This is a genomic window from Turicibacter sanguinis (assembly GCF_013046825.1).
In the GTDB taxonomy this organism is placed as follows: Bacteria; Bacillota_I; Bacilli_A; order MOL361; family Turicibacteraceae; genus Turicibacter; species Turicibacter sanguinis.
On sequence record NZ_CP053187.1, the window covers coordinates 1088186 to 1145856 of the forward strand.

A 57671-nucleotide genomic window follows, 5' to 3' on the forward strand; every position below is an offset into this window, starting at 1 on the left:
AGATATGCCTTTATATTTACGTATTGCAACTGAGTTACACTTAAAACGTTTATTAGTTGGTGGACTTGAAAAAGTTTATGAAATCGGACGTATCTTCCGTAATGAAGGAATCTCTGTTCGCCATAACCCAGAGTTTACATCAATTGAGTTATATGAAGCTTATGGTGATATGGAAACAATGATGGACTTAACTGAGAACATGATTGCCTCTATTGCACAAGAAGTTTTAGGAACAACTACTGTACCTTACGGTGGACATGAAATTAACTTAGCAGTTGGATGGAAACGTTGGCACATGGTTGATGCGATTAAAGAGATTACAGGTGTTGATTTCTTTAAAGAAATGACATTTGAAGAAGCAAAAGCTATCGCAAAAGAACACAATGTTGAAGTACCTACTCACTTTACAGGTGTTGGACATATCATCAATGCATTCTTCGAAGAATTCGTTGAAGATAAAATTGTTCAACCAACGTTTATTTATGGACATCCGGTGGAAGTTTCTCCACTTGCTAAGAAAAATGCAAAAGATCCACGTTTCACTGATCGTTTTGAATTCTTTATTGATGGACGTGAATATGGAAATGCCTTCACTGAGTTAAATGATCCAATTGATCAAAAAGAACGTTTTGAAGCGCAATTAGCTGAAAAAGAATTAGGAAATGATGAAGCATCTGAAATGGATGTTGACTACATCGAAGCATTAGAATATGGTATGCCACCTGCAGGAGGACTTGGAATTGGTATCGATCGCTTAGTTATGTTATTAACTAACTCTCCATCAATCCGTGACGTATTATTATTCCCAACAATGCGTAAAAAATAATAGATTATATAAGACTGCATCGAAATCGATGCAGTCTTTTTTTATTTAATGTAAAACTATGTCTAAAAATAGGATTAAATTAATTGAATTAAAAGTGCTGAGAATCTAAAAGCTCTACTCTTAATAAGAGGCTATAGATTTATATTGAGGTCAAATGTTACTGTGACATAACCACAGGTACTATTTTCTTTATCGACGTGACTAATTGAATCAGATAATCATATGATAAAGAAGATATAAAATAAATACTCTTTATTAAGAGGGGGACATAAAATGATATTAATTGGTTTTTTACACCAGTGTAGAAATCCTAGACATGTTGTAAAGGCATATGCCTTTGCAAGTGTGGCAAAAGCAGAAGGAGTAGAGTTACTATATTTTTCTCCTAAACAAGTCAATTTTAAAAAACATACGATATCTGGATATATGTATGAAAATGGTGATTGGCACAAAGTTGAAAGTAGATTTCCAGATGTAATTTATAATACGGGAAGTCCAGAAAAGCTTGCTAATTATAAAGAAATCATTGAACAATTACAATCTGAAATTCCATTTACGACTTATTCAATTGGAAATAAAATGAGCGTTTATAAACGTTTAAAAGAAGCAGGGGAATTTACTAATCATTTGATTCCATCTGAAATTATTAGTAATACAAATGAGTTTTTTGATTTTTTGAATATGTACTCAAAGGTTGTCTTTAAACCTCAAGATGGTCATAAAGGGGAAGGTATTATCTATATTGAAAAAATGGGAAATTTATATAAAGTTAATCGCGATAAAAGAAACAAAATTGCTAACTACTATGAACTTGAAAATTATATTTCCACCTGTCTAAAAGAATAATCTTATCTAGCACAACCTTATATTAACTCAAAAACTAAAAATGGAATTAATTTTGATTTAAGATTACATGTTCAAAAAAATGGAAGCGGGGAATGGGTGGTTACTACTATTTATCCACGCTTTTCGTTAACTGATAGTATTGTAACAAATATCAACAGTGGTGGTGCAACTAATTATTTGATTCCTTTTTTAAAACAAGAAGATCCAGAGTGCACTTATGATATGGAACGATATCTTGAAGTCTTTGCCTTGCAACTGGCTAGACACCTAGATCAACTCCAAATGGAAAAATATAATGAAACTCTTGATGAAATTGGAATTGATATTGGACTAGATGATATGAAAAAAATATGGATTTATGAAGTGAATTGGCGTCCTGGGTGTCCACCTGCATTCTATTTAGAGCTGGATGTAGTAAAAAATACGATTCATTATGCTATATTTCTAGCAAATAAAAACAAATTAAATTCTACGAGTGATTAGTAGAGGGCAACACAATTATCGCTATAATGGAGATTGATGTTAAAACGTTAATTACTGTAATTATTAGATATGGAAAATAAAATTAAATCAAGAGAAGTTTTAGCAAGGACTTCTTATGTTCCACAATTTATTGAAATAGACAGTAGTAGTACTATAGATGATGAAACCATTACATCTTATTTACCAGCCGTTGTTAAATGTCCAACCTCAACCGGATCTAAAGATGTATTGAAAATTAGCAATCTAGATGATTACAAACAAAAAAGTGAAATGTTATTTTCTAAATATCCAAATGATCCTATTATTTTAGAAGAGTTTCTCGAGGGGCCTCAATACTTAGTCGAATGTTTTGTAAAGGATTCTAGTGTTCATATTGTCGCAATTTTTGAACAAATAGTGACTGATACTCAACGTTTTATAATAACAGCGTATAACTTAATCTTAACGGATGATACTGCTTTTGAAGAAAAATTAAAAAAAGCTGTTGTGGAAATCATTCAAATACATGGTATGACAAATGGAACTTGCCATCTTGAGATGAGACTAGTTAAGGATAACTGGAAGTTGATTGAGATAAATCCTCGTATTTCAGGTGGCGGTATGAATAATATGATAAAAGCAGGATTTGGAATTAACTATGTTGAAGAAACATTAAAATTTGCTCTAGGTTTTCAGCCTAACTTGCATCCAAAATATAGAAAACATGTCTATTGCCAACATATTATCATAAATGAAGAAGGTGTTTTAGTAAAAGTAACTGGGAAAAAAAGAGCACTTAATTCACCACACGTTGAATATGTTTATGTAAAACCTAAAAAAAGTGCTTATCTAATACCACCGCAATCTATGGGGGATCGGTATGCGTATGTTATTGCAACTGGACGAACGGAAATCGAAGCCAAAAAGAATGCTTTACAAGCAGCTTCAGAAATAAAATTTATTATATCAAATTCATCAGATGATGAAAGCAATAATTGATTTAGGGGGAAAAAATTGAAAGCTCATACACTTGGAAAAATATTAACAGTCATTAAAGGAACAATTATTCAAGGAAATTCTGATATCTTAATCAAAGATGTGGCTAGATATTATGAACACATCGAACAGCCCAATACATTATTATTCTTAGTTCAGCATCGAAATATTGATTTTAAACGTATAGCTCAATATTGCCCATGTGCGGTAGTGGTTGACCGTGAAGTCAAAGAATTAAAAAAAATTTCTGGTTGTATAGTCATTAGAGTTTCGGATATTGATGATGCATATGATGCATTCATCCATTTTTATCGCCAATTATTTGATATTCCTGTTGTTGCGGTAACAGGAACTTCAGGTAAAACGACCACTAAAGATATGATCAAACATATCTTAAGTACTTGGTATAAGGTTGAAGGAACAGTTCGCTCCGCAAATGGAAATCCTAGAAACTTAATTTATCTTTTACGAATTGATGATTCTATTCAGGCAGCTGTTTATGAGTCAGCTGTGGGAGCACCAGGAGATATTACATATACTTGTAGTCATTTTTTGCCTAATATCGGGATTATCACGAATATTGGAATTGACCATTTAGAGAGATGTAAAACTTTACAAGGTTATATTAATGCAAAAGCTGAAATGGTTTCTGTTATTCCTGAAGGTGGAACGCTAATATTAAATGCGGATGATGAAAAAATAAAAACAATAGATACATCAAAATGTAAAGGAAATATCATCTATTTTGGGATTGATACTCCGTGTTTATTCCAAGCGTCTAATATTACTTATGGAAATAATGGAATGAACTTTACTTTAACTTTAAATAAAATGAAGTATCAAATTTTTGTTCCTGGTTATGGAAAGCATCAAGTTTATAATGCTTTAGCAGATTTAGCTGCAACACACGAAATGGGAATTGGAATTACTCAGGCTGCTCAAGCATTGTCTAGTTTTAAATTACTTATGAATCATTGTGAAATCAAAAAAGGATTAAATCAAGCTACAATAATTGATGATACTTGGAATATAAATACAGCTTCTTTGAAGGCAGCAATGAATACTTTATGCGAATTAAATCAACAACATAAAAAAGTTGCATTAATTGGCCATATTAAACAGTTAGGAGAGCACTCAGCGGACTATCATAAAGAAGTTGGAAAAATGATAGCTAAATTTAACATTGATTATCTAATTACAATTGGAGATCTTGCTAATAATATAGCTACTGAATGTTCATTGAATGGATTCCATGGTAAGGTCTTTCAGTTTGAACAAACAGAAGGTGTCTATGAATTATTATCTGATATCCTTAATGAAGAAACAACTTTGCTCATTAAATGTTCTATGTTTGACTACGATATCAAGGAATTAACAGAACAAATTATTAAGTGTTAGTTTTTGTCATCTTTGTTATCCACAGTTTTTAAAAAAAACAAACTATGGATAACTTATATAACCGGTTACCTAGAAAATGTTAGCCCTTCTATTTAATCTGTCGATATGTTATGATTAGACTATATTCAGTATTGTATGGGTTGAGAGAGGATGACATAAGAACATGATTTTTGCATTAGTCGTTTTTCCAATTGTCTTTTTTATTATAGGATTTGTGTTTAAATTATTTAAACCCCATTATCGACCAATTGAGTTTGTTTTAGTGAATACTGTATTATCCGTGTTAGCTTTGATGCTTTCGTTTGGAAGTTCGTTGTTTTACACGATTCCGTATTTCATTAAAATGTCTTTAATTCATATTGCAATTAATTTTGTGTTTGCGTTTATGGGAGTTTTAACATATAAGCTTTATGAGATATTTAAAGAGAAATTCCCAATGCTAGGTGGATTTACTCAAATTATTACAATGCTTGCTTTAATTTCGATTATGGTGACATTTAGTTTTACAATTCAATTTGTTATTACATTAATGTATTAAAAAAATCAGGTTTAGCCTGATTTTTTTTTATGCTATCTATTGCTTTATCCACAGATTTATATAAAGAGTTCTCTTTGTATTAAGTCGAATTTTTTCCGTTAGTTTCATTATTATTGCATGAAAAAGAGTTGTATAACGTAACCCATTACAAGGTGAAAGTTTAGTTCCTTTCGACAGGCTTTTTACTAGTGGCAGTGTATATTAAGGGTGATTAACATTATTTATTTTAGGGGGAATGAGGCATGGCAATAGATACACCGAAATCATTACGACAAATGGTTATTTATCAAGTGTATAATCGAAATCACAATGCAAGTGGAACGTTCAATGAATTAATTGAAGATTTAGATCGCATTAAAAATTTAGGAGTCGATATTTTATATTTATTGCCGATTCATCCGATTGGTCAAAAAGATAAAAAAGGTGAGCTCGGATGTCCTTATTCAATTCAAAATTATCGTGAAGTAAATCCTGAGTATGGAACGTTAGATGATTTTAAACGTCTAATTGAAGCGACTCATGAACATGGAATGAAGTTGATGATTGATGTTGTGTTTAATCATACGTCACGCGATTCCCATTTACTTAACACACATCCAGAGTGGTTTTATAAAAATGAAGATGGGAACTTCGCAAATCGTGTCGGAGATTGGTCCGATATTACAGATTTAGATTATTCAAAAGGTGAAGAGTTATGGGCAGAACTTTTAGATACTCTTGAATACTGGGCTAGTCTTGGTGTAGATGGGTATCGATGTGATGTAGCATCGCTCGTTCCTATTGAATTTTGGGTACGCGCTAGAAAAGAGATTGCAAAGATTAATCCAAACTTTATCTGGCTTGCAGAAAGTGTACATATTGGATTTGTGAACTATATCCGTTCACTTGGATATGAAGCGGCAAGTGATAGCGAGGTTTATCAAGCATTTGATATCTGCTATGACTATGATGTTTTTGAGGAGTATCAAGGTTATTTACGTGGCAAAAATTCATTGAATGCATACATTGATCGTGTTGCGATGCAAGAAGGTATTTATCCGGATAATTATGTGAAGCTTCGTTGTTTAGAAAATCATGATCAAGACCGCGCAGCTACACTGATTCCCAATATCGATCAACTCTTTACTTGGACAGCTTTCACGTATCTTCAAAAAGGAACAACGATGATTTATGCGGGGCAAGAGGCTCTTGATACGAATCGACCAAGTTTATTTGATATCGATAAAGTGAATTGGAGTCGTTACAATGAACACGGCCTTGCTGATTATATGAAGCAGTTAAGTGAGTTAAAGCATGACGCTATTATGGCAGAGGGATTTTATCGAATTCAAACAGGCGATGTAGCTGATACTGTTATCTTATCTTATGAAACAAGTTATAAGACACGTGTTGCAATCTTTAATTTTGCTAGTAAATCAGGTGTCGTATCAATTGAGATTGCAGATGGCATCTATAAAGATTGCTTAACTAATAAAGAGGTTGTTGTGCAAGATGGAAAAGTTCAATTAGATGTACGTGCGATTGTGTTTGATATAGCTAAATAAGTTATGGAATAAAATGTAATTTGATTCTTTCTTATTATGATGAATCCTGTTATAATGCTTTTAATATCTATGAAGGGGATGAAACATAATGATAAGACAATTAACTGAGGGAGATAGAATAAAGACACTTGCTTTTTTAAGTAAAAATCCAGGATTAAATTTATTTCAAATTGGGGATATTGAAAATTTTGGATTTGATTCTGATATTCAAACGGTGTGGGGAAGCTTTAATGAAAATGATGAGTTAAATGGTGTTTTACTTCGTTATCGTGAGAACTTTATTCCATATTTTGAGGATTTAGATTTTAATGTAGAGGGATTTAAGTCGATTATTAAAACTAATGACTGCGCAAAAATTATTTCAGGTGAAAAAGTTATTGCTGATCAATTTACTGATTGTTTTGAACAGGCAGAAGTGCGAGAAATGTATTTTTGTGAGTTAATAGATGATTCGTTTTTAGAAGAGGTTTTAGTTGAGATTAAAGAAGCAAGTTGTGAGGATGCTAGACGTATTTTAGATTTGTTAGTGACGATTGAAGAGTTTTCTGGAACGTTTAGGTCAACAGATGAGATCTGTCGTAAAATCGAAAGTCGTTCAGGACGTGTTTATTTTATTGAAAATGAAGCAAAAGATGTGGTTTGTAATGTGCAAACAGCAGCTGAGAATTCGAAGTCGGCTATGGTTGTAGCCGTTGCTACACACAAAGATTATCGAAAACGTGGATTTATGGCGCAATGTTTATCAAAATTATGCCGTGATTTATTAAATGAGAATAAGACACTTTGTTTATTTTATGATAATCCTGAGGCTGGATCAGTTTATCATAAATTAGGGTTTAAGACGATTGGAAAATGGAAGATGATTGTTTGTAAATAAATATTGGAAAAGGAACCGTTACTTAAAATTTCAGGTTCCTTTTTCGCTATTTTTTGAAATATTTCTACACGATTTGGTATATCCTATTAGAAAAGAACAATATTAGGTGACGATATGAAGAGATTATTTATAGGTGTAAAGTTTTCAGATGATGTGAATGATTATTTTCAGACGTCTCAGTTGATGGTTGAGAAATATTGTGAACGAGCAAATTATACGAGATATGATAATTTTCATTTAACATTAAGATTTCTAGGGATGATAGAGGAGTCTAAAGTTCCAGAGATTGTTCAGATTATCAAAGATTTAGAGGTTCAACGTATGAAGCTATTTTTCGATCACATTGGTTTTTTTAATAAAAAGGGACGGTATGTGATTTATATGGGATGTCAGCCGGCTGTTGAATTGACGGATTATGTCATGAAATTAAATGATAAATTAGTAAAACATTTGTTGATTGAGAAAGATGAGCACATTTATACACCACATATTACATTGTGTCGTCATTCTAAACTTTTAGTGCCACTGGTTGATATTTCACGTGGGATAACGATTGAACGACAGGCTGAGATTTTGAATGTGACATTATTTGAAAGTATAAATGTTGATGGGACTTTAATGTATCGTCCACTTTTTACACGGGAGTTGGTTTAAGTATGGCACAACAAGCTGGTTATCTAGAGTTTATTGAATCTTTCAATCATATCCATAAGTATTTGAAGAAATATACGAATTCAGATGATAATGTTTCGTTTAGTGATTTACTTTATAAGGCGAAAAGTCATCCGATGATTGAGCGTTATATGGATGAGTTACATTTATTTAGAAAACTTCGAAATATTATTGTTCATCAAACGGATGATTTTGAGTCGGTCATCGCAACGCCATCTGATGAGACAGTCGAAAGAATGAAGTTCATTGAACAACAGTTGGTGGATCCGGCCGATTTAACTGTATTTAAAAGTGAGGTTGTAAAGTTTTTGATGACGGATACACTGCATACGGTTTTAAAGGCATCGGCTGAAAAAGAATTTTCAAAATTTCCAATTTATGAAGGAAATGAATTTATGGGATTGGTAACTTCTCGGGCAGTGACGAAATGGTTACAAAAGCATATTGAGAATAATAATATTGAATTGGATGGCACAATGAAAGATATTTTAGATTATGAGAAAAAGTCTCAGTATGAGTTTGTAAAGGAAAGTATGACAGTTTATGATGCGTGGCAGTTATTTCAAAAGTCACCCAAAAAATTAGATGCTTTATTATTAACGTCAACAGGAGATAAAAGTGGTGAGATTGAAGCAGTTATTACATATGATGATTTGTTGAAATATATTTATACGAATGATCAATATGTATTTAATTAATAAAATAACTGGCCTCAGAAAAATTAAAAGTAATAAAAGTTAATGTTTTGATAATAAAATCTCAGCGTGCATAACCTATCTTCATTGATAAATAATAAATATAAGTTGATTGGAGGTGATATGATGAGTCCAAAAGAACTTTTATATATTCAAGATGCACTGGGGCATGCTCAACATATGGAGAAAAAATGTCGTGAATGTGCATCACAACTTTCAAATGAAGATTTGAAACAATTAGTTGAAAAAATAGCCAATAAACAAAAAATGATTTTTGATCAATTTTATCAATTATTAAATCAATAAGGAGGGTATAGTATGAGCGAAAGAGATCTTATGGAAGATGTTCTTTTAGTGTTAAAAGGTGCGGCAGATTTATACTTACATGGAACAATTGAGTCATCAACATTAAATGTACATACTACTTTTGAGAAGGTTTTAAATGATACACTTTGTATGCAAAATGAAGTTTATGCTGCAATGGCACAAAAAGGCTGGTATCCATCACAGGCAGCTGACCAACAGCAAATTGAACAAGTTAAACAAAAATTTGCTCCAAATGCACAGTAACTTTAAAAAAGTCATGAAGTAAAAAATTTTTCTGATTAGAAGTAATGCGAAGAATTTAAGAAAGTATTAATCCTTCTCATTAGGTTTCAGTTAACTGAAATTTTATTGGGAGAAATTGATTTAAAATATAGTATAGATTAAATTAAGACACTTTTACGGTGTCTTTTTTTATGTGAATCGAATTTTTTATAAAGTATTGATTCAATTAGAAAAGATATGGATTTGTAATGATAATAATTAACATGACTTTTTGCTCTTGCCAAAAATACGTTTTGTGGGTATGTTAAAGGTGTAAAGGTAAACAGGAGGAATTTTATATGAATGAGTTTGTAAATGAAGTGATGATAAAGCGAGTAGAACGGACAATGAAGGCTTTAGAGGCTCATTGTATGAATCCGATGTTTGTTAAGACACGTGAGGAAGCACTAACGTTGGTCAAATCGATGCTAAGTGAAGGTGACAAAATCGGAGTAGGTGGGGCAGTAACGTTGAATGAAGTGGGAATTATGCAAGAACTTCAAAGCGGTAAATATGATTTTATTGCAACTCAAGAAGCTAATTTGACAAATGAAGAGCGTCATTCACGTTATCGTGAATGTTTTATGGCGGATGTTTATTTGAGTAGTGCGAATGCGATTACAGAGGATGGTTTTTTATATAATGTGGATGGACGTAGTAATCGTGTAGCAGCACTACTTTATGGTCCGAATAAGGTGATTATTGTAGCGGGTGTGAATAAGATTGTCCGTGATTTAGACGCGGCGATTAAAAGAAATCGTGAGGTGGCAGCTCCAGCGAATGCCCTTCGTTTAAATAAGAAAACACCGTGTGCTAAAACGTTAAGATGTAGTGATTGTAAAAGTTTAGAACGAATTTGTCGAAATTACGTACTGATGGGACCGCAAGGATTTAAGGATCGTGTTCATGTTATTTTAGTCAATGAGCATTTAGGATTTTAAGGATAGAATATTCGCCGTTATCTCTCAAATTCTCCTATGTATTTGTTTGCGAGAGGTTAGTATAATAATAGCTATGTGGTACGTTGTTGGTGAACAGGAGAGAGTTTAATATGGGGGCTTCAATATCTAGAAAGCAATTGTTAAGTTTTTTTATACAGGCAAGTTATTTATTAGATAAATTTTATTCTATAAAAGAGAGTTTTAATTTTGACTCTATATCGGAAGATTCATTAGAAAAGATAATTGAAGTGGAACGAAGTCATCAAAATTTTGATTACTTGGTTTCTCTTTTAATTTTAAGTGAGCAATACTTTGTTGAACAAAAAGAGTATCATACAGCAATAGTTTATTTAATTGAGTGTCTAAGTCTTTTAGAGGAATTAGATTTTAATAATATTTTGAAGGTATATATTTATCTAGAATTAGGATATATTTTTGAGTCAAATCAATTTTATAAAGAGGCAGAAAATTATTATAAAAGAGCGTTAGAAGTAAGTGTTGAGAAAAAGAATCCCCTTTTAGTGACTTATTCATTTGAAAAACTCTCTCAAATTATTCTCAAATCATGTAATCGAAAAGGTATTATTCGATTTAATTCGTTGGTTCAATTGTATGGAGAAAATTTTGTTCCAGCTTCTATTGTGTTTGTATTTGATTTGTTAAATCTATATGTAAATCAAGACTACGATAAAATTTTAGAAGTTTTATCTTACCATCAAGATTATCAGGATTTAGGTGTGAATCGAGAATTTTTGATGATTATTTATGTGATTCAGACACAATCTTTTTATAAATTGAATAAATTTGAGGAAATTAAGTGGCTAGATTTTAGTCACGATTCTTCTATTTCAAAGCATAATCCGTATTTGATGCTGTATGATTTAACCTATCAGTTGATTTATAAGAAAGATGAAATTGGTCAGTATATAGCGGATGTTACCCAAAAATTGAGTGAAAATCATCAGTATTATTTGTTAAGAGTTTTTTATTATTACTTGCTAGGTGAAGAAAGTATTGTGAAGGATAAAGAGTGTTATTTGAAAATTTATGAGTTACTAGGTCAAAATCGTCAGATTTTATTTTATGAGGAGGGTATTTTGAAAACTAAAATTCAAAATGTTTATCAAACGTATAAACAGTATTATAACCAATTAGATTCTGTTAAGTTTGATGATAAATATCGGATTGTTTCGTGGCAACAGATGGGAGCCCACTACCAACGTGAGTATAATTCACAAACAGTGGTTGGTTTTTTAATGGTTGATGATTGTTTTTGCAGTGAATTTTCACAGGAATTAAAGGAAAGTTTAATTAATAATTTGAATGCAATTATTCAAGGTGAGTTAACGTTTTGTTTCCATGATCATGGATTATGGTTTTATTTTAAGGCGTGTACTGGAGAAGTGAAATTAAAACAAAAATTAAATAGTTTATTAAAGCCCCTATATGATAATTTACAACGAAAATATACGGTAGCATTTTGTTTACCACGCTTTACATCTTCTGATTTTTCTAAAACAATGCGTATTGTGTATACTTCTTTTTATGGGATGGTTGTCCATACTGAACTTGAACAGAATTATAGTGTAAGTTTTTGTCAAGAATCATCGTCGTATTTGGCTCTTTCAGAGGACATTCATAATCTTTTATTAAAAGCATATAAAGAGAAGAATTTTATTATTGATAAAAAGCATTTTTATAATGAAGGTGGCCAACAGTTATTCGGAATTGAGTTTAAAGGGATATTAAGTGATTTAAATTTAGTAATTGATAATCTGGATGGAGATAAAGAAGTTATTAGAGAAAGTTTATTAATGGAAGTTGAAATGGCAACTCTTGAAATTGGCTGTCAATTAATTAAAGAAGCGTATCAGACCATTCATTCAAATCCGTATCTATTTATTAAATTATCACGAGAAACATTAATGAATAAGTTAATTGTAGGACGTATCTTAAATTGTTTAAAACGATATAATTTGAATTATAATCAAATCATTATTAGTATCAATGAAGATGTTTTATTTGAACAAAATGAATTTTTGAAAAAGTTGATTAATCGTTTGCATGAGTTAGGAGTTGGGGTAGCTCTCGATGATTATGGAACGGGTTCCCTAACAGGATCAATTCGAAATTTAAATATTAATTATTTAAAATTAAGTCCTAGTTTAATTCAATATCTAAGTTCAACGTATCATTACTCAGGAATGATGAAATCTTTAATATCGGTTTGCTCTAATTACAATGTGAAGATTTGTTGTTCGGATATTGACAATAAATCTTCTCATGATTTAATTTCGAATTTTGGAATTGATGTTGTGAGTGGAAGCTATTATCAGAGAAAATTGGTTGTTTAATTTTATAAAATAAGTCATAATAAAATGTATGAGTAGAATTAATGTTGTAGTTTCAAGAGGTGAATGAGATGAAACAAGATATCAATATGGATTTAGGACTTGAAGCATTTTTAGAACCAGACTCTGATTTTATCGAAGATTTATGTCAACACTTAGAAGAAGAAGGAATTCATTTAACGAATGAATTACTTGTTCAAATTCTTTCTGTTTATGAAGAAAGAAAATATGGATTCTTTAAAGAGTTAATTGAAAATCTAGTAGGTGGAGAGAATAGTCCACTTTCAGCAGATGGAGGACCAGCTGTTATCCAAGTTGTAATGGATGGTAAAGGTGAATTAAAGAAAAAAGAATCAAAATCAAAGGAATTAAATGATTTAGATTCAAAATTATTATCATAAAAATTAAGAGCTAAATTTATGTGAATGATTAGCATAGTTTAGCTCTTTTTTCGTCTGATTGTAAGAGAATGATGGAAATGAAAGAATTTGATTTTTTTTTGACGGAAATTAGTTATAATTTATTAAGATAGATGGGAACCAATTTAAGAGTTCATACGTCTAATAAGTGAAAGAGGTGGAAATAAGTGAAAAAAGACACCTATCAATCAGCCCAAATGGTCGTTGAACGATTGATTGAGGATTATGGACAAGATGTCTTAAAAATTGCATATTTATATGTTAAAGATCAGCAATTAGCCGAAGATATTTTTCAAGAGGTCTTTTATAAGGTCATGAAGAATTATCATAAATTTGAGCATTTAAGTAGTGAAAAGACATGGTTAATCCGAATCACGATTAATACGTGTAAAGACCTTTTACGAACGAGCTGGTTGCGACGTGTTACTACCTTTGGAACTTTAGAAGAGCAAAATCAGACACAATATGAACAACCATTTGATATGACACAGTCAGAATCAAATAATGAATTATATGAAATGATTATGAAGCTTCCACAAAGATATAAAGAAGTAATCTTACTATTTTATTATGAAGACTTTAGTTATGATGAAATGGCAAAGATTTTAAATATACCAAAGGGAACCGTACAAAGTCGTTTGGCTCGTGGGCGAGAAAAATTGAAAAAAATGATGGAAGAAAGAGGTGAGATTAGTGGAAGATAAAGAAATACGAGAAGCCATTCATAAACAACTAGAAACAATCCAAATCAATCCTCATTTAAAAGCAAGAACACTTGATTATGTGACGAAAAAATCAAGAACTTCAGGGATTAGATATCGTAAAGTTAAAGGTCTGTCTTTAACAGCTATGACTTTTGCAACAATGATGTTAGTTGTATTAGTTCAAAGTAAAGAAGAGGTCTCACAACCACAGTACTTAAATGAAGCAACGCCAATGGCAATTTCGAGTGAAGAGCAAGATGGTGTGATGAGAAATTTGATACCTGAAACAATGTTCTCGCAATTTAAAACACAGTTAACACAAGCTTCGATTGAATTTACAGATGATACTTCATTTGTAACTGATGGAATTACTATTCATTCCTTCATCGTTTATAATCAGCCAAGTTACTTTTTAGAGTTATCCACAGATGTGGATAATGAATCTGTTAGCACTAATTTAGAAGCTATTTTATCAGAAATGAATCAATCGCTAAGCTCATATCAATTGTTTAAGTTGGATGATTTAAATTATTTCTTGTATGGTGGTCAAGATTCTGTCGTACGAGATTTGTTGCATTTAGATAAAGTTGATGCTATTCAATAACATAATAAAAACAACTCACTAAATTAGTGAGTTGTTTTTATTATGTATTCAGATAATCTCTGTGCGTCATGCGCTGAACATTCTACTGTAATTAACGTTCCGTTTTCTTGGTATTCCGTTGAAAATACAGTGGCTACTTCATTTAAATAAGAAACAAGATTTCCACGATCATATGGAATCAAGAAGGTAGCCTTTACGTAGTTTTGGAAAATGTGGTGCTTAATCATATTAATTAATTCATCAATATTTTCTAAGTTTTTAGCAGAAATACGAACAGAATCTTGATCTGTTGGAGGTGCAATTTCATCCGGTGCTAAATCTGATTTATTATAAACATAAACCATTGGTGTTTCTGAAACGCCTAATTCTGCTAATACTTTGTTTGTGATTTCAATTTGTGTTTCAAATTCAGGATGAGATAAATCTACAACATGAAGTAAAAGATCGGCTTCAGTTACTTCCTCAAGTGTTGAACGGAATGCTTTTACTAATTGGTGAGGAAGTTTGCTGACAAATCCTACAGTATCAGTTAATAAAAATTGCTTATTATCTGGTAGTTGAATTTGACGAGTTGATGTTTCAAGTGTTGCAAACAACATATTTTTTTCAAAAACAACTTTATCAAGTTGTGAGTTTGAGATTTTTAATAAAGCATTCATCGTGGTTGATTTACCTGCATTCGTATATCCAACAAGAGCAACAACTGGAGTCGCATTACGTTTACGCAATTTTCGTTGATTTTGGCGTGCAAGTACTAAAGAATCGAGTTCTTTATTTAAACGATGCACTTGCTCTTCAATACGACGACGGTCAAGTTCAAGCTTTTTCTCTCCAGGTCCTTTTGAACCAATTCCACCGGCTTGACGAGATAATGAAGCATTTAATCCAATTAAACGAGGCATCATATAACGAAGTTGTGCAACCTCTACTTGAAGTTGTGCTTCGCGAGTTTTTGCCCGACGAGCAAAGATATCTAGAATTAAAATAGTACGATCAATTACTTTACATTGTAATCCTGCTTCTAGGTTACGAATTTGAGAAGGAGACAGTTCATCATTAAAGATAACTAAGTTAGCATCGTTTTGAGCGACTAATAAAGCGACTTCTTCTACCTTTCCTGTTCCAATATAGCAAGCAGAGTTTACGCGCTCAAGTTTTTGAGTTAATAAACCAACGACTTCAACATTACAAGCTTCTGCTAAGTTTCTTAATTCTTCGACACTGTATTCAAAATTTTTATCACTATTTAAATCAACACCAACTAATATGGCGCGTTGCATGATTTCTTCCATTTGATCACCTCTGTTTAATTGTTGAAAAACTACTATAAGTTTACTATATAAGAAGCAGTAGTTTTTGTCTATTTAAAAAATTTTTACAACTTGTTACGTTAAATCTGTTATAAGTAAAGATAAAAAATATTAAAGAGCTATTTTCTAATTTTAAAAAAGGTAAAATAGAAATATAATCGTATATATAATTGTAGAGTTTGTGTTGTTACCTTTTACTATATAGAAACAGAAATGTATTTCACTATTATAAATTTGTCTCAGTACTGAAGCCCTTTTGGTACAGAGGTATAACTATAGGGGGTTCCTGTGCTAAGTAGTGAGACATCAGTCGAAATCTTAGCTATCCTCTGCTGGGAGGTAATGAGTCACCTAGCGGTGGGCAAAGCGAACCATCCTCAATTGATAGGGTAATAAGTTAAAAGTTTTCCAAGTATGAAAAACTTATCTCGACTTATATATAGTTTATGCGTTTGATTCAAAAAGATTTATACACGGCTAGGATATCTTGCACAGATATGTGATAATGAGATTAGAAGACTATACAATTTATGAGGAGGCACCAGATGGCAAGAGCTAAAACAAAAACATCATTTTTCTGTCAACAATGTGGAATGGAAAGTTTAAAATGGGTTGGACGTTGTACAGGTTGTGGTGAATGGAATTCAATGGTTGAGGAATTAAAGCCAACAAAGGCTGAGGCTCGTCGTGGCTTTGTAGCAAGTGAATCAATGACGAAACCTCAAAAATTACATGAAATTGAAACGAGTGAAGAAGCTCGTATTCACACATCGATGAGTGAATTAAATCGTGTACTTGGTGGTGGAATTGTACGAGGATCGTTAGTTCTTTGTGGGGGAGAACCTGGAATTGGAAAATCGACGTTACTGCTTCAAACTGCACAAGATTTAGCAGCTAAAAACGTTCGAGTTTTATATGTATCAGGTGAGGAATCGGCTCGCCAAATTAAGCTTCGTGCGGAACGTTTAGGTGTTGTAAGTGATAATCTATATATTTATGCTGAAACAGATTTAACGTTGATTGACCGACAAATTCAACAGTTAAAACCTGAATTTGTTATTATTGACTCGATTCAAACGATTCATATGCCTGAGGTTACATCAGCACCAGGTAGTGTGTCACAGGTTCGTGAATGTACGGCACAATTAATGAAGATTGCAAAAATCGGAGGAATTTCTGTCTTTATTGTCGGACACGTGACGAAGGACGGAAATATAGCGGGACCTCGCTTACTTGAACATATGGTCGATACCGTTCTTTATTTTGAGGGAGACCGTCATCATACATATCGTATTTTACGAGCAGTTAAAAACCGTTTTGGTTCAACGAATGAAATCGGAATTTTTGATATGAAGGAAGAAGGGTTAGATGAGGTAACCAATGCATCTGAGGTCTTTTTAGAGGATCGTACGAAAGGGTTACCGGGAACGGCTATTATGGCTTCTATTGAGGGAACGAGACCAATTCTTGTAGAAATTCAATCGCTTTTAACACCAACTTCATTTGGTAATCCGAAGCGTATGGCTTCTGGAGTTGATCATAATCGTGTGTCATTGATTTTAGCAGTCTTAGAAAAACGCATGGGATTCTTTTTACAAAATCAAGATACCTACGTCAAAGTAACAGGTGGTGTTAAACTTGATGAGCCGGCTGTTGACCTAGCAATTGTTGCAAGTATTGTTTCAAGTTATAAAGATAAGATGACACCAAGTGGTGATGTTTATATGGGAGAAGTCGGTTTAACAGGTGAGATTAGACGTGTTTCACGTATTGAAGAACGCATTAAAGAAGCTAAAAAGCTTGGATTTACACGTGCTGTTATACCAAAGAAAAATCTTGGTGGATGGACACCACCCCAAGGCATTGAAGTGATAGGTGTCGATACGATTTCTGATGCATTAAAAGTAATGTTTAAAGAAGATTTAAAATTTTAATTCAAACAAACCGAAGATGAGGGGGAATCTTAGTGGATGTTTGGACAGCTATAAAAAAAGGGATGATTTTTATCATCCTTTCTATTTTTATTTTAATGTTAGTTAGCTTAATTCCTACTCAATTATTAACTAGGACTGAAGAGGTTTCGACTCAAAATCCTAGCACTCTCTTACAGACTGATGCGACAGAACAGTATAAGACTTATCAAAATGTAGAGGTAAATGTTTCGGTTGTAGACCTAGATGAGAGTCTTACACTTTTACAAACTTTGATAGATGAGGCATCGGTCAACTTAGTGTCGTCCTTTATTTGTTCTACTGATACACCATCAAGTAATCCTGTTGCTAGATTCACGATAGCGGTTTCTCATGCGTCGATGACTGACTTTTTAGGTAAGGTTTCGTCAAGTTTGCAAGTTAGTGAAATCAAGACATATACTGATACTGAAATGCTACTAGTAGAGGGGATTGATAGTTGGATTAAGAATTTATCAATTCAAGAAAAACGGTATCAAGAATTGTTGTCAGAGGCTTACGAATTAGAGGAAATTTTGGCAATTGAAACGGAGTTATCTCGTGTTCGAACAGAACTTGATGAATGGCAGTCACTTAAAGAAAAACGAGATATGGTGAAGGTAACGATTTCTTTTTATTTAGTTAAAAATCCGGCAACGTCTTGGCAAGAAGCGATTAGTGAGGAACTAGTCATGCAACTCGGTCAAATGGCATCTTATTCTAAGATTTTAGTGATTAAGCTGATTGGGTGTTTACCGTATTTTGTGGTAGTTCTTTTTGTTGTTATTTTGGCAAGACTGATTTTTAAGCGAAGTAAAAGACGACGCTGATTGGGGGATGACGTTGAACGTGAAGAAGTGGATTTTGAGTGGAATTATTTTAGTTTTTATCTTAATCGGTTGTTCGCAATTATTTAAATTTGAGGAGACGCCCAACTTTGTGGTCGAAGGTGTTGTGTTATCGGTTAGTGATGATACAGCGTTGATGTCTTTGCGACTTGATTTAACAGAACAGGATTTAAATAAAAGTTATGAAGAGTGGATGAATGGTTCATACGATTTGATGGAAGTTAGTTATTTGCAAGATGTTAAGGTAGGGATGAAGTTAAAGGTTGCTTTAAATGGTGAGATTTTAGAAAGTTATCCAAGTCGAGCCAGTGCTAAAAGTTATGAGGTTATTGGAGAAGTGGAAGCAAGTGAAGATGAAGCGGGAAATGAGCTAGTGATGGAATCAGTGGAACCCTATCATGCTCAACTGTTAAGTATTTTTCCAAAAACAATCGGCTTAATTCAATCCTATAATGGCTATGCTGAATACGGTCATTCTCAAAAATTGATTAAAGCAGAAGAAAAGGGGAATATTTTTGAATTAAGTTTTGAAGGACAAATGATGGATGGAATCGGAGAATTTGAAAATCGTACGTTCACACTCACATACGAAATTGATAACCAATCTGTGATTGAACATATTAATAATCAAGATCAGTATAATCAACTAAAAAATGAAATGTTGTTAAATTCTATTATCCCGAATAAAGTGATTTTAAAAGCTCCGCTTGAAGTTGGGACAAGTTGGTTTGAAAATTTTGTGTATGAAGGGCAAGATTGTACTGCTCAAACGGTTATCACACGTGTGGAATTGACACAAGAAGGGAAAATGCAGTATGAAACCTTAACGACAGTTGAAGGTATTGAAGGTTATTATATGGATACTTATAAGGAAACCAGAGTTTTCACCGAAGGAAGTGGGATGACTTGTTTTAGTAATTTATTCTCGTTAGAATCCGTTGGCGTTGATTATGAAGAATTAGAACAATCAGAGGATTTATATATTTTTGGATTTAATCTTTCCTATGAAAAATTGAACAAATAAAAAGACCACGAAATTTCGTGGTCTTTTTATTATGCAACAGTTTGTTCTAATGCAACTTGAGAATTTTCTATTGCAGCTTTATTTGAAAATACTAATTTTAATAGAATTGGTGTAATAATAGTCGTAGTGACAACCATGATAACGATTGGACCAAAGAACACCGATCCCATTAATCCAAAGGCAGATCCTTTACTTGCTACGATTAATGCGACTTCTCCCCTTGAAACCATTCCGGTTCCGATTTGAAGAGCTTCAGCATTTGTATATCGGCAAAGTTTTGCTCCAAGCCCACATCCAAGAATTTTCGTTAAAATCGCAACGACGATTAAGATTCCTGAGAAAGTGATTAAAGACGCTGACATTTCTGGAATCACAACTTTAATTCCGATACTTGCGAAGAAAATTGGTGATAATAGCATGTACGCTGTTGTATCAAAACGCGCCATTAAATAATGTTTACGTGGTGCGTTAGATAAAACTAAACCTGCCATAAAGGCACCGGTAATATCAGCAACACCGAAGAAGTGTTCAGCAGTAAATGATAATAATAAACAGAAAACGAATGATAAGATGACGAAACGTCTTAAATCCATATTATGAAGACGCATGCTCTTATTCATGAATTTAGAGAAAATATAGCCACCTATTCCTCCAAGAATGAAGAATAGAACGATTTTGATTAAAACTAATCCGATGCTAACATCGGTGTTTGTCGCACTCGTTACAACTGTTAAAGCAATAACTCCTAAAATATCATCAATAATTGCGGCTCCTAAAATAGCATTTCCAGCACGGGTACTTAGCTTTCCAAGTTCTTTTAATGTTTCAACCGTAATGCTTACTGAAGTAGCAGTTAGGATAATTCCGATGAAGATATTTTGAAGAACAATTGGTGCATTGGCATCTGAAATTCCATTTTTATTAAATACGGATGCGATAATAAATCCTCCGATAAGTGGAACAATCATTCCAAGTAAAGCAATAATAATAGATGCTTTTCCGGTTTTCTTTAATTCTTTCATATCTGTTTCAAGTCCAGCTGTAAACATTAAAACGATAACACCTAGTTCAGATAACTGAAGGATAAAATCTGTTTCATGTAAAACATTTAGACATGCTGGGCCTAAAATTAATCCAGCTAGTAATGCTCCAACAACTTGTGGTAATTGAATTTTTTTTGTTAATAATCCCAAAAGCTTAGTGCTCATTAAGATTAAAGCAATATCAAATAGAAATTCGTAAGACAACATAGTATTTACTCCCCTCTAATTTTCACTTGACAAATTATACATCCAAGTAAAGCATTTTACAACCTAATTTTAGGCAAAAAACGTTTTTATTGGAATGACTTTTTTACCACATTCAATATAATATTTAGACAAATTCAATATAATAAAAAAGTACATTTAAAAAGTAGTATTATGGAATTTCGAGGATTTTATACGATGAAAAGTTTATTCTCTAAACTTCATTGACAAAAATGGATATTTTTGTTATATTGCTCGACACTATTTATTTTATTGAGGTGAGAAGAATGAAAAAACAAATCATATCTAATGCATTTTTATTTCTGTCCATTATGGTTTATGTTGTTTTGTTTAAGACCATTTTTGGCCAATCTAACTTAATGGTTGGAGTTACGGTTTTAATTATTGGATTAGTTACATCTGAAAAGGATATGACTCAAAATTTAAAACTGTTATTTATTAAATTATTATTAATCTTGTTGTATATGGGATTAGCGAGTTATTTAATAACGGTTAGTGCATTTTTAACAATGTTAATTAGTATTCCATTTATTTTCTTTATGACGTATTGGACAACTATAAATGGTAAGAAAACATATCATTTCCCATATTTACTTGGATATTTATTTCTATTATTATCAGCACCAGTTTCAGATATTAAAATGCTTCCAGGACGTTTAATTTCGTTAGCGATAGGAGCATTATTAATCGTTTTATTACAATATGTAATGAACAAAGATACTTATAAGAAGATTTTAAAAAATGAAAATGAAACAGCATTAGAGCTTGTTGAAAAAAGAATCGATCGAATTTTATCTCAAGATTACAGTATTCATCCTGAAGAAATCGATGTTCTTAAACTGGGAATGAAACGTTTTATGAAAGTAACATTTGAACGTCGCAATTTAAGAACGACTTTAACAACGGATAGTATGTATCGTGTGAGTGAAATTATCTCACTTCATAAAATTTATTACTTATTAACAGATGTCTCAAATTACTACGAAGCGGGTGAAACATCAGAAGAATTATTACTAGATCTGAAATTATTAGTTCAAGGATTAAAAAATGAGGACTACGCTATTGCGGCTAAAATATTTGATAAATGGGATGAAAAAGTTTTACCTGACTTCATGCAAAAAATTAAACAGGCTTTAAAGATATTGAAATTATCTGAACAAGATGTTTATCCTGAATATAAAGAAAACATCTTGCATCAAATATTCCAAATTGATACAAAGTCACTGTCTTTTAAATTTGCTATGCGTGTGACGATTTTATTAAGTGCTGCCTTGTTCTACACCACATTCTTTAACTTAGAATATGGTCGTTGGCTATGTTTTACACTGTTAGCACTTGTTCAACCAAGTTATGAGGAAAGTAATAAGAAAACATGGATGCGATTTACAGGGACATTATTCGGTGTTATTTTATTTTTAATTTTATTTACAATCTTTAAATCTTCAACTTCACGAACGTTGATTGTGATGATTACATCGTATGTAAATATGTTCTTTAATCGATACGATTATAAAATGATTGCAACAACTATCCAATCGCTTGGAGCAGCTGTTATTGGAACAACAGGATTAATTGTTGCCCAGAATCGTGTGGGATTTGTTTTGTTAGGGGGAATAGTTGCCTTTTTAGGAAATCGATATTTATTTACAATTCGTGAAAAAGAAGCTCATACTTATTTAATGGATCTTTATGAAAAGTATAAACATTATCTTTTAGGTAATGAAAAGTATCCTCATACAGTTATTGTAGAAGCTTATCATGCCCTCGAAATGGCAGGGGACGATAACAAATATCGTGAATGGTTAAATGTTAGCTTTGATGCTTTAACTAATCCAATTCAATAACATCTAAAAACACTTTTTATCTATATGGTGAAAAGTGTTTTTTTTGATAAGGTTAAATTGAAAGAAATTATTTTTGTGAAAGTTGTTCCAAAAAAACGACAAAATTCCAACCGAGAACTTGATTTTTTGATATAATAAAATTGGAATTTTAAATCATTTATAGGAGGTTTCAACATGAGACGTGAATTAGCAATTGAGTTTTCTCGTGCCACAGAGGCAGCAGCATTAGCAGGTTACAAGTGGTTAGGACGTGGGGATAAAAACGCGGCAGATGGTGCGGCTGTTTTAGCGATGCGTCACGTATTAAATGAAATTAATATTCGCGGAGAGATTGTGATTGGTGAAGGTGAAATCGATGAGGCGCCAATGTTATACATCGGAGAACGTGTTGGAACTGGATTTGGAGACGATGTAGATATCGCGGTAGATCCAATTGAAGGAACTCGTATGACAGCAATGGGACAGGCTAATGCTATGACAACCCTTGCCGTTGGTGAAAAAGGATCTTTCTTAAAAGCACCAGATATGTACATGGAAAAACTAATCGTTGGGCCAAAAGCGAAAGGTGTTATTGATTTAAACTTATCTTTAGAAGAAAATATTCGTCGTGTTGCCAAAGCAGTTAATAAGCCATTATCTGCTGTAACAGTGATGACACTTGCTAAACCACGTCATGATGAGCAAATTAAACAAATGCAGGCTTTAGGAGTGCGTGTATTTGCGATTCCAGATGGAGATGTTGCAGCTTCAATTTTAACATGTATGCCATTTAGTGAAGTTGATATGGTTTATGGAATTGGTGGAGCACCAGAAGGTGTTGTTTCTGCTGCTGTAATCCGTGCACTTGATGGAGATATGCAAGGACGTTTAGTTTTACGTAAAGATGTTAAAGGTGAGACAGAAGAAAATATTAAAATGAGTGAGGATGAAGCTCGTCGTTGTGAAGAAATGGGAGTTAAACCAAACGAAATTTTAAAACTTGAGGATATGGCGAAAAGTGATAATGTTATCTTCTCAGCAACAGGAATCACTAAAGGTGATTTATTAGATGGAATCACATGTGAAGATGGAATTGCCACAACTGAAACATTAGTTATTCGCGGAAAATCAAGAACTGTTCGTCGTATTCAATCAATTCATTATCTAGATCGTAAAGACGACCAAATTAAAGAAATCATTTTATAATTTTTTAAACTAGCCTCCTATCAATAGGAGGCAACTTTTACATATGAGGTGAAAGACATGTACGCTGCAATTATTTTATCAGCCGGAATTGGAAGTCGAATGGGATTGGGTTACAATAAAATGTTATATGAAATTAACAACCAACCTGTTGTGGTTCATACCTTGAAAAAATTCTTAAAAAATGCAAACTGTGGACAACTTATATTAGTTGTTAATCCAACTGAAATAGATACGATGCAAAATATCTTAGAAGGTGCTAATATAATGGATTCGCGTATTCGAATTGTTCGAGGTGGAAGCGAACGACAATATAGTGTCTACAATGGGCTTCAGATGGTTACTGAGGATGTTGTTTTAGTTCATGATGGAGCGCGACCTTTTGTGACGCAACGTATGATTGATGAATGTTATCAGCAAGCTCTAAGTCATCATCCGTCTATTGTAGCAGTGCCTGTAAAGGATACGATTAAACGTGTAGTTGACGGTGTCGTAGTTGAAACTCCTGATCGCTCGCAAATATATGCTGTTCAGACACCGCAAGCAGCCCCAACTTCTTTATTAAAGCAAGCACATGAACGTGCAAAAAAAGCAGAATTTTTAGGGACTGATGAGGCAAGCTTAATAGAGAAGTTTACAAAATCAACTGTTAATGTGGTACGAGGAGACTATACTAATATTAAACTAACAACTCCAGAAGATTTAGTAATGGCAAAGCAATTAATGAAGGGAACCCTATAGATATTTAATAGCTAAAATGAATTGAAATAAGTGAATCATATTTTATGTCGTTAAACAAGAAATTCAAATTACGATAAAAAAATAGCCAACGAAAAAAATTTCGTTGGCTATTTTTATACAAGCTACTAGACAATGTATAGTAGTGTTTGTTATACTACTAGTGTGTAATACACAGTAGGGGATGAATAACTAAAATTTATCACGATGTTATACATTAAAATTTAATTTTTTTATAAAAATAAAAATAATAATTAAGATATAAGGAGTAGATTTTTATGAAAAAGACACTATTATATTCAATGTTAGTAACAGGGGCATTTTTATTCGGATGTTCTTCTGCTCCTCAAACGACTAATCCATCAACTACTCAAACAGAAACTCCGATAACTTCCCAGAATCCTAATTCAACAAATATTAGCGGTGCGCAAGTGACAATTACTGAAGAGCAAGCAAAAGAGATTGCTTTGAAAGAAGTCGGATCAGGAAATGTTATTGAATTCTCATACGATATGGATGATATTATTCCAAATTATGATATTACGATTGTGAATGGTACGACTGAATATGAATTTGAAATCAGTGCTGTTGATGGAAGTATTTTAAAACGTAGTAGTGAACAAAATCCACTAATCACTAATGAAGTAAAGATTGATGAGGCAAAAGTAAAAGAAATTATAAATAATCAAGTCAATGGAACAATTGTTGGAATTAAATTGGACCGCGATGACTACCTTCCGGTTTATGATGTTACAGTAGTAGATGGAACATATAAATATGAATTTGAAGTCAGTGCGATGGATGGAAGTATTTTGAGTAAAGACCAAGAATTAATTAACCAAGCATCTAATATAAATACTAATCAAGGATTAAATATTGATCAAACTAAAGCGAAGGAGATTGCATTAGGCCAAGTAAATAGTGGCGTAATTGGCGAATTTTCATTAGATTATGAACGAGGAATTCCTGTATATGAGATTACTGTTTATGAGGGAAGAACTGAATACGAATTCGAAATTAGTGGGATTGATGGAAGTATTATTTCTCGCAGTGTGGATACAAATTTAGATTAATATAGCCGAATAAAAGGTTAGAAAATATTTTAAATTTGAAAGACTTGTGGTATTATATCACAAGTCTTTTTGATGGATTTCTTGCTAAAAGACTATCTGTAAGGGAGGTTTAGGGTAACAATTTGTTGTTATTAATAATGAGATTATGAATGCACAATATAAAAAGGGTGTTTTAGAATTATGTGTTTTAAAATTAATTGAAAAAACGGATTTGTACGGTTACGAAATGGTTCAAAAACTTTCATATTATATAGAGGTGACTGAGAGTACAATTTATCCATTATTAAGAAGATTAACGAAAGAAGGCTATTTAGAAACTTATAATAAAGAGTCAACTGAAGGTCCGACGAGAAAATATTATTCAATAACAGATAAAGGTGAAGAATATTTAGCAAAACTTTTAAAAGAATGGAATCAAATGGTTGAATCCGTTCATCGTTTATTCGAAGGAGTGTGATTAGTCAGTGGATATGATTAACCAATGGCTAGAAGAGTTAGAGCGAGAATTACAAGATATTTTAGAAGAGGACCGATTAGAAATCTTATCTTCTTATAAAGAACAAGTTAATGAAATGAAAGAGTTAGATATAGATGAAGAGGAGATATTATCTAGATTAGGATGGCCTAAAAAGGTAGCACAAGAAGTTAAGCAATCATTAGATTATACTGAATCTCGTTTCCCCGCTGATAAAGATGATTCAAAGGTAGAAAAGCCAAAATCTAATGAAAAAGGTTTTAAAAAAGGTATCTCTATCTGTGCTATCATAGCATCTTTATGTGTCTCGATTTTATTTTTTATGACGAGTTTTCGTTTTATAATTGGAAGTATTTTTTTAATGTCTTTTTCAATCGGACTTGCGATTGCAGTATTAGGAGTGACACTAATTTTATTTAATATTGGGGTTGCGTCACTTTATACAGGTTATTTGATCTATAAACGACTTAATTAAGAATCAATTGAGGAATGTAGGTGAATTCAATGAGAAAGAAAGGTTTAGAGCTTTATTTAATTATTTCGAGTCTAGTTGCCGTTATTATTGTGATAGTGTGTTCTGTAGTTACGGTATCATCTAATATCGTGATAAAACAAAGCTTACATCAAGGAGTCCTTTTTGATTTAATCGAGTTAAAATCACAGGGGATGATTGAACTAGATGACTTATTTGATGATATTTTTGATTAGAAAGGAAGATTTTGATGATTCGAATTGGCCATTCAACTGATATCCATCAGTTAGTAGAGGGACGCAAATTAATTTTAGGTGGAGTTGAGATTGAGCATACAAAAGGATTACTTGGACATAGTGATGCTGATGTATTATGCCACGCAATAACAGAAGCAATTATTGGTGCTTTAGCAAAAGGTGATATCGGAACTCATTTTCCAGATACTGATCCAACTTACAAAGGAGTCGATTCACGTGTTCTATTGCGCGGAGCCTTTAAAATGATGGATGAAGCGGGATATTGCTTAGGAAATTTAGATGCGACAATTTATGCTGAAAGACCTAAAATGCGACCACATATCGACTCGATGCGTCAAAATATTGCGAGTGATTTAAATGCTTCAATGGATCAAGTTAATGTAAAAGCTACTCGTGGTGAAAAGTTAGGGTTTGTGGGGCGAGAAGAAGGAATAGCTTCAGAGTGTGTTGTTTTATTATTCAAAAAGACTAATTAACACAATATTAACGCGATGTTAACCGTTTATTAATCTCTGAGATATTGATACAAGGTATAATCAATTATGATATGCCCCCTATATTTTAATAAAGCTAAAGAATTACTTCTTTGGCTTTATTTATTTATAAAGCAAAAAGCACCTCGCTAATGAGGTGCTTTTTAGTTATCCACAGTTTTAATTTTAAAACGGAATCACTTCAGATCTCATATAATTCCTCTTTTCATTGTAGATATTGTTTTCATAGGTAACATTCCCTTCTCCTTTCACCTAATTAGATAAAATAATATTAAATGTTGTAATACATTTACCAAAAAGTGAATCTTTTTTTAGATTCATCGTTTTCGTAAAGATTTAATAACAAGCCAAACGATTGCAATTAGAACAATAGTCGATAGTATTTGTAACGTTAAATTAATCCAATCTGGCATTACATATATTTGCATCTCATCCCCTCCGGTAGATTCATCATATCATAAATCTATTCTTTAATGACTTAGAATCATGGTAAAATCAGTGTCTTGGGCGCAATTTTTTTTAATAATCTTTAATATTTTGTTTCAATCGTATATAATATGAAAAGAATAACAATAGTACAGTTATTATGTTTAAATAGGAGGCAATATTTATGACAGTTCGTGTTCGTTATGCACCAAGTCCAACAGGATTTTTACATATCGGAAATGCTCGTTCAGCATTATACAATTATTTATTTGCGAAACATTACGGTGGAGATTTTATTTTACGTATTGAAGATACTGACTTAGAGCGCAACGTTGAAGGTGGAGAAGAGTCTCAAATGAACTTTTTACGTTGGTTAGGAATTGAATGGGATGAGTCTGTTGATTGTGGTGGAGAATATGGCCCATACCGTCAATTAGAACGTTTAGATATTTATCGTCAATATGTAGAAGAATTAATCGAAAAAGGATTAGCTTATAAATGCTATTGTACAAGTGAAGAACTTGAGGCAGAACGCGAAGCTTTATCTACTCATGGTCATGATAATATCCATTATTCTCGTCGTTGTTTAAATGCAACAGAAGAAGAAAAGAAAGAATTAGAAGCACGTGGAGAATACGTGGTTCGTATTAAAGTTCCTGAAAATGAAGAATACACATTCAATGATATCGTTCGTGGAGAGGTTACTTTTAAATCAGAAGATTTTGGTGATTGGGTTATCATGAAAAGTAACGGAATCCCAACGTATAACTTTGCAGTAGTTGTGGATGATCACTTAATGAAAATTACTCATGTTTTCCGTGGTGAAGAGCATTTAACAAATACTCCAAAACAAATGATGGTTTATCGTGCTTTTGGATGGGATATTCCTCAATTTGGTCATATGACATTAATCGTTAACGAAAATGGTAAGAAATTATCAAAACGTGACAAAGATACAGTTCAATTCATTGAACAATATGCTAACATGGGATATTTACCAGAAGCATTATTTAACTTCATTGCATTATTAGGATGGTCTCCTGCAATTGAAGAAGAGATTTTATCGCATGAACAATTAATTGAATTATTTGATGAAAAACGTTTATCTAAATCACCATCTACATTCGATAAAAATAAATTATCATACATTAATAACCGCTACATCAAAGCATTAGAAGATGAAGAGTTATTAGAATTATGTATGCCTCACTTAGTTGAAGAGGGAATTTTAGAAGGAAAAACAACAGCATGGGCAATGGAATTAATCTCATTATTCCATGATCGCTTGTCATATGGTGCTGAGATTGTTGATTTATATGATGAATTCTTCTCAGAAGAATTAGAATTAGACGAAGAAGCACAAGCTTTCATTGCACAAGATGGTGTATCTGAAACGTTAAAAGCATTCAAAACAGAATTAGAAGCATTAGAAGATTTCAATGCTGAAGGAATCCAAGCCGCAATTAAAGCAGCTGGAAAAGCAGCGGGAGCAAAAGGTAAAATGTTATTCATGCCTTGCCGTATTGCAACAACTGGGCAAATGCACGGTCCAGATTTACCAAAAGCATTAGCTTTATTAGGTAAAGAAACAGTTGTTGGACGTATTGCAAAATTCATCTAATGAAATATTAAAACCTCAGAATTAATCTGAGGTTTTTTTTGATTTTAAGGCGAGTAAGATTAAAAGAAGATAGATAATAGTAATAAAAAAATAGAGGGTCCAAACTACACTATAATTGAAATAATCAACAATAAATCCTGTAATAACAGGACCTAATGCTCCACCGAGTGTGAAAATCATATTAATCACTCCTAGATACATGGCGTAATGTTCTTGTCCAAATAAAGCGCTTGTTCCATAGGTAGGGACTAAAGAGGGTAAACATAAACAAATACCAAACAGAGCGGCGAAAACAAAAAGGAGTGATGGAATGGTTCCTAAAAGTAAACAGACATAACCGATAAGAGCCATTGAGACTAATAGAATAATTGATTTAGTTAATTTTACTTTATCAAAAATATATCCTCCGATTAAACTCCCCATTAATGCGAAAAGTGCTTGAGTTGAACCGACATTTGCATTAAACGGAAGTGGATGGCCTAGATAAATTAAATATGATTGAATATGCATCTTAGTTCCTGAAATACACATCCCGAGTAAGAAGAGACCGACTATAAATAAAATTAGCCGTGGACTCCACTGAATATCTTTATATGAAAATTTTTCTTTCTTTTTAGCTTTAATGGTTGTATCTGGTGGCATCCTCATAATGAAGAGTGCTAGCGGTAGACAAACTACAATAATGATAATGCCAAGAATAGCATAGGTGAAGGTGTATCCTTTACTGATCAGTAACCTTGAAACCACCTGCATCCATATAAAAGACCCTGTTCCCGCTCCTGCCGTTGAAATTCCTAATGCTAATCCTTTTTTATCCTTAAACCAGTGTGTTAGTGTTGTAGCAATCGGAATGGTAGTTAAACAGGTTAGCCCTATTCCGACAATAATGGCAATGCAATAGAACATCCAAATTTTTGTAGCGAGAGAATAACAGAAAAATCCACTGCCGGTTAAAATAGCTCCGATACTCATAATGAGTTTAAGTGGAAGTTTTGTTAGTAGTTTTCCGATAATTGGAGACATTAGTGAGGTCGTGATTGCACCTATCGTAAAAATGAATGAAAAGGATGAGAGTGAGAATCCTAAGTCTTTGGTGACGGGATCTAAAAATAATGTCGTAATATTATTAACAATACTAAATGCAACACCCATAATTAAAAAACATGATAGTAAAACAAGCCATTTATAAAATTCTAATTTCTTACTCATTTGTTCACACTCCAAATAAATCGTATAGTTTAGAATTTGATAAATAGACTAGGATTATGTATAAATATCGGGTATTGTATTTATTAGAAAAGGGGGATTAAAATGGATGTAACTTTTCAAACGGATGTTGGACGCTTTAACTACCGTGTGGCTGGCGTATTAATTCATGAGAATCGGCTGCTTGTCATGACCGATGAACGCTCACCCTATTATTATTTACCAGGTGGGAGAGTGTCGATGAATGAGGAAAGTACTATGGCTATTAAACGAGAAATAAAAGAAGAATTGGACGTGGAGGTTGAAGCGACTCAATTACTATGGATCGTTGAAAATTTCTTCGTCGAGCAACAAAGCCAAGAACAATTTCATGAAATTGGAATGTACTACTTGCTTCAGTTAACAGAGGAAGACATTTTAAAAAGAGGTCAGGAGTTTATCATGAATGAAGGTGGATATAAAAAACTATCTTTCCTATGGCTACCTTTAGAAAAAATTAAACATCTAAATATTTATCCATTGTTTTTAAAAGAACGCATCATGAATTTACCACAGGTGCCAGAACATTTGGTTGAAATAAAAGAATAATGATTGGCATAGTATCTACTAAGAGGGGAGAGCTAAGTATGTTTGGACAGTTCTTAATTATCGTATCTGTTTTTGCTTTAATCATCTGGTTTTGGGTGCTTGTTTTTAAACTATTAATTAGAGCAAATAAAGCTTTGCAAATTTATATTGATAATCAAACAAAAAATCTCTAGTTCAGCACTAGAGATTTTTTAGTTATTATTTAACTGCAATTGCTTCAATTTCGATTTTAGCATCGCGTGGTAAACGGGCTACTTGTACACAAGCTCGTGCTGGTTTGTGGGCTGAGAAGTATTCTCCGTATACCGCATTTACTGCAGAAAAATCATTCATATCAGCTAAGAAAATTCCACATTTTACGACATTTTCTAATGTATATCCCGCTTCAGTTAAAATAGCTTGAATATTTTTTAAACATTGGTGAGTTTGAGCTTCGATTTCATCAGATACAAACTCCATTGTTTGTGGGTCTAATGGGATTTGTCCTGAAATATAAAGTGTTCCATTTGCTTCAATAGCTTGAGAATAAGGTCCAATGGCTTTTGGAGCATTATCTGTTGCAATAATATTCATTAGTAGTTCCTCCTCATCAGTTTACGAGCATCCTTAAGAGTGTCCGTTTAAAATTAAGAATTTATTCATCATTTTTATTATACCATATCCATATAATGGTTTTAAGAGTTATGATGCATGAGTTTGTGTGATAGAATAAGACTATAAAATGAAGGAAAAAACGAAATAATGAATGCTGTAGCGGAGGGGACCTATCGTGAATACTGTAACGTTTGAAATGATAAAAGAAGCAGCACAAAACTTAAAAGGAGTTATTAAAGAAACAGATTTCTGTTTTGCAGAATCATTAAGTGAGCGTAGTGGAGCAGAAGTGTATTTAAAATTAGAAAATCTTCAGCAATCAGGATCATTTAAAATCCGAGGTGCTTATAATAAGATGCTTCATTTAAGTGATGAAGAAAAACAATGTGGTGTTGTTGCATCAAGTGCTGGGAATCACGCACAAGGTGTTGCAATTAGTGCAACGAAACTTGGCATCAAATCGACCATTGTCATGCCAAGGAGTGCACCGTTTGCTAAAATCTTTGCTACTCGCAATTATGGTGGTGAAGTGGTTTTAGAAGGAGAAATCTACGACGAGGCATATCAAAAAGCATTAGAAATTAAAGAAGCAACTGGAGCAACATTTGTTCACCCATTTAATGACCCTTACGTTATTGCAGGGCAAGGAACAATTGGTCTTGAAATGATTGAAGAACAACCAGATTTAGATGTCGTGTTAGTTCCAATCGGCGGAGGTGGAATTGCAGCAGGAATTGCAATGGCTATTAAAACATTAAATCCAAATACTAAAGTCATTGGAGTTCAAACAGAAAATGCCCCATCGATGTATCAATCAATTAAAGACGGGAAAATTGGCACAGTGAAGGTTACTAAATCGATTGCAGATGGAATTGCAGTCGCAACCCCAGGTGATGTTACGTTCCCATTAATTCAGCAATACGTTGATGAAGTTATCACAGTATCTGAAACTCAAATTTCGCAGGCTTTCTTATTATTGCTTGAAAACTGTAACTTGGTGTGTGAAGGTGCAGGAGCAGTTTGTGTTGCTGCAATTCTTTCAAATCAGCTAGACCTTAAAGGTAAGAAAGTCGGTGCCGTTCTGTCCGGAGGAAATATCGATACTAATCTTATTGAAAGTATTATTAATCATGCTATGATGTCTCTTGGACGTCGAACAAAAATTCAAGTTTCAATTGCAGATCGTCCTGGTGAGTTGAATGCTTTCTTAGATACAATCGCAGAGGAACTCGGTAATCTTATTATGATTCGACAAAATAGATATCGTGAAGGATTATCAATGTATCAATTAGGAGTGACGGTCGTTATTGAAACGTTAGACGCTGCTCATAAAGAACGCGTCATTCAAAAATTAATCGAATCAGGTTATGAGATTGAGTATACAAACTAGATAATTTTAGCGAAATATATTAAAATGAAAATAACATCAAGAAAAAGATAGGAGTTGGACTCACGATGCTAATTTATAATACGTATACGCGTGAGAAAGAAGAATTTAGACCGATTGAAGAAAACAAAGTGAGAATGTATATTTGTGGACCAACTGTTTACAACTATATTCATATCGGAAATGCACGTCCTGTTCTGTTTTTCGATTTAGTACATCGCTATTTTAAATATTTAGGATACGAAGTAGAATTTGTTTCAAACGTAACAGATGTTGATGATAAAATCATTAACCGTGCGATTGAAGAAGGTGTGACAGAAGCACAAATTTCTGAAAAATATTTAAACTACTTTTTAGAATGTAATAAAGCATTAAATGCTTTACCATTAACAGCAATGCCAAAAGTAACAGAAAGTATGGATTCAATGATTGAATTTATTAACCAATTAGTTGAGCGTGATTTTGCTTATGCAGTTGATGGAGACGTTTACTTCCGTATTGATAAAGTTCGTGAATACGGACAATTATCAGGTAAGAAAATCGATGAATTAGAAGTTGGAGCTCGTATTGCAGAAGACTCTAAAAAAGAAAATCCTTTAGACTTCGTTTTATGGAAAAAAACAGATAAAGGAATTACATGGGATTCACCTTGGGGTGCAGGGCGTCCTGGTTGGCATACAGAATGCGTTGTGATGATTAATAACCAATTCCATGGAAAAATTGATATCCATGGAGGTGGAACTGATTTACAATTCCCTCATCATGAAAATGAAATTGCTCAATCATTATGTATGTATGAACACAACATCGCAAACTATTGGATGCATGTTGGACGTTTAGGATTAAATAATGAGAAAATGAGTAAATCAATCGGAAATGTTATCAATGTTAAAGATTTAATTGAACAAATCGATGCTAATGCCTTCCGTTTATTTATGTTATCAGTTCATTATCGTCAACCAATTAACTACACTGAAGAAAACATCCAATTAGCAGTTAAAGAATGGCAAAAAGTAAAATCGACTTATGATCAATTACATTTAAAACTTGATTTAGCTGGTGCACTTGATGTAGAACCATCAGTAGTTCCTGAAATTGAAGCTCTAATGAACCAGTTTGTTGAAGCTTTAGAAGATGACTTCAATACCGCAAATGCTATTGCAAGTTTATATGGTGTGATTAAAGAAATTAATAAAATGGTTCGTGCGAAAGCATCAGATGAAGCAAACCGCTATGCTTTAATGACATTACAAAATATGACTTATATTTTCGGATTTGATTTAAACAAAAAACGTTTAACAGATGAAGAACGTGAATTAATGCAAGCTTGGGAAGAGGCAAGAAAAGCAAAAGACTTTGCTAAAGCAGATGAATTACGTGGAAAATTACAGGCTTTAAATGTTTTATAAAATAAGATATGATAAATTAGACTCCAAAATCAGTGGAGTCTTTTTTATTTTAAAAAATGAGTTTTAGGAAAACCATCTTAAAATTGAAACTTTTTTAGGGTAAAAAGTGATAGAATAGTGTCAAACTGAGGCGAATTCAAGAAAACAAGTCCGTTTTATTGCTTTTTCGTTAAAAGATAAAAAAGTAGTGTATAATAATGACGATATCAAAGAAGGCGCGTGAAATAATGGAAGCAAATCAGATGAATAGTACGATGCTGGCATTTGTCGGTGATTCATATTATGACTTAAAAATTCGAGAAATGTTATGCAAGAGTGGGGTTAATAAACCAAACAGACTTCACCAATTGGCAGTTAAATATGTATCAGCACATGCTCAAGCCACTACATTAGCATATTTAATTGAAATAGAATTTTTAACAGAGAAAGAATTAGAAGTAGTGAAAAAAGGACGTAACACGAAAAGTCGTTCCGTACCTAAAAACACAGATGTCTTAACATATGCTCATAGTACAGCATTCGAGGCTTTAATTGGATACTTATATTTAACAGAACAATTTGATCGTTTAGATGCAATTGTGAGCAAAAGTATTGAATATAAAAATGGAGTGACAAACTAATGGCGAAAAAAGAAGTTAAAAAAGACAAAAAACGTGAAGTAAAAAAAGATAGCCGTCGCGAAAACAAAAAAGAAAGTAAATACGAAGTCATTTATGGAAAAAATACAGTCAATGAAGTATTAGAATCAAAACGTAAAGTTTTTGAAGTGATTGTAGCAGACACAGTAGCAAAAGCGGAAAGAGGATTGATGGCGACAATCGAGAAAAAACAAATTCCTTGCAAAGTGTTACCTCGTCAAAAATTCGAACAATTAGCAAAGGATAAATATGATGCACGTGGAAATCATCAAGGTGTATTAGCACTTGTTGAACCTTATGCTTATATGCCATTACCTGATTTAATTGCAAAGGCAACTCAAAAGGAAGAACCAGCTTTCATCATCATTCTAGATGGATTAGAAGATCCACATAACTTAGGTGCAATCTTACGTACTGCTGATGCAGCGGGAGTGGATGGAATTGTTATTCGAAAAGATCGTTCAGTTGGATTAACAAGTACAGTAGCTAAGTTATCAACGGGAGCAATCGAACATATTCCAGTTGCATGTGTTGCAAACTTAACGGTTGCTATTAATCAATTAAAAGAAGCGGGACTCTGGATTGCTGGGACAGATGCAAGTGAAGCTCAAGACTATCGTACTTTAGATGCTACATTACCATTAGGTCTTGTAATTGGTAGCGAGGGAAAAGGAATGAGTCGATTAGTTCGTGAAGCTTGTGATTTTAAAGTTTACTTACCAATGCGTGGACATGTTACTTCATTAAATGCATCAGTTGCAGCAGCTTTATTGATGTATGAAATTTATAACAAGCGCAATCCTATAAAATAATAACTATACTGGAGGTATAATGTGACGGTAGAATATAACGATTATGAGTTAGTGTATTTAGTACGTGAGCAAAACGAAGAGGCGCTTCACATCATCATAGAAAAATACTCACCTTTGATCGGAAAAATTGCATCTTCTTATTATGGAATTGGATATGACTATCAAGATTTTTTTCAAGAAGGCCGTATGGCATTTATAAAAGCAATCTATTCTTTTGATGAAAATTCAAACTACAGTTTTTATTCCTATGCAATGACTTGTGTAAGAAATGCGATTACGACAAGCTACCGAAGATTAAAACGAACATCTGGTCTTGACCAACTAACGGATTATGATGAGCATCCGTTAGTTTCCACATTAGAAACTCCAGGATATTATCACTATGATAGTGAATATACGTATTTAAACGAAAAGTTAATTATTGAAATGGCAATGAATAGTGATAAAATATTGTCGCCATTTGAGAAACAATGTTTGAAATACTTCTTATTAGGTCATAATTATAATGAGATTGCTATAATATTAAACCTGTCCCCTAAGAAAATTGATAATGCTTTAAGCCGGTGTAAAAGTAAATTAAAGAATTTAAATAAAATGAATTCCTCTATTGGTGAAAGTTTCTAGCTTTATTGACAATGAAGCTTCTTTTTGATAGAGTAGATTAAGTTAAGATATAAAAAGTTGTGAGGGATAAAATGCGTACAAAAGTAATATTAGCTTGTGATGAATGCCTAAGTCGCAACTATTCAACAGTTAAGAATAAACAAACACACAGCGAGCGTCTTGTAGTTAAAAAATTCTGCAAACGCTGTGGAAAACATACAATGCATAAGGAAACAAAATAATCTACTAGGGGGCAGTTTAATGAATCAAGTTAAAGGGTTTTTTAAAGGTGTATCTGCAGAATTAAAGAAGATTACTTGGCCAACTGAAAAAGAGATGAAAAGTTATACTTTTCAAGTACTAGTATTCGTCGCATTACTAACAGTATTCTTCTTTGTAGTTGACTTAGTAATTTCCCAAGTAATGAATTTACTAGGGTAGGAGGTCATGATAGTGGAAAAACGTTGGTATGTTGTACAAACGTATGCTGGATACGAAAATAAAGTTATGACTAACTTATTAAAACGTATCGAGACAATGAATATGCAAGAAAAAATCTTCCGTGTATTAATTCCGGAAGAAAAAGAAGTAAAAATTAAAGATGGTGTTCGCAAAGAAAAAATGCGCAAAACTTTCCCAGGTTATGTATTAGTTGAAATGATTGATACAGATGATTCTTGGTATATGGTTCGTAATACTCCAGGAGTAACTGGATTCTTAGGATCAAGTGGAAAAGGAACTCGCCCAGTACCATTACCAACGGAAGAAGTTGTGCCGATTCTTAAGAAAATGGGAATTACAAGTGTGGAAGTATCGCTTGATATTCAAGTTGGTCAACGTGTATTAGTAGCAGCTGGACCATTTTCTGGACAAGTTGGAACAATTGAGTCAATTGACCAAGAACATAGCAAAGTCAGCGTATTGGTTGACCTATTCGGACGTGAAACTCCAGTAGAATTAGATTTTAATCAAATTTGTGAAGTTGAATAAAAAAAATGTTGCCTAAAGTAAAAAAAGGTGATAAACTATCGTAGTTGATATGAGACTCATATCAAGTGGGAGGGTAAAAAACCCAAATAACCACATCACGGACTTAGAGGAGGTGTGTCGCGTGGCAAAAGCAGTAAAAAGTATTGTAAAATTACAAATTCCTGCAGGAAAAGCAAATCCAGCTCCACCAGTAGGTCCAGCATTAGGGCAAGCAGGTGCGAACATTCAAGGATTCTGTCAAGAATTTAATGAGCGTACACGTGAACAAATGGGAAGTATTATTCCAGTAGTAATCACAGTTTATGAAGATCGTTCATTTACATTCATTACAAAAACTCCACCAGCATCAGACTTATTAAAGAAAGCTGCTGGAATCACAAGTGGTTCAGCTCAACCTCATAAGGTAAAAGTTGCTACTTTAACAAAAGATCAAATTCGCACAATTGCTGAGACTAAAATGTCTGACTTAAATGCGAATACAGTGGAAGCTGCAATGCGTATTATTGAAGGTTCTGCAAGACAAATGGGAATCGTTGTAGAAGACTAATCTACATGTTTTAGGTTGTAGATTACAACCTAAATCTGTGGGAGGAGATTCCGTTAACCACAATTTAGGAGGTATTTAGAATGGCTAAAAAAGGTAAAAAATTCATCGAAGCCAAAAAACTAGTTGATTCTACTACATTATATGCTGTAGAAGAAGCTGTAGAATTAGTTAAAAAAACTAATGTTGCTAAATTCGATGCAACTGTAGATGTAGCATTCCGTTTAGGAGTTGACCCACGTAAAGCGGATCAACAAATTCGTGGAGCTATGGTATTACCTCACGGAACTGGTAAAGTTCGCTCAGTATTAGTATTCGCTAAAGGTGAAAAAGCTAAAGAAGCTGAAGCAGCTGGAGCAGATTTCGTAGGAGATAGCGATATGATCAACAAAATCCAACAAGGTTGGATGGAGTTTGATGTAGTAGTAGCTACACCAGATATGATGGCTGAAGTAGGTAAATTAGGACGCGTTTTAGGACCACGTGGTTTAATGCCAAACCCTAAAACTGGAACTGTAACTATGGACGTTACTAAAGCAATCAATGAAATCAAAGCTGGTAAAGTAGAATACCGCGTTGATAAAGCTGGAAATATCCACGTTCCAATTGGTAAAGTTTCATTTGAAAACGAAAAATTAGTTGGAAACTTCAAAGCAATCTATGATACAATCTTAAAAGCTAAACCATCTGCAGCTAAAGGAACTTATGTTAAGAATGTTGCTATTTCTTCAACAATGGGACCTGGTATCAAAGTTGCATCTGAATCATTAGAAAAATAATTTTTCTCATTGATAATCGAATAGAATTACCGTAGACAGTAGGGGCTTATGCTTAATCATCCTACCGAGGTTTTGGATATATATAATTTATTTATTTTCATGCCTTAGTTATGCCCTTCTGTCCACGAACTTAATAGATTGTGGGCTCAAGGGCTTTTCTACGGACGTATAATTAAACTTAGGAGGTGTGAATAATGAGCGCTACTGCAATTGAAATGAAATCACAATTAGTTGCTGAGTATGCAGGTCAATTCAAAGAATCAGCTTCTTTAGTTGTTGTTGATTACCGTGGGTTAACTGTATCTGAAGTTACTGAATTACGTAAACAATTACGTGCTGAAGGTGTTGAATTCAAAGTATTAAAAAACAATATCTCTCGTCGTGCTGTAACTGAAGCTGGATTCGAAGGTTTATCTGAAGCATTCGTTGGTCCAACTGCTGTTGCTTACTCAAAAGAAGACGTTGTTGCACCTGCACGCGTATTATACAACTTCTCGAAAGAACACCAAGCTTTAGAATTAAAAGCTGGTTTAATCGAAGGTTCTGTTGCTACGTTAGAGCAAGTTATGGAATTAGCTAAGTTACCAAACCGCGAAGGTTTATTATCTATGTTACTTTCTGTATTACAAGCTCCAATGCGCAATATGGCATGTGTTGTTAAAGCTGTTTCTGAACAAAAAGAAGCTGGTGTTGAGGCACCTGTAGCTGAGGCTGCTGCTGAAACAACTGAAGTGGCTGAAGAGGCTACTGCTGAATAATTTTAAATAAAAATTAATTCAACAGGTATACCCTGAATTTGAAGGAGGAAAATAAAATGGCAAAATTAACTGCTGCTGAAATGATCGAAGCGATCAAAGAAATGTCAGTTTTAGAATTAAACGAATTAGTTAAAGCTATCGAAGAAGAATTTGGTGTAACTGCTGCTGCTCCTGTAGCAATGGTTGGTGGAGCTGTAGAAGCTGCTGGACCTTCTGAAGTAGACGTAATCTTAACAAACGCTGGAGCTAAAAAAATCGGTGTTATCAAAGTAGTTCGTGAAATCACTGGATTAGGATTAAAAGAAGCTAAAGAATTAGTTGACGGAACTCCTGCAAAAATCAAAGAAAAAGTTTCTCCAGAAGAAGCTGAAGAATTAAAAGCTAAATTAGAAGAAGCTGGAGCTGTTGTTGAAGTTAAATAATTAACTTTAAACGCTAGTTTTGCTTAAATATAATAAAAACCTGAGTGAAAATTCGCTCAGGTTTTTATTTCATAAAAGTATATTGTAATAATTTGACTCAACATGGCAATAATAGAGCATGTAAAAATGTTCATATTCTCTAATTTTTAGGTAAAATCAAAAGGGGTTGTGATCATGCATTATTATACAAACAATGTTAATGCTCGATCTGATGAAAAATTCTTTGACTATGTTTTAAAAGGTCATAAATTAAGATTTACAACAGATGTTGGAGTTTTTTCAAAAGGAGACGTTGACTTTGGTTCTAGACTTTTAGTGGAAACATTTGCTGAGCCTGAGATAAGCGGAAATATTTTAGATGTTGGCTGTGGTTATGGACCTATCGGTTTGAGTTTAGCTAAAAGTTATCCAAATAGAAATGTTCATATGGTTGATGTAAACCAAAGAGCATTAGAATTAGCTAAAAAAAATGCGATGAATAACGGTGTTGAAAATGTGATGATTTATGAAAGTCATTGCTATGAGGGTGTGGATGACAGATTTGCTGCTATTTTATCTAATCCCCCAATCAGGGCAGGTAAAAAAGTTGTTCATGCAATAATTGAAGAAGCTAAGGAATATTTGGTTGAGAATGGTGAACTGTGGATTGTCATTCAAAAAAAGCAAGGCGCTCCATCCGCTAAAGAAAAGATGGAACAAGTGTACGGAAATTGTGAAATGGTTGATAGAGATAAAGGGTATTTTATCTTAAAATCTATTAATTGTTGACACTATTGAAAAAATTTGATATTATTATAAAATGCCTAATACTGCTTGTATTTTACATGTGCTAAGTCTAATACATTAGGTGTTGAATTAATAAAACAACAAAAGTTTACATAAACAAACAAAGAGGTGAAACGCGTGGCAGGGAAAATTGTTCAATATGGTAAAAAGAGACAACGTCGTAATTACTCAAGAATTAATGTTGCACTCGAACTCCCTAACTTAATTGAAATTCAAACTGCTTCTTATCAGTGGTTCCTTGATCAAGGTATTCGTGAAATGTTTAAAGACATTTCTCCAATTGAAGATAACAATGGTAATCTAGCGCTTGAATTCGTAGATTATAACTTAGGTGAACCGAAATATACTGTTTTAGAAGCAAAAGAACGCGATGCTAACTATGCTGCCCCTTTACGTGTCAAAGTTCGTTTACATATTAAAGACGAAGAGACACAGGCAATTAAAGAAGTGAAGGAAAGCGAAGTATACATGGGGGACTTCCCTTTGATGACTCCAACAGGAACATTTGTTATCAATGGTTCTGAACGTGTAATCGTATCACAATTAGTTCGTTCATCAGGTGTTTATTATAATAAAGAAACTGATAAAAAGAGCGGTAAAGAAAAATATGCTGCACAAGTAATCCCTAATCGTGGTGCATGGTTAGAGTATGAACTTGATGCAAAAGATATCGTTTATGTTCGTGTCGATAGAACACGTAAAATTCCAATTACAGTATTATTACGTGCTTTAGGACTTTCAACAAAAGAACAAATTATTGAAATGTTTGGTGAAAATGCATATATTCTAAATACTTTAGAAAAAGATCAAACAGTAAATTCAGATGAAGCTTTAATGGAAATCTTCCAAAAACTTCGTCAAGGGGAACATGCGACAATTGATGGTGCGCGCACTTTATTTGTTTCGCGTTTCTTTGATCCTAAACGCTACGACTTAGCTCATGTTGGACGTTATAAATTTAATAAAAAATTAAGTGCACAAGAGCGCTTATTAAATCAAAAATTAGCTAGTGATATCTTTGACTCTGAAACTGGTGAGGTTTTAGTTGAAGAAGGTACAGTGATTACTCGTCGTATTTTTGAAGATGTATTAGCTGATAAAATTGATCGTTTAAATATTAAAAAAGTAGAATTAGTTAATCCTTTAGAAGAACGCGAAACTTACGTACAAGAATTCGAAGTTTACTCTCCACGAGTAAATGAAGGAGATCAAGTTGTAAGAATTATCGGAAATGTTGAAGATGAATGTAAGCATATCACAACTTCAGATATCTTCGCTTCAATTAGCTACTTCTTCAACTTATTAGACTCAGTTGGATACTTAGATGATATCGATCATTTAGGAAATCGCCGTTTACGTCTAGTAGGTGAATTATTACAAAACCAATTCCGTATCGGTTTATCACGTATGGAACGTGTTGTAAAAGAAAGAATGTCTATTCAAGAAACTGAAGGAATTACACCTTCAAGTTTAATTAATATTCGTCCAGTTACTGCAGCTATTAAAGAATTCTTCGGTAGTTCACAGTTATCACAGTTCATGGATCAAACTAACCCATTATCAGAGTTAACGCATAAACGTCGTTTATCTGCGTTAGGACCTGGAGGGTTAACACGTGAACGTGCTGGTATGGAAGTACGTGACGTTCACTACTCTCACTATGGTCGTATGTGTCCAATCGAGACACCAGAGGGACCAAACATCGGATTAATTAACTCATTATCATCATATGCAAAAGTTAATAAGTTTGGATTCATTGAAACCCCATATCGTAAGGTGGTTCCAGTTATTGATGAAGAAACTAAACAACCAAAAATGCATGTTACAGATGAAATTCGTTATTTAACTGCTGATGAGGAAGATCGTTATGTAGTTGCTCAAGCTGGTTTAGATTTAGATGAAAAAGGAAACTTACCAGAGAAAGTTATCGTTCGTCATCGTGGTGAAAACTTAATCGTTCCAGCTGAACGTGTAGACTTCGTAGACGTATCTCCAAAACAGATTGTATCAGTTGCCACAGCTTGTATTCCATTCTTAGAGCACGATGATGCCAACCGTGCATTAATGGGAGCGAACATGCAACGTCAGGCTATTCCATTATTAATTCCTGAAGCTCCATTCGTAGGTACAGGTATGGAATATGTTGCGGCGAAAGACTCAGGTCAAGCAGTAGTAGCATATAACAGTGGGACTGTTGAATATGTAGATTCAAAAGTTATTAAATTACGCCGTGATGCTGATGGCCAAATTGATAAATATCCGTTAATTAAGTTTGTTCGTTCAAACTCAAGTACAGTATTAAATCAACGCCCAATTGTAAAATTAGGTGATCATATTAATGCTGGAGAAGTATTAGCAGATAGTTCATCGATGGAAAGCGGAGAATTAGCTTTAGGACGTAACGTAGTCGTAGCATTCATGACATGGAATGGTTATAACTACGAGGATGCTATCATCATGAGTGAACGTTTAGTTAAAGATGATGTTTATACTTCAATTCATATCGAAGAATACGAATTAGAAGCTCGTGATACAAAGTTAGGTCCAGAGGAAATTACTCGTGACATCCCAGGTGTTGGAGAAGATGCTCTTAAAAACTTAGATGATCGTGGAATTATTCGAATCGGTGCTGAAGTTAAGGAAGATGATATTTTAGTTGGTAAAGTTACGGCTAAAGGTCAAACAGAATTAACTGCTGAAGAGCGTCTATTACATGCAATCTTCGGTGAAAAAGCACGTGAGGTTCGCGATACTTCATTACGTGTACCACATGGTGGAGATGGAATTGTCCATGATGTTAAATATTTCTCTCGTCGTAATGGAGATGATTTATCACCGGGTGTTAATGAAGTTATCCGTATTTATATCGTACAAAAACGTAAAATTTCTGAGGGAGATAAAATGGCGGGACGCCATGGTAATAAAGGGGTTATCTCTAAAATCTTACCTCAAGAAGATATGCCATATATGCCAGATGGAACACCAGTGGATATCATGTTAAATCCATTAGGGGTACCATCACGTATGAATATCGGTCAGATCTTAGAAATTCACTTAGGAATGGCTGCTAAAAAGTTAGGAATTCATGTTGCAACGCCAGTATTCGATGGTGTTAAAACTGAAGATTTAGAAGCAATCATTGCTGAGGCTGGAATGGATAAAGATGCTAAAACTGTACTATACGATGGACGTACAGGTGAAAAATTTGATAATCGAATTTCAGTTGGGGTAATGTACATGATCAAACTTGCTCACATGGTTGATGATAAATTACATGCCCGTTCAATTGGACCTTACTCATTAGTAACTCAACAGCCACTTGGAGGTAAAGCTCAATTCGGTGGACAACGTTTCGGAGAGATGGAGGTATGGGCGCTAGAAGCATACGGTGCTGCATACACATTACAAGAAATTTTAACTGTTAAGTCAGATGATATTACTGGACGTGTTAAAACTTACGAAGCTATCGTTCGTGGTGAAAATGTTCCAGAACCAGGTATCCCTGAATCATTCAGAGTATTAGTAAAAGAATTACAGTCATTAGGATTGGATGTTAAAATTTTATCGAACGAAAAAGATGAAATTGAAATCCGCGATTTGGAGAACGTAAAAACGCATCAAATCGTTGTTCCAGAAAGTGTTGAAGAATAATTTAGACGCAAGGAGGGAATGACCTTGGTAGATGTTAACAAATTTCAGTATATGAAAATCGGTTTAGCTTCTTCTGATATAATTCGCAAATGGTCTTATGGTGAAGTGAAAAAATCAGAGACAATTAACTATCGTACACTAAAACCTGAAAAAGATGGTTTGTTCTGTGAGCGTATCTTCGGTCCAACAAAGGATTGTGAGTGTGCTTGTGGAAAATATAAACGTATACGTCATGAAGGTATTGTTTGTGATCGTTGCGGAGTTGAAGTAACAGTAGCAAAAGTTCGTCGCGAGCGTATGGGACACATTGAGCTTGCGGCTCCTGTTGCTCATATTTGGTATGTAAAAGGTATTCCAAGTCGTATGGGACTATTATTAAATATGTCACCACGCGAACTTGAAGAAGTTATTTACTTTGTAAATTATGTTGTAATTGATTCAGGTAAAACTGATTTAGTTAAACAAAAAGTATTAACTGAAAAAGAATACCGTGAAGCATATGAAAAGTGGGGAAATGCATTCCAAGTTGGTATGGGTGCTGAAGCCATTAAAAAATTATTAGAGGCTATTGATTTAGATAAATTAGCGAAAGAATTACGTGCAGAATTAAAAATTGCACAAGGACAAAAACGTGGTAAAATTATCAAACGTTTAGATGTCGTTGAGTCATTTAGAAATTCTGGAAACAAACCAGAATGGATGATTTTAGATGTTTTACCGGTAATTCCACCTGAATTACGTCCAATGGTTCAATTAGATGGTGGTCGTTTCGCGACATCAGATTTAAATGATTTATATCGTCGTGTAATCAACCGTAATAACCGTTTAATTCGTTATTTAGAAATTGGTGCTCCTAACATTATCATTAATAATGAAAAACGTATGATCCAAGAAGCAGTTGATGCTTTAGTGGATAATGGTCGTCGTGGTCGTCCAGTTACAGGACCAGGTAATCGTCCATTAAAATCATTATCTCATATGCTAAAAGGTAAACAAGGACGTTTCCGTCAAAACTTATTAGGTAAACGTGTTGACTACTCTGGACGTTCTGTAATCGTTGTAGGACCAGACTTAAAGATGTATCAATGTGGATTACCAAAAGAAATGGCACTTGAATTATTCAAACCATTCGTAATGAAAGAATTAGTTGAACGTGATTTAGCTCAAAATATTAAAAGTGCTAAAAAAATGATTGAGCGTATGGATGATGCTTTATGGGATGTTGTAGAAGATGTAATTCGTGAACACCCAGTATTGTTAAACCGTGCCCCAACATTACACCGTTTAGGTATTCAGGCATTCGAACCTAAAATTGTTGAAGGACGCGCAATCCGTCTTCACCCTCTTGTAACGACAGCATTCAATGCCGATTTCGATGGTGACCAGATGGCGGTTCACGTTCCTTTATCACAAGAAGCACAAGCAGAAGCCCGTTTGTTAATGTTAGCTGCTAATAATATCTTAAACCCGAAAGATGGGAAACCAGTTGTTACACCATCTCAGGATATGGTATTAGGAAACTATTATTTAACGATGGAAGAAGAAGGTGCTATCGGTGAAGGAAACATCTATAAAGATACAAATGAATTAATGATGGCATATGCAAATGGATATGTAACATTACATTCACGTATTGCATTAGATGCACGCACTTTAAATAATATGACATTTACTGAAGAACAAAATAATAAGTATATTGTTACAACTTTAGGAAAAGTTATTTTCAATGGTATTTTACCTAAAACATTCCCGTTCTTAAATGAACCAACAATGTCAAACTTACAAACAGTTACGCCAGCTAAGTACTTTGTTGATAAAGGGACAAATATTAAAGAATATTTAAAAGATGTTAAGGTTGTATCTCCATTTAAGAAAAAATTCTTAGGAGATATTATCTCAGAAGTCTTCCGAATCTATAAAACAACTGAAACATCAAGAATGTTAGACCGCTTAAAAGATTTAGGATTCAAGTATTCGACAATTGCTGGAATTTCTGTAGGGGTTGCTGACGTAGTCGTATCTTCTAAGAAGAAAGATTTATTAGCAGAAGGTGACAAAAAAGTTGCTGAAATTCATGAATTCTATAATCGTGGGTTATTAACAGACGATGAACGTTATCGTTTAGTTATTGATGTTTGGGCAAAAGTAAAAGATGAAATTCAACATGTATTAATGAATGAGTTACCAGCAGATAACCACATCTACATGATGAGTGATTCTGGAGCCCGTGGTAACGCATCGAACTTTACACAGTTAGCCGGTATGCGTGGATTAATGGCCAACCCATCTGGTAAAACAATCGAGTTACCGATCAAATCTTCATTCCGTGAAGGTTTAACAGTAACTGAGTTCTTCATCTCTACCCATGGTGCGCGTAAAGGATTAGCCGATACAGCCTTAAAAACAGCCGATTCAGGTTATTTAACTCGTCGTTTAGTTGACGTAGCACAAGATGTTATTGTACGTGAAGACGATTGTGGTACAGATAAAGGACAATATATTACAGAAATTAAACAACGTGGACAAGCAGTTGAGACTTTATTTGATCGTATTGTTGGACGTTATACTGCAAAACCTGTATATCATCCAGAAACAGGTGCTTTAATCATGGATCGTAATGAATATATTTCAGATGATTTAGCTAAAGTTATTGTTGAATCAGGTATTGAAGGAATCGATATTCGTACAATTTATTCATGTAATGCAACAAAAGGTGTATGTAAAAAATGTTACGGACGTAACTTAGCAACTGGTAAAGAAGTAGAAGTTGGGGAAGCTGTAGGTATTATGGCAGCTCAGTCTATCGGTGAACCAGGTACACAGTTAACGATGCGTACATTCCATACAGGTGGGGTTGCCGGTGCCGATATTACACAAGGTTTACCTCGTATTCAAGAGTTATTTGAAGCACGTAATCCAAAAGGACGTGCAATTATTGCAGAGATTGATGGAACTATTACAACAATCAAAGCAAATACTAAAAACCGTTATGAAATTACATTAACGAATAAATTAGAAAGCCGTAACTATTTATTACCATACGGTGTTCAACCTTTAGTTTCTGAAGGTGATGATGTCTTTGCTGGGGATATGTTAACAGAAGGTTCAATTGATCCTAAAGAGTTATTACGTGTTAAAGACGTTGAGGCAGTACAAGCCTATATTTTAAAAGAGGTACAAAATGTATACCGTGCTCAAGGGGTAGAATTATCTGACAAACATATCGAGATCATGGTTCATCAAATGATGAAAAAAGTTAAGGTAATTGATGGTGGAGATACTGATATCTTACCAGGATCTTTAATTGATGTTACACACTATACACGTGTGAATGGTGAAGCAATTGCTCGCGGTAAACGTCCAGCAGTTGGTATTCCAACAATTTTAGGTATCACCAAAGCATCTCTTGAAACTGAATCATTCTTATCTGCTGCATCATTCCAGGAAACAACTCGTGTGTTAACAGATGCTGCTATCAAAGGTAAGGTTGATGAGTTAGTAGGATTAAAAGAAAATGTTATCATCGGTAAGTTAATTCCTGCTGGAACGGGAGTTTTAAGAGAAGATTATATTCAACCTGTACATAAAAATGTAGAGGTTGAAGATGATGATATCTTAGCATTTGACTTAGAAGATATATCGTTAAAATCACCTGCTAGTTTAATTGAAGAAGATTTAGATGATTTAGTTGAATTAGATTTTGATGAAACTGATTTTATTGATGCGGAAGAAGAATAAAATAAATAATTCTGGTTTATAATAACTCAGGAAAATTTAAAAAACAGCGTCGAACTGTTGACATCAGTTAAAAAAAATGTTAGATTAATAAAGGCTTTTAAAAAAATAAAGTGAGTTTTGCTTTGATAGCAAAGCTTACTTTTTCTAACTAAAATGAACCACCTGGATAAGTGGACTAAGTTTATGAGAGGAGGACTAATATGCCAACTATTAACCAATTAGTTCGTAAAGGACGTACAAGTAAAGAAACTAAATCTAAATCTCGTCATTTAAATGTAGGGTACAATAGTTTAAAGAAAGAACAAACTAACTTATACTCTCCACAAAAACGTGGGGTATGTACACGTGTTGCTACTATGACACCTAAAAAACCTAACTCGGCGTTACGTAAATATGCCCGTGTTCGTTTAACAAATGGTTTAGAGGTAACTGCATACATTCCTGGTATTGGACACAAATTACAAGAGCACAGCGTTGTTTTAATTCGCGGTGGACGTGTAAAAGACTTACCTGGGGTACGTTATCATATCGTTCGTGGTACTTTAGATGCTACGGGTGTAGATGGACGTATGCAATCACGTTCTAAATACGGAACAAAAAAACCAAAAGCAGCTAAAAAATAATAAGACTTTTTTTGGATAAACTGGAAGGGAGGCTAAATTATGCCACGTAAAGGACATGTAGCGAAACGTGATGTTTTGCCAGATCCAATTTATAATTCTAAATTAGTATCTCGTTTAATTAACAACATCATGCAAGATGGTAAAAAAGGTACTGCACAAACAATTTTATATAACGCATTTGATATCATCGCTGAGAAAACAGGTCGTGAACCAATGGAAGTATTCGAAGAAGCAATCGAAAACATCATGCCTGTATTAGAGGTAAAAGCACGCCGTATCGGTGGAGCTAACTACCAAGTACCAGTTGAGGTTCGTCCAGAGCGCCGAATCACTTTAGGGTTACGTTGGTTAGTACAATACTCTCGCTCTCGCGGAGAAAAAACTATGGAACAACGTTTAGCTAACGAAATTATCGATGCAGCTAACAATACTGGAGCTTCTGTTAAAAAACGTGAGGATACTCACAAAATGGCTGAAGCAAATAAAGCATTCGCTCACTACCGTTGGTAAGATAACCAATAAATTTTTAGGATTACTGGGTTTTCCAGTAATCCTAAAAGTGTAATATTAACTATGAGAGGAGTAACGAACATGGCAAGAGAATTCTCTTTAGAACATACTCGTAATATCGGTATCATGGCACACATCGATGCTGGTAAAACGACAACTACAGAACGTATCTTATACTACACTGGACGTATTCATAAAATTGGAGAAACTCACGATGGTGCTTCTCAAATGGACTGGATGGCTCAAGAACAAGAACGTGGGATTACAATCACTTCAGCTGCAACAACAGCTGCTTGGAATGGTCACCGTGTAAATATTATCGATACACCAGGTCACGTAGACTTCACAGTAGAAGTTGAACGTTCATTACGTGTATTAGATGGAGCTGTAGCTGTATTAGATGCACAGTCAGGGGTTGAGCCTCAAACTGAAACAGTTTGGCGCCAAGCAACTACTTACGGAGTTCCACGTGTTGTATTCGTTAATAAAATGGATAAAACAGGTGCAGATTTCTTATACTCTGTAAAAACTTTACACGATCGTTTAGGAGCTAATGCTCTTCCAATTCAATTACCAATCGGTGCTGAAGATAACTTCGAAGGTATCATTGACTTAGTTGAAATGAAACAATATATGTACACTAATGATTTAGGTACAGATATCCAAGTTGGAGAAATCGATGCTGCTCACTTAGAAGATGCTGAAATGTATCGTGATCAATTAATTGAAGCTGTTTCTAACTTAGATGAAGAATTAATGATGAAATACTTAGAAGGTGAAGAAATTTCAATCGAAGAATTAAAAGCTGCGATTCGTCGTGCTACAATCAACGTTGAATTATTCCCTGTATTATGTGGTTCAGCATTCAAAAATAAAGGTGTTCAGTTAATGTTAGACGCTGTAATTGACTACTTACCAGCTCCAACTGATATTCCTTCAATTAAAGGAACATTAGAAGATGGTACAGAAGTTGAGCGTCATGCTGCTGATGAAGAACCATTTGCGGCTTTAGCATTCAAAGTTATGACTGACCCATTCGTAGGGAAATTAACATTCTTCCGCGTATATTCAGGAGTATTATCTTCAGGAACTTATGTATTAAACTCAACAAAAGGTAAACGTGAACGTGTTGGACGTTTATTACAAATGCATGCCAACAGCCGTAACGAAATTACTGAATGCTGTGCAGGAGATATCGCTGCTGCAGTAGGTTTAAAAGATACTACAACTGGAGATACTTTATGTGATCCAGATAACGTGGTTATCCTTGAATCTATGGTGTTCCCAGAACCAGTAATCTCTTTATCTGTTGAACCAAAATCAAAAGCTGACCAAGATAAAATGGGTATCGCTTTACAAAAACTTGCTGAAGAGGATCCAACTTTCCGCACTCATACTCATGAGGAAACTGGAGAAACTATCATTGCAGGTATGGGTGAGTTACACTTAGACATTATCGTTGACCGTATGCGTCGTGAATTCAAAGTTGAATGTAACGTAGGTGCTCCTCAAGTTGCTTACCGTGAAACATTCACTCAAGCTGCTGAAGTTGAAGGGAAATTCGTGCGTCAGTCAGGTGGACGTGGACAATACGGACACGTATGGATTAAATTCGAACCACAAGAAGCTGGTGCAGGTTACGAATTCAAAGATGCAGTTGTTGGTGGGGTTGTACCTCGTGAATACATCGGTTCAGTTGACGCTGGATTAAAAGATGCTTTACAAACTGGTCAATTATCTGGATTCCCAGTAGTTGATATTAAAGCAACTTTATTCGATGGATCATACCATGATGTCGATTCAAGTGAAATGGCATACAAAATTGCTGCATCTATGGCATTAAAAAATGCTTATGAAAAATGTAAACCAGTTCTTTTAGAGCCAGTTATGAAAGTTGAAGTTGTTATCCCAGATGAGTACTTAGGAGACGTAATGGGTGATATTACTTCACGTCGTGGACGTTTAGATGGTATGGAAGCACGCGGAAACGCTCAAGTAATTCGCGCATTCGTTCCATTATCAGAAATGTTCGGATATGCAACAGCATTACGTTCTAATACACAAGGACGTGGTAACTACTCAATGGAAATGGATCATTATGAACAAGTTCCAAAATCAATCGCTGATGAAGTCATCAAAAAACATAGAGGATAATCTAAGTTAATTGATGTTATTCATATAACAACCTCTAATAAGAATTTCTTGCATTCTTATTAGGGGTATTGTAAAATAAAAATTGTTAAATACAAAAAATGTATTACAAAGGAGGATATTAGCAATGGCTAAAGCTAAATTCGAACGTACTAAACCGCATGTTAACATCGGTACAATCGGTCACGTTGACCACGGAAAAACTACATTAACAGCTGCTATCACAACTGTATTATCTAAATCAGGTAAAGCAGAAGCTCGCGCTTACGATCAAATCGATGGTGCTCCAGAAGAGCGTGAACGTGGAATCACTATCTCAACTGCACACGTTGAGTATGAAACAGATGCACGTCACTACGCACACGTTGACTGCCCAGGACATGCTGACTACGTTAAAAACATGATCACTGGTGCTGCTCAAATGGACGGTGGTATCTTAGTAGTATCTGCTGCTGACGGACCAATGCCTCAAACTCGTGAGCACATCTTATTATCTCGCCAAGTTGGTGTACCTCGTTTAGTTGTTTTCTTAAACAAATGTGACATGGTAGACGATGAAGAATTATTAGAATTAGTTGAAATGGAAGTTCGTGACTTATTATCTGAGTACGATTTCCCAGGTGACGAAGTTCCAGTAATCCACGGTTCTGCTTTATTAGCATTACAAGGACAACCTGAATGGGAAGCTAAAATCAACGAATTAATGGCTGCTGTAGATGAGTACATCCCAACTCCAGCTCGTCAAACTGACTTACCATTCTTAATGCCAGTAGAGGACGTATTCTCAATCACTGGACGTGGTATAGTTGCTACAGGACGTGTTGAACGTGGTGTAGTTAAAGTTGGTGACGTTGTTGAAATCATCGGTTACCATGATACAAAATCAACTACTGTAACAGGTGTTGAAATGTTCCGTAAATTATTAGACCAAGCTGAAGCTGGAGATAACATCGGAGCTTTATTACGTGGTGTTTCTCGTGAAGAAATTCAACGTGGACAAGTATTAGCTAAACCAGGATCAGTAAAACCTCATACAAAATTCACTTCTGAGGTTTACGTATTATCTAAAGAAGAAGGTGGACGTCATACTCCATTCTTCGGAAACTACCGTCCTCAATTCTACTTCCGTACAACTGACGTAACTGGAGTTATCCAATTACCAGAAGGTGTAGAAATGGTTATGCCAGGTGACAACGTAGCAATGACTGTAGAATTAATCGCTCCTATCGCTGTTGAAAAAGGAACTAAATTCTCAATCCGCGAAGGTGGACGTACAGTTGGTGCTGGTTCAGTAGTAGATATCTTAGAATAGTCTATACTTTGAATCTTATAGTCCTAGAGTTAATCTCTAGGACTTTTTTTGTTTAAAATAAGAAAAAATATTACCATGGTGATGTGTAAATATATACTTAAAGTTGTGTAATTCTAAATATAGTTGGACTAGAATAGTTGTTAAAATAAAATAGAAAAATTTACTTGTTATAATTGTTTGATTGTTTGTAAGAGATATGTTAAATTTGAATACGTAAATTATTATCGAATGCTAAACCATAAGTGGAATTTCTATTAAATATTAAAAATAAATATTTTATGACAAAAAGCAAAAAAATATTTGCATTTGTTTTAATAATCATGTATAATGGATATGTTGACTTCAGCGTTGAACCGAAAGGTTGCTGACACACCCGGCCGATTTGCCATGGCAAAGTGTCAGGGAATTTTCGTGGAGCTAGTCTATTCCTAAAATAGGCGAAGGGAGGAATAAAAATGGCAAAACAAAAAATCAGAATTCGTTTAAAAGCTTATGATCACAGAATTTTAGATCAATCAGCAGAAAAAATCGTTGAAAGTGCTAAAAAAACAGGTGCTAAAGTAGCAGGTCCAATCCCTCTACCAACTGAAAAGCAAGTTTATACGATCTTACGTGCGGTACATAAGTACAAAGATTCTCGTGAGCAATTCGAAATGCGCACTCACAAACGTCTGATTGACATTGTTGAACCAACACCACAAACAGTTGATTCATTAATGCGTTTAGACTTACCATCTGGTGTAGACATCGAAATCAAATTATAATATATAAACGAAATAGGAGGTGTAACTCATGGCCAAAGGAATCTTAGGTAGAAAAATTGGTATGACTCAAATTTTCTCTGAAGAAGGGAAATTAATCCCTGTAACTGTTGTTCAAGCAACACCTAACGTTGTTTTACAAGTTAAAACAAATGAAACTGACGGATACGAAGCTGTTCAAGTAGGTTTCGAAACTAAGCGTGAAAAATTAGCTAACAAACCTGAAATGGGACATGTTGCTAAAGCTGAAACAGCGCCTAAGCGCTTCATTCGTGAATTCCGTAACTTAGACGTAGCGGAATATCAAGTTGGTCAAGAGATCAAAGTTGACACTTTTGCTGAAGGTGAAATTGTTGACGTAACTGGGAAAACAAAAGGTAAAGGATTCCAAGGTGTTATTAAACGTCATGGACAATCTCGCGGACCTATGGCCCACGGTTCTCGTTACCATCGTCGCCCAGGTTCAATGGGATCGATTGCTGCTAACCGCGTTTTAAAAGGTAAAAAATTACCTGGACAAACTGGTGGAAACATCGTGACTGTTCAAAACCTTGAAATTGTTAAAGTTGATACAGAACGTAACGTTTTATTAATCAAAGGAAATGTACCAGGAGCTAAAAAATCTTTAGTTATGGTTCGTTCTGCTGTTAAAGCAAAATAAGTTTAGTACAGTAGGAAAGGAGGATTCATAATGCCACAAGTAGCATTATATAACCAACAAGGTGCTCAAGTTGGAGAAATCGTTTTAAACGAAGCAATCTTCGGTATTGAGCCTCATAAACAAGCAATGTTCGATGCTGTAATTATGCAACGTGCATCAATGCGTCAAGGAACTCACAAAACTAAAACTCGTACTGAGGTACGTGGTGGTGGACGTAAACCTTGGAAACAAAAAGGTACTGGACGTGCTCGTCAAGGATCTATTCGTGCACCTCAATGGCGTGGTGGAGGAATCGTATTCGGACCAGTTCCACGTAGCTATGCATATAAATTAAACAAAAAAGTTCGTCGCTTAGCTTTAAAATCTGCGTTAGCAACTAAAGTAGTTGAAAATGAAATCGTAGTTTTAGATCAATTAGTGTTCGAAGCTCCAAAAACAAAACAAATGATCAATGTTTTAGGTGCGTTAAATGTTACATCTAAAGCGTTAGTTGTTACTGCTGAGGAAAATGCTGCAGTTGAATTATCAACTCGTAACATCCCAGGTGTTAAAGTTTTAACAGTAAGCCAATTAAACGTATTAGATCTTTTAGATGCAACTAAGTTAGTTATTACTCAAGATGCAGTTAAAAAGATTGAGGAGGTGCTTGCATAATGAAAGATGCTAGAGATATCGTTAAGCGCCCAATTATCACTGAAAAATCTTATGATTTAATGAACGAAGGTAAATTCACTTTCGAAGTTGATAAAAAAGCAAACAAAATCGAAGTTAAACAAGCTTGTGAAGCTTTATTCAATGTAAAAGTTGAAAAAGTAAACATCGTTAACGTTCGTCCTAAAAAACGTCGCGTTGGACGTTATGAAGGATTCAAGCCTTCAATGAAAAAAGCTATTGTAACATTAGCTGAAGGACAAACTATCGAAAAGTTTGAAGTATAATAATTAGCAAAAGGAGGGAACAAGATGCCTGTTAAAAAGTATAAACCAACCACTAATGGTCGTCGTAACATGTCAGTTTTATCATTTGACGAAATTACGACTAATCAACCAGAGAAATCATTATTAGCTCCTTTAAGCAAAAAAGCAGGGCGTAATAATCACGGTCAAATTACAGTGCGTCATCACGGTGGTGGACACAAACGTAAATACCGTATCATCGACTTTAAACGTACAAAAGACGGTATTCCAGGACGTGTTGCTACAATCGAATACGATCCAAACCGTTCAGCAAATATCGCATTAATCAACTATGCTGATGGGGAAAAACGATACATTATCGCTCCAAAAGGATTAAAAGTTGGAATGCAAATTGAATCTGGTGCTAATGCAGATATCAAAGTTGGTAATGCTTTACCAATCATGAGTATCCCAGTTGGTACATTAATTCATAATATCGAATTAAAACCTGGTAAAGGTGGACAATTAGTACGTTCAGCAGGGACTTCTGCCCAAATTTTAGGGCGTGAAGAGCGTTACGTATTAGTTCGTTTAGCTTCTGGTGAAGTTCGTAAAGTATTAGGAACTTGCCGTGCAACTATCGGTGAAGTAGGAAATGCTGACCACGAATTAGTTAACATCGGTAAAGCAGGTCGTACACGTTGGTTAGGTAAACGTCCAACTGTTCGCGGATCTGTAATGAACCCTAATGACCATCCACACGGTGGTGGGGAAGGACGTACTCCAATCGGACGTAAATCTCCAGTTACACCTTGGGGTAAACCAGCTCTTGGTTTAAAAACTCGTAATAAGAAAAAAGCATCAAGTAAATTAATTGTTCGCGGACGCAACAAATAATATAAAAAAATGCTAAATGTTCGAAAGGAGGAAATTTAGAATGGGACGTAGTTTAAAAAAGGGACCTTTCTGTGACGATCATTTAATGAAAAAAGTCGAAGCTGCTAATGCAAACGGAGACAAAAAAATCATTCAAACATGGTCACGTCGTTCAACAATTTTCCCACAGTTTGTAGGACATACAATCGCTGTTTATGATGGACGTAAACATGTTCCTGTATATGTAACAGAAGATATGGTAGGACACAAATTAGGTGAATTCGCACCAACTCGTACATATAAAGGACACATTAAAGAAGATAAAAAAACTAGACGTTAATATTGAGAGGAGGACATGGCTATGGAAGCTAAAGCTATGGCTAGAACAGTTCGCATCGCTCCTCGTAAAGCACGCTTAGTGATTGATTTAATTCGAGGAAAACAAGTTGGCGAAGCATATGCAATTTTAAAACACACTCCAAAAGCGGCATCTCCGATTGTGGAAAAAGTTTTAAAATCAGCTATCGCGAATGCTGAACACAATTTAAACTTAGATATTAATTCATTATATGTTAAAGAAGCATATGTGAATGAAGGAACAACATTAAAACGATTCCGTCCACGTGCACAAGGTCGTGCATCACAAATCAATAAAAGAACATCACATATCACTATCGTGGTTGCTGAAAGAAAATAATTAAAGGAGGGATACGAAGTGGGTCAAAAAGTTAGTCCAATTGGTTTACGTGTTGGTGTAATCCGTGACTGGGATGCTCGTTGGTATGCAAATGATAAAGACTTTGCTACTTTATTACACGAGGATTTAAAAATCCGTGATTTCATTAATAACAAATTCAAAAAAGCTTCGGTATCACGCGTTGAAATTGAACGTGCTAAAAACCGTGTTAATATTATCGTTCATACGGCTAAACCAGGTATGGTAATCGGTCGTGGTGGATCAGAAAAAGATGCAGCAGTTGCTCAATTAGAAAAAATGACAGGTAAACGTGTTTTCATCCGTATCGTTGAAATCAAACGCCCTGAAGTTGATGCTCAATTAGTTGCAAACTCTATCGCAGAACAATTAGAAAATCGTGCTTCTTTCCGTCGTGTACAAAAAGTTGCAATCCAACGTGCTATTAAATTTGGTGCAAAAGGAATTAAAACTCAAGTTTCAGGACGTTTAGGTGGAGCAGATATGGCTCGTGCTGAAGGATATAGTGAAGGAAATGTTCCTTTACATACATTACGTGCTGATATCGATTACGCTACAGCTGAAGCAGATACAACATACGGTAAATTAGGTGTTAAAGTATGGATCTATAAAGGAGAAGTATTACCTACTAAAAACCGTCAAGTAAAGGAGGGTAAATAATATGTTAGTACCTAAACGTACGAAATATCGTCGCCCTCACCGTTTGTCATATGAAGGACAAGCAAAAGGTGGAACAACAGTAGTATTCGGTGAGTACGGAATTCAAGCTACAACTGGTGCTTGGGTAACTAACCGCCAAATCGAGGCAGCTCGTATTGC

61 protein-coding genes, 1 pseudogene and 1 other annotated feature (2 of these 63 running past the window's edge) are annotated in these 57671 nt (G+C 34.2%); of the genes and pseudogenes, 58 read left to right on the forward strand and 4 right to left on the reverse strand.

Features of this window, described 5'->3' with window-relative positions; translation table 11 throughout:
* From lysS to HLK68_RS05355, 16 genes and pseudogenes are all read left to right on the forward strand, one after another.
* Positions 1-826: the 3' portion of a lysine--tRNA ligase gene (gene lysS / locus HLK68_RS05275; protein WP_006785890.1), read on the forward strand. It extends 662 nt beyond the left edge of the window; 826 of the gene's 1488 nt are visible here — the last part of the coding sequence; the start codon falls outside the window, past its left edge; its stop codon occupies positions 824-826.
* 426 nt (positions 827-1252) lie between these two features.
* A pseudogene (locus HLK68_RS14765) lies at positions 1253-2155 on the forward strand (YheC/YheD family protein).
* Positions 2156-2224: 69 nt separating this feature from the next.
* The gene (locus tag HLK68_RS05290; protein WP_006785893.1) at positions 2225-3133 is read left to right on the forward strand and encodes an ATP-grasp domain-containing protein; all 909 of its coding nucleotides are present in this window, start codon (positions 2225-2227) and stop codon (positions 3131-3133) included.
* Positions 3134-3148: 15 nt separating this feature from the next.
* Positions 3149-4528, forward strand: a complete 1380-nt coding sequence (locus HLK68_RS05295) for a Mur ligase family protein (protein WP_132942682.1) — start codon at positions 3149-3151, stop codon at positions 4526-4528.
* A gap of 163 nt (positions 4529-4691) precedes the next feature.
* Positions 4692-5066: a hypothetical protein gene (locus HLK68_RS05300; RefSeq protein WP_006785896.1), complete on the forward strand. Its 375-nt coding sequence runs from the start codon at positions 4692-4694 to the stop codon at positions 5064-5066.
* 242 nt (positions 5067-5308) lie between these two features.
* Positions 5309-6610, forward strand: coding sequence for an alpha-amylase family glycosyl hydrolase (locus HLK68_RS05305; RefSeq protein ID WP_009606296.1), 1302 nt, complete (start codon positions 5309-5311; stop codon positions 6608-6610).
* Positions 6611-6698: 88 nt separating this feature from the next.
* Positions 6699-7487, forward strand: coding sequence for a GNAT family N-acetyltransferase (locus HLK68_RS05310; protein ID WP_009606298.1), 789 nt, complete (start codon positions 6699-6701; stop codon positions 7485-7487).
* Positions 7488-7601: 114 nt separating this feature from the next.
* On the forward strand, positions 7602-8141 hold the full coding sequence (gene thpR / locus HLK68_RS05315) for an RNA 2',3'-cyclic phosphodiesterase (protein WP_055164457.1): 540 nt from the start codon (positions 7602-7604) through the stop codon (positions 8139-8141).
* Between the two features lie 2 nt (positions 8142-8143).
* Positions 8144-8857 carry a CBS domain-containing protein gene (locus tag HLK68_RS05320; RefSeq protein WP_055164460.1) on the forward strand — a complete coding sequence of 238 codons (714 nt, stop codon included), beginning with the start codon at positions 8144-8146 and terminating at the stop codon, positions 8855-8857.
* 123 nt (positions 8858-8980) lie between these two features.
* Positions 8981-9160 carry a hypothetical protein gene (locus HLK68_RS05325; RefSeq protein ID WP_229040043.1) on the forward strand — a complete coding sequence of 60 codons (180 nt, stop codon included), beginning with the start codon at positions 8981-8983 and terminating at the stop codon, positions 9158-9160.
* 12 nt (positions 9161-9172) lie between these two features.
* On the forward strand, positions 9173-9424 hold the full coding sequence (locus tag HLK68_RS05330; RefSeq protein WP_055164462.1) for a spore coat protein: 252 nt from the start codon (positions 9173-9175) through the stop codon (positions 9422-9424).
* Positions 9425-9741: 317 nt separating this feature from the next.
* Positions 9742-10383 (forward strand): lactate utilization protein, encoded by a 642-nt coding sequence (locus HLK68_RS05335; protein ID WP_055164465.1) that lies wholly within the window; start codon positions 9742-9744, stop codon positions 10381-10383.
* 110 nt (positions 10384-10493) lie between these two features.
* A complete protein-coding gene (locus HLK68_RS05340; RefSeq protein WP_006785907.1) occupies positions 10494-12737 on the forward strand; it encodes an EAL domain-containing protein in 2244 nt (747 codons plus the stop codon).
* Positions 12738-12805: 68 nt separating this feature from the next.
* Positions 12806-13135 carry a hypothetical protein gene (locus HLK68_RS05345; protein WP_006785908.1) on the forward strand — a complete coding sequence of 110 codons (330 nt, stop codon included), beginning with the start codon at positions 12806-12808 and terminating at the stop codon, positions 13133-13135.
* 185 nt (positions 13136-13320) lie between these two features.
* Positions 13321-13857 carry an RNA polymerase sigma factor gene (locus HLK68_RS05350; RefSeq protein ID WP_006785909.1) on the forward strand — a complete coding sequence of 179 codons (537 nt, stop codon included), beginning with the start codon at positions 13321-13323 and terminating at the stop codon, positions 13855-13857.
* Complete coding sequence (locus tag HLK68_RS05355) at positions 13847-14461, forward strand: hypothetical protein (protein ID WP_009606281.1); 615 nt, start codon at positions 13847-13849, stop codon at positions 14459-14461. The genes HLK68_RS05350 and HLK68_RS05355 overlap by 11 nt, the downstream gene beginning before the upstream one ends.
* Positions 14462-14484: 23 nt before the next feature.
* Here the strand turns inward: HLK68_RS05355 and hflX are convergent, their stop codons facing one another.
* Positions 14485-15753: a GTPase HflX gene (gene hflX / locus HLK68_RS05360; RefSeq protein WP_006785910.1), complete on the reverse strand. Its 1269-nt coding sequence runs from the start codon at positions 15751-15753 to the stop codon at positions 14485-14487.
* Positions 15754-16316: 563 nt separating this feature from the next.
* Between hflX and radA the strand changes: the two genes are divergently transcribed.
* The 3 genes from radA to HLK68_RS05375 are packed head-to-tail and all read left to right on the forward strand — an operon-like array spanning position 16317 to position 19592.
* On the forward strand, positions 16317-17705 hold the full coding sequence (radA, locus tag HLK68_RS05365) for a DNA repair protein RadA (RefSeq protein WP_006785911.1): 1389 nt from the start codon (positions 16317-16319) through the stop codon (positions 17703-17705).
* Positions 17706-17737: 32 nt separating this feature from the next.
* Positions 17738-18550: a DUF4349 domain-containing protein gene (locus tag HLK68_RS05370; RefSeq protein ID WP_006785912.1), complete on the forward strand. Its 813-nt coding sequence runs from the start codon at positions 17738-17740 to the stop codon at positions 18548-18550.
* 19 nt (positions 18551-18569) lie between these two features.
* The gene (locus HLK68_RS05375) at positions 18570-19592 is read left to right on the forward strand and encodes a DUF3221 domain-containing protein (RefSeq protein ID WP_238843639.1); all 1023 of its coding nucleotides are present in this window, start codon (positions 18570-18572) and stop codon (positions 19590-19592) included.
* 29 nt (positions 19593-19621) lie between these two features.
* Here HLK68_RS05375 and HLK68_RS05380 read toward each other — a convergent pair whose 3' ends face one another.
* The gene (locus HLK68_RS05380) at positions 19622-20842 is read right to left on the reverse strand and encodes a cation:proton antiporter (protein WP_006785914.1); all 1221 of its coding nucleotides are present in this window, start codon (positions 20840-20842) and stop codon (positions 19622-19624) included.
* Positions 20843-21126: 284 nt separating this feature from the next.
* On the opposite strand from HLK68_RS05380, the gene HLK68_RS05385 reads away from it, so the two are divergent.
* The 9 genes from HLK68_RS05385 to gltX all read left to right on the forward strand — a co-directional run bounded on the left by HLK68_RS05385 (position 21127) and on the right by gltX (position 29442).
* Positions 21127-22704: an FUSC family protein gene (locus tag HLK68_RS05385; protein WP_132942680.1), complete on the forward strand. Its 1578-nt coding sequence runs from the start codon at positions 21127-21129 to the stop codon at positions 22702-22704.
* Between the two features lie 174 nt (positions 22705-22878).
* Positions 22879-23889 carry a class II fructose-bisphosphatase gene (gene glpX / locus HLK68_RS05390; RefSeq protein ID WP_006784399.1) on the forward strand — a complete coding sequence of 337 codons (1011 nt, stop codon included), beginning with the start codon at positions 22879-22881 and terminating at the stop codon, positions 23887-23889.
* 57 nt (positions 23890-23946) lie between these two features.
* Positions 23947-24627, forward strand: coding sequence for a 2-C-methyl-D-erythritol 4-phosphate cytidylyltransferase (gene ispD, locus HLK68_RS05395; RefSeq protein WP_006784400.1), 681 nt, complete (start codon positions 23947-23949; stop codon positions 24625-24627).
* Positions 24628-24902: 275 nt separating this feature from the next.
* A complete protein-coding gene (locus HLK68_RS05400; protein WP_006784401.1) occupies positions 24903-25697 on the forward strand; it encodes a PepSY domain-containing protein in 795 nt (264 codons plus the stop codon).
* A gap of 145 nt (positions 25698-25842) precedes the next feature.
* Positions 25843-26154 carry a PadR family transcriptional regulator gene (locus HLK68_RS05405; protein ID WP_006784402.1) on the forward strand — a complete coding sequence of 104 codons (312 nt, stop codon included), beginning with the start codon at positions 25843-25845 and terminating at the stop codon, positions 26152-26154.
* A 13-nt stretch (positions 26155-26167) separates the two neighbouring features.
* Positions 26168-26647, forward strand: coding sequence for an HAAS signaling domain-containing protein (locus HLK68_RS05410; protein WP_155061865.1), 480 nt, complete (start codon positions 26168-26170; stop codon positions 26645-26647).
* 29 nt (positions 26648-26676) lie between these two features.
* Positions 26677-26880: a hypothetical protein gene (locus HLK68_RS05415; protein ID WP_006784404.1), complete on the forward strand. Its 204-nt coding sequence runs from the start codon at positions 26677-26679 to the stop codon at positions 26878-26880.
* A 14-nt stretch (positions 26881-26894) separates the two neighbouring features.
* Positions 26895-27377 (forward strand): 2-C-methyl-D-erythritol 2,4-cyclodiphosphate synthase, encoded by a 483-nt coding sequence (ispF, locus tag HLK68_RS05420; protein ID WP_006784405.1) that lies wholly within the window; start codon positions 26895-26897, stop codon positions 27375-27377.
* Between the two features lie 628 nt (positions 27378-28005).
* Positions 28006-29442, forward strand: a complete 1437-nt coding sequence (gene gltX, locus HLK68_RS05425; RefSeq protein WP_006784406.1) for a glutamate--tRNA ligase — start codon at positions 28006-28008, stop codon at positions 29440-29442.
* Between the two features lie 21 nt (positions 29443-29463).
* On the opposite strand, the gene HLK68_RS05430 is transcribed toward gltX, so the two are convergent.
* The gene (locus HLK68_RS05430) at positions 29464-30651 is read right to left on the reverse strand and encodes an MFS transporter (RefSeq protein ID WP_009607253.1); all 1188 of its coding nucleotides are present in this window, start codon (positions 30649-30651) and stop codon (positions 29464-29466) included.
* Positions 30652-30753: 102 nt separating this feature from the next.
* Between HLK68_RS05430 and HLK68_RS05435 the strand changes: the two genes are divergently transcribed.
* Both HLK68_RS05435 and HLK68_RS14675 read left to right on the forward strand, forming a co-directional pair.
* Entirely contained in the window at positions 30754-31236 is a 483-nt protein-coding gene (locus tag HLK68_RS05435; protein WP_009607257.1) for an NUDIX hydrolase, read from the forward strand.
* Positions 31237-31274: 38 nt separating this feature from the next.
* The gene (locus HLK68_RS14675) at positions 31275-31409 is read left to right on the forward strand and encodes a hypothetical protein (RefSeq protein WP_006784409.1); all 135 of its coding nucleotides are present in this window, start codon (positions 31275-31277) and stop codon (positions 31407-31409) included.
* 25 nt (positions 31410-31434) lie between these two features.
* On the opposite strand, the gene HLK68_RS05440 is transcribed toward HLK68_RS14675, so the two are convergent.
* Positions 31435-31809: a RidA family protein gene (locus HLK68_RS05440; RefSeq protein ID WP_006784410.1), complete on the reverse strand. Its 375-nt coding sequence runs from the start codon at positions 31807-31809 to the stop codon at positions 31435-31437.
* A 196-nt stretch (positions 31810-32005) separates the two neighbouring features.
* On the opposite strand from HLK68_RS05440, the gene ilvA reads away from it, so the two are divergent.
* From ilvA to rplP, 28 genes are all read left to right on the forward strand, one after another.
* Entirely contained in the window at positions 32006-33220 is a 1215-nt protein-coding gene (ilvA, locus tag HLK68_RS05445) for a threonine ammonia-lyase (protein WP_006784411.1), read from the forward strand.
* A 65-nt stretch (positions 33221-33285) separates the two neighbouring features.
* Positions 33286-34626, forward strand: coding sequence for a cysteine--tRNA ligase (gene cysS, locus HLK68_RS05450; protein WP_006784412.1), 1341 nt, complete (start codon positions 33286-33288; stop codon positions 34624-34626).
* A 227-nt stretch (positions 34627-34853) separates the two neighbouring features.
* Complete coding sequence (locus HLK68_RS05455; RefSeq protein ID WP_006784413.1) at positions 34854-35246, forward strand: Mini-ribonuclease 3; 393 nt, start codon at positions 34854-34856, stop codon at positions 35244-35246.
* A complete protein-coding gene (gene rlmB, locus HLK68_RS05460; protein ID WP_006784414.1) occupies positions 35246-36076 on the forward strand; it encodes a 23S rRNA (guanosine(2251)-2'-O)-methyltransferase RlmB in 831 nt (276 codons plus the stop codon). Before HLK68_RS05455 ends, rlmB begins: the two co-directional genes overlap by 1 nt.
* Positions 36077-36097: 21 nt before the next feature.
* On the forward strand, positions 36098-36700 hold the full coding sequence (locus tag HLK68_RS05465) for a sigma-70 family RNA polymerase sigma factor (protein WP_006784415.1): 603 nt from the start codon (positions 36098-36100) through the stop codon (positions 36698-36700).
* 71 nt (positions 36701-36771) lie between these two features.
* Positions 36772-36921, forward strand: a complete 150-nt coding sequence (gene rpmG, locus HLK68_RS05470; RefSeq protein ID WP_081448230.1) for a 50S ribosomal protein L33 — start codon at positions 36772-36774, stop codon at positions 36919-36921.
* Between the two features lie 19 nt (positions 36922-36940).
* Positions 36941-37120 (forward strand): preprotein translocase subunit SecE, encoded by a 180-nt coding sequence (secE, locus tag HLK68_RS05475; RefSeq protein WP_006784416.1) that lies wholly within the window; start codon positions 36941-36943, stop codon positions 37118-37120.
* A gap of 12 nt (positions 37121-37132) precedes the next feature.
* Positions 37133-37669: a transcription termination/antitermination protein NusG gene (nusG, locus tag HLK68_RS05480; RefSeq protein WP_006784417.1), complete on the forward strand. Its 537-nt coding sequence runs from the start codon at positions 37133-37135 to the stop codon at positions 37667-37669.
* 121 nt (positions 37670-37790) lie between these two features.
* Entirely contained in the window at positions 37791-38216 is a 426-nt protein-coding gene (gene rplK, locus HLK68_RS05485) for a 50S ribosomal protein L11 (protein ID WP_006784418.1), read from the forward strand.
* A gap of 80 nt (positions 38217-38296) precedes the next feature.
* On the forward strand, positions 38297-38992 hold the full coding sequence (gene rplA / locus HLK68_RS05490) for a 50S ribosomal protein L1 (RefSeq protein ID WP_006784419.1): 696 nt from the start codon (positions 38297-38299) through the stop codon (positions 38990-38992).
* An 11-nt stretch (positions 38993-39003) separates the two neighbouring features.
* Positions 39004-39161, forward strand: a sequence feature (ribosomal protein L10 leader region).
* A 25-nt stretch (positions 39162-39186) separates the two neighbouring features.
* Positions 39187-39750 (forward strand): 50S ribosomal protein L10, encoded by a 564-nt coding sequence (gene rplJ / locus HLK68_RS05495; RefSeq protein ID WP_006784420.1) that lies wholly within the window; start codon positions 39187-39189, stop codon positions 39748-39750.
* 56 nt (positions 39751-39806) lie between these two features.
* Complete coding sequence (gene rplL, locus HLK68_RS05500; RefSeq protein ID WP_006784421.1) at positions 39807-40172, forward strand: 50S ribosomal protein L7/L12; 366 nt, start codon at positions 39807-39809, stop codon at positions 40170-40172.
* Between the two features lie 174 nt (positions 40173-40346).
* Entirely contained in the window at positions 40347-40940 is a 594-nt protein-coding gene (locus HLK68_RS05505) for a class I SAM-dependent methyltransferase (RefSeq protein WP_006784422.1), read from the forward strand.
* Positions 40941-41075: 135 nt separating this feature from the next.
* Positions 41076-44609 (forward strand): DNA-directed RNA polymerase subunit beta, encoded by a 3534-nt coding sequence (gene rpoB / locus HLK68_RS05510; protein ID WP_006784423.1) that lies wholly within the window; start codon positions 41076-41078, stop codon positions 44607-44609.
* Between the two features lie 24 nt (positions 44610-44633).
* The gene (gene rpoC, locus HLK68_RS05515) at positions 44634-48347 is read left to right on the forward strand and encodes a DNA-directed RNA polymerase subunit beta' (protein ID WP_132942679.1); all 3714 of its coding nucleotides are present in this window, start codon (positions 44634-44636) and stop codon (positions 48345-48347) included.
* A 200-nt stretch (positions 48348-48547) separates the two neighbouring features.
* Positions 48548-48970 (forward strand): 30S ribosomal protein S12, encoded by a 423-nt coding sequence (gene rpsL / locus HLK68_RS05520; protein WP_006784425.1) that lies wholly within the window; start codon positions 48548-48550, stop codon positions 48968-48970.
* 39 nt (positions 48971-49009) lie between these two features.
* A complete protein-coding gene (gene rpsG, locus HLK68_RS05525; RefSeq protein ID WP_006784426.1) occupies positions 49010-49480 on the forward strand; it encodes a 30S ribosomal protein S7 in 471 nt (156 codons plus the stop codon).
* Between the two features lie 81 nt (positions 49481-49561).
* Positions 49562-51634, forward strand: coding sequence for an elongation factor G (gene fusA / locus HLK68_RS05530; RefSeq protein WP_006784427.1), 2073 nt, complete (start codon positions 49562-49564; stop codon positions 51632-51634).
* 124 nt (positions 51635-51758) lie between these two features.
* Positions 51759-52943, forward strand: coding sequence for an elongation factor Tu (gene tuf, locus HLK68_RS05535; RefSeq protein WP_132942678.1), 1185 nt, complete (start codon positions 51759-51761; stop codon positions 52941-52943).
* A gap of 455 nt (positions 52944-53398) precedes the next feature.
* Positions 53399-53707, forward strand: a complete 309-nt coding sequence (rpsJ, locus tag HLK68_RS05540; RefSeq protein WP_006784429.1) for a 30S ribosomal protein S10 — start codon at positions 53399-53401, stop codon at positions 53705-53707.
* A gap of 28 nt (positions 53708-53735) precedes the next feature.
* Positions 53736-54365 carry a 50S ribosomal protein L3 gene (gene rplC, locus HLK68_RS05545; RefSeq protein WP_006784430.1) on the forward strand — a complete coding sequence of 210 codons (630 nt, stop codon included), beginning with the start codon at positions 53736-53738 and terminating at the stop codon, positions 54363-54365.
* A gap of 30 nt (positions 54366-54395) precedes the next feature.
* On the forward strand, positions 54396-55019 hold the full coding sequence (rplD, locus tag HLK68_RS05550; protein ID WP_006784431.1) for a 50S ribosomal protein L4: 624 nt from the start codon (positions 54396-54398) through the stop codon (positions 55017-55019).
* Positions 55019-55303, forward strand: coding sequence for a 50S ribosomal protein L23 (rplW, locus tag HLK68_RS05555; protein ID WP_006784432.1), 285 nt, complete (start codon positions 55019-55021; stop codon positions 55301-55303). Before rplD ends, rplW begins: the two co-directional genes overlap by 1 nt.
* Positions 55304-55327: 24 nt before the next feature.
* Complete coding sequence (gene rplB / locus HLK68_RS05560; protein ID WP_006784433.1) at positions 55328-56158, forward strand: 50S ribosomal protein L2; 831 nt, start codon at positions 55328-55330, stop codon at positions 56156-56158.
* A 40-nt stretch (positions 56159-56198) separates the two neighbouring features.
* Positions 56199-56477, forward strand: coding sequence for a 30S ribosomal protein S19 (rpsS, locus tag HLK68_RS05565; protein WP_006784434.1), 279 nt, complete (start codon positions 56199-56201; stop codon positions 56475-56477).
* A 21-nt stretch (positions 56478-56498) separates the two neighbouring features.
* Positions 56499-56834 carry a 50S ribosomal protein L22 gene (gene rplV / locus HLK68_RS05570; protein WP_006784435.1) on the forward strand — a complete coding sequence of 112 codons (336 nt, stop codon included), beginning with the start codon at positions 56499-56501 and terminating at the stop codon, positions 56832-56834.
* Positions 56835-56852: 18 nt separating this feature from the next.
* Positions 56853-57512 carry a 30S ribosomal protein S3 gene (gene rpsC / locus HLK68_RS05575; protein ID WP_006784436.1) on the forward strand — a complete coding sequence of 220 codons (660 nt, stop codon included), beginning with the start codon at positions 56853-56855 and terminating at the stop codon, positions 57510-57512.
* A gap of 1 nt (position 57513) precedes the next feature.
* A protein-coding gene (gene rplP / locus HLK68_RS05580; protein ID WP_006784437.1) for a 50S ribosomal protein L16 crosses the window boundary here: on the forward strand, positions 57514-57671 show its 5' portion. The gene runs 274 nt beyond the window's last position; the window shows 158 of its 432 coding nt (coding positions 1-158); it begins with the start codon at positions 57514-57516; its stop codon lies off the right edge, out of view.

Excerpts from the sequence above, each read along its gene's own strand:
- HLK68_RS05290 (WP_006785893.1), top strand. The coding sequence starts at position 2,225 with ATGGAAAATAAAATTAAATCAAGAGAAGTTTTAGCAAGGACTTCTTAT.
- HLK68_RS05300 (WP_006785896.1), top strand. The coding sequence starts at position 4,692 with ATGATTTTTGCATTAGTCGTTTTTCCAATTGTCTTTTTTATTATAGGA.
- HLK68_RS05305 (WP_009606296.1), top strand. The coding sequence starts at position 5,309 with ATGGCAATAGATACACCGAAATCATTACGACAAATGGTTATTTATCAA.
- HLK68_RS05310 (WP_009606298.1), top strand. The coding sequence starts at position 6,699 with ATGATAAGACAATTAACTGAGGGAGATAGAATAAAGACACTTGCTTTT.
- thpR (WP_055164457.1), top strand. The coding sequence starts at position 7,602 with ATGAAGAGATTATTTATAGGTGTAAAGTTTTCAGATGATGTGAATGAT.
- HLK68_RS05320 (WP_055164460.1), top strand. The coding sequence starts at position 8,144 with ATGGCACAACAAGCTGGTTATCTAGAGTTTATTGAATCTTTCAATCAT.
- HLK68_RS05325 (WP_229040043.1), top strand. The coding sequence starts at position 8,981 with ATGAGTCCAAAAGAACTTTTATATATTCAAGATGCACTGGGGCATGCT.
- HLK68_RS05330 (WP_055164462.1), top strand. The coding sequence starts at position 9,173 with ATGAGCGAAAGAGATCTTATGGAAGATGTTCTTTTAGTGTTAAAAGGT.
- HLK68_RS05335 (WP_055164465.1), top strand. The coding sequence starts at position 9,742 with ATGAATGAGTTTGTAAATGAAGTGATGATAAAGCGAGTAGAACGGACA.
- HLK68_RS05340 (WP_006785907.1), top strand. The coding sequence starts at position 10,494 with ATGGGGGCTTCAATATCTAGAAAGCAATTGTTAAGTTTTTTTATACAG.
- HLK68_RS05345 (WP_006785908.1), top strand. The coding sequence starts at position 12,806 with ATGAAACAAGATATCAATATGGATTTAGGACTTGAAGCATTTTTAGAA.
- hflX (WP_006785910.1), bottom strand. The coding sequence starts at position 15,753 with ATGGAAGAAATCATGCAACGCGCCATATTAGTTGGTGTTGATTTAAAT.
- radA (WP_006785911.1), top strand. The coding sequence starts at position 16,317 with ATGGCAAGAGCTAAAACAAAAACATCATTTTTCTGTCAACAATGTGGA.
- HLK68_RS05380 (WP_006785914.1), bottom strand. The coding sequence starts at position 20,842 with ATGTTGTCTTACGAATTTCTATTTGATATTGCTTTAATCTTAATGAGC.
- HLK68_RS05385 (WP_132942680.1), top strand. The coding sequence starts at position 21,127 with ATGAAAAAACAAATCATATCTAATGCATTTTTATTTCTGTCCATTATG.
- glpX (WP_006784399.1), top strand. The coding sequence starts at position 22,879 with ATGAGACGTGAATTAGCAATTGAGTTTTCTCGTGCCACAGAGGCAGCA.
- ispD (WP_006784400.1), top strand. The coding sequence starts at position 23,947 with ATGTACGCTGCAATTATTTTATCAGCCGGAATTGGAAGTCGAATGGGA.
- HLK68_RS05400 (WP_006784401.1), top strand. The coding sequence starts at position 24,903 with ATGAAAAAGACACTATTATATTCAATGTTAGTAACAGGGGCATTTTTA.
- HLK68_RS05405 (WP_006784402.1), top strand. The coding sequence starts at position 25,843 with ATGAATGCACAATATAAAAAGGGTGTTTTAGAATTATGTGTTTTAAAA.
- HLK68_RS05410 (WP_155061865.1), top strand. The coding sequence starts at position 26,168 with ATGATTAACCAATGGCTAGAAGAGTTAGAGCGAGAATTACAAGATATT.
- HLK68_RS05415 (WP_006784404.1), top strand. The coding sequence starts at position 26,677 with ATGAGAAAGAAAGGTTTAGAGCTTTATTTAATTATTTCGAGTCTAGTT.
- ispF (WP_006784405.1), top strand. The coding sequence starts at position 26,895 with ATGATTCGAATTGGCCATTCAACTGATATCCATCAGTTAGTAGAGGGA.
- gltX (WP_006784406.1), top strand. The coding sequence starts at position 28,006 with ATGACAGTTCGTGTTCGTTATGCACCAAGTCCAACAGGATTTTTACAT.
- HLK68_RS05430 (WP_009607253.1), bottom strand. The coding sequence starts at position 30,651 with ATGAGTAAGAAATTAGAATTTTATAAATGGCTTGTTTTACTATCATGT.
- HLK68_RS05435 (WP_009607257.1), top strand. The coding sequence starts at position 30,754 with ATGGATGTAACTTTTCAAACGGATGTTGGACGCTTTAACTACCGTGTG.
- HLK68_RS14675 (WP_006784409.1), top strand. The coding sequence starts at position 31,275 with ATGTTTGGACAGTTCTTAATTATCGTATCTGTTTTTGCTTTAATCATC.
- HLK68_RS05440 (WP_006784410.1), bottom strand. The coding sequence starts at position 31,809 with ATGAATATTATTGCAACAGATAATGCTCCAAAAGCCATTGGACCTTAT.
- cysS (WP_006784412.1), top strand. The coding sequence starts at position 33,286 with ATGCTAATTTATAATACGTATACGCGTGAGAAAGAAGAATTTAGACCG.
- HLK68_RS05455 (WP_006784413.1), top strand. The coding sequence starts at position 34,854 with ATGGAAGCAAATCAGATGAATAGTACGATGCTGGCATTTGTCGGTGAT.
- rlmB (WP_006784414.1), top strand. The coding sequence starts at position 35,246 with ATGGCGAAAAAAGAAGTTAAAAAAGACAAAAAACGTGAAGTAAAAAAA.
- rpmG (WP_081448230.1), top strand. The coding sequence starts at position 36,772 with ATGCGTACAAAAGTAATATTAGCTTGTGATGAATGCCTAAGTCGCAAC.
- secE (WP_006784416.1), top strand. The coding sequence starts at position 36,941 with ATGAATCAAGTTAAAGGGTTTTTTAAAGGTGTATCTGCAGAATTAAAG.
- rplA (WP_006784419.1), top strand. The coding sequence starts at position 38,297 with ATGGCTAAAAAAGGTAAAAAATTCATCGAAGCCAAAAAACTAGTTGAT.
- rplJ (WP_006784420.1), top strand. The coding sequence starts at position 39,187 with ATGAGCGCTACTGCAATTGAAATGAAATCACAATTAGTTGCTGAGTAT.
- rplL (WP_006784421.1), top strand. The coding sequence starts at position 39,807 with ATGGCAAAATTAACTGCTGCTGAAATGATCGAAGCGATCAAAGAAATG.
- HLK68_RS05505 (WP_006784422.1), top strand. The coding sequence starts at position 40,347 with ATGCATTATTATACAAACAATGTTAATGCTCGATCTGATGAAAAATTC.
- rpsL (WP_006784425.1), top strand. The coding sequence starts at position 48,548 with ATGCCAACTATTAACCAATTAGTTCGTAAAGGACGTACAAGTAAAGAA.
- rpsG (WP_006784426.1), top strand. The coding sequence starts at position 49,010 with ATGCCACGTAAAGGACATGTAGCGAAACGTGATGTTTTGCCAGATCCA.
- fusA (WP_006784427.1), top strand. The coding sequence starts at position 49,562 with ATGGCAAGAGAATTCTCTTTAGAACATACTCGTAATATCGGTATCATG.
- tuf (WP_132942678.1), top strand. The coding sequence starts at position 51,759 with ATGGCTAAAGCTAAATTCGAACGTACTAAACCGCATGTTAACATCGGT.
- rpsJ (WP_006784429.1), top strand. The coding sequence starts at position 53,399 with ATGGCAAAACAAAAAATCAGAATTCGTTTAAAAGCTTATGATCACAGA.
- rplC (WP_006784430.1), top strand. The coding sequence starts at position 53,736 with ATGGCCAAAGGAATCTTAGGTAGAAAAATTGGTATGACTCAAATTTTC.
- rplD (WP_006784431.1), top strand. The coding sequence starts at position 54,396 with ATGCCACAAGTAGCATTATATAACCAACAAGGTGCTCAAGTTGGAGAA.
- rplW (WP_006784432.1), top strand. The coding sequence starts at position 55,019 with ATGAAAGATGCTAGAGATATCGTTAAGCGCCCAATTATCACTGAAAAA.
- rplB (WP_006784433.1), top strand. The coding sequence starts at position 55,328 with ATGCCTGTTAAAAAGTATAAACCAACCACTAATGGTCGTCGTAACATG.
- rpsS (WP_006784434.1), top strand. The coding sequence starts at position 56,199 with ATGGGACGTAGTTTAAAAAAGGGACCTTTCTGTGACGATCATTTAATG.
- rplV (WP_006784435.1), top strand. The coding sequence starts at position 56,499 with ATGGAAGCTAAAGCTATGGCTAGAACAGTTCGCATCGCTCCTCGTAAA.